Source organism: Pseudomonas sp. NPDC087615, assembly GCF_044743445.1.
Taxonomy (GTDB): Bacteria; Pseudomonadota; Gammaproteobacteria; order Pseudomonadales; family Pseudomonadaceae; genus Aquipseudomonas; species Aquipseudomonas baetica_A.
The window spans coordinates 1-52743 of sequence record NZ_JBIUWM010000020.1 but is presented as its reverse complement, the minus strand read 5'-3'; the positions used below and the strand labels follow the sequence as shown (position 1 = coordinate 52743).

Here is a 52743-nt window from a genome sequence, read left to right as displayed (position 1 = left end):
AAAACTGAAGGGGGAGCTTGCTCCCCCTTGCTGTGCCTGCTTACTGAGCAATAATCAGGCTTTTCAGACTCGATTTTCGCCTATGTTCAGCAGCACCCGATTTGCACAGATGCTTCAAGCCCTTCCTCATCAGCTTTTCAAAGCAGCGGTCAAGTGCTGTGGTGCTGATCGGTACGCCAAGCAGTTCACCTCCTGGGATCTGCTTGTTACGCTGATTTATGGCCAGATTACTCAGGCCAACAGCTTACGTACGCTGACGACAGCTTCGCAGTCACTGGAACCTCATCGCTACCATCTCAACGCTAAAAACATGGTTCGCTCCACCCTTTGTGATGCGCTGAACAAGCGCAGTTCAGAGCCCTTTCGGTTGGCCTGCGAGCACCTCCTCAAAGGCATCGTTCGTCAACAGCGCAAGTCTCTTGAAGCAATGATCACCTTGATTGATTCGACTTCGATCAGCTTGCGCGGCCCAGGTTTTGACGAATGGACCACCGCGACGAAAACCCGTATCACCCAGGGCCTGAAGGTGCATGTAGCCATCGATCCAAGGCAAACAGCCCCAACTTACGTAAACATCACGGCGGCAAACGTCAACGATCTACGCGATGCGCTGACAATGCCACTCGAAGCGGGCATGACTTACGTTTTCGACAAGGGTTACTGCGATTACAACGGGTGGCACCAGATTGATCAGACAGGTTCTTTCTTCGTCACTCGCTTGAAGAAAAACGCCAATCTGAAGTTGGTCGAGAATTTGAAAAAAGAGGACGCAGCAGAATCTAGGTGGCTCTGGGTCTATTTCCAGCTTCGTCACTCGGCTAGCCCACACGTTGTTCGAACGGCCATCAAGCATCGAACATCTTGAACACCGAAGGCAGAAGCGAACGGAGCAGAAGGCAGCTCAAGGCTGCCTTCTGCTATGAAACAGGTTTTACCGGACACTAGTGACACCCCGGCATGGGAACGATCGCGGTTCACCCGTTCAACTCAAGTCGCTACGTTCAGGTACTTGCCCACAGGCGCTGCATTATCCAGCGAGTATTGCTTGCTCAAGTTGGCAATCATGCGGTTCAACGCTTCTGAGCTGGTCTGGGTGCTGGCGGTCGGTTGGTCGTCCGGGCGTTCACGTCCTTCCTGCAAGGCCGCTTTCAATTCATCGCTGCTCACGTCACCACTGCTGTCGCTGTCCAGAGCCTTGAGCAGTGCGGCGCTGGTATCGGTGCTGCCGGCGCTGGTGAGGCCGCTGCTCAGTTCGTCGCTGCTAATGGCGCCGTCGCCGTCGGTGTCGAGCGCGCTGATCAGGGCGTCGGCCAGGTCAGTGTTGGGGGCTTGGTCTTTTGGCGGCGGTGGCGGCGCCATGGCAGTCATTTCTTCGGAACTCAGGCTGCCGCTGCCGTCGCTGTCCAGATCGCCGAACTGTTTGCTCAGATTGACCAGCAGGCCGTCGTCGGACTTCTGCGACAGGGCGCTTTTCAGCTCGTCCTGATCCACCGCTCCATCGCTGTTGCTGTCGAGTTTGGCGAACAGTTGTTTTTGCAGTTGCTGGCCTCGGGCGTTTTGCGTGGAGGCGCTGCTGGTGCTGGTATAGCTCGTGTAGTTGCTGACGCTACCGATCATCGGACTCACTCCTGGACTGGAAAACCGGTGGGTGTACCGGCTTAGGCAGCCTCAAGGGGCAAGTTGTCGCAGGTATGTGAGGTTTGTACCGGTGGGTACACACGAGGGTGGAGTTCTCAGGGGCGAGGCAGGCGGATGACTGCCGTGAGGCCGCCACCGGGGGTTTCTTCCAGGTTCAGATGTCCACCCAAACGCTGCGCCGCTTCGCGGGCAATGGTCATGCCCAGGCCGACGCCGCCGGAGTTGCGGTTGCGCGAGCCTTCCAGGCGATAAAACGGTTCAAACACCGCCTCGCGCTTGTCCTCGGCAATTCCCGGCCCATGGTCGATCACGCGGATCAGCAGTTGGTCGCGCTGATCCAGCAGTTCAATGCCTGCCTGCCCGGCATAGCGCAGGGCGTTGTCCATCAGGTTGTTGATGCATGAGCGCAGCGCCATCGGTTGTACCGCAAGTGGTGCGCAATGGCCGCTGACCTGCACATCCGAGCCTTGATCCTGGGCGTTTTCGCACAGAGATTCGACCAGCGCCTGCACGTCCATCAATTGCAAGGCTTCGCTGGTGCGCTGTTCGTGCAGGTAGGTAAGGGTGGCATCGAGCATGCCGATCATGTCGTTCAGATCCTGGCGCATCTGGCTTTGCAATTTGTCGTCGCTGATGTTTTCCAGGCGCAGTTTCAATCGCGACAGCGGTGTGCGCAGGTCGTGGGAGACAGCGCCGAGCATTCGCGAGCGTTGCTGAATTTGTTCGCGTATCCGTTGTTGCATCAGGTTGAAGGTATGCGCTGCTTGCCGGGCTTCCCGCGGGCCGGATTCGTCCAGCGGTGGGCTGTCGAGGTCTTCACTGAGGCGCTCGGCGGCGTCACTCAAGCGCTGGATCGGACGACTGAGCAACTTGGCGCCATACCAAGCGGCGATCATCAAGGTGATGAACTGAAAGGTCAGTGGCACCACCGGGCCGCCGAACCAGGGTCGCGGTGGCCGTGGCGGATAGCGCGGATCCTGGTGAGGCCGTTGCCCCTCGGCGTTTTGGGAAAACGCCGGGGGCGGCGGAGGTGGCGGCGGGCCGTAGAGGTGAAACCAGGTGAACGCCAGCAGGTGCGCCAGGACGATCGCCACGAACAACACGCCAAACAGGCGGCCGAACAGGGTGTCGAAGCGCACCCGCATCAGCCGATGTCTCTTGCGTCGAACAGGTAACCCTCACCGCGCACGGTTTTGATCAACTGCGGAGCTTTCGGATCGTCGCCGAGTTTCTGCCGCAGGCGCGAGACCAGCAAGTCGATACTGCGGTCGAACGCTTCAATCGAACGGCCTCGGGCGGCATCAAGCAATTGTTCGCGGCTGAGCACCCGGCGCGGGCGCTCGATGAATACCCAGAGCAGGCGGAATTCAGCGTTGGACAGCGGCACCACCAGGCCATTGTCGGCGATCAGTTGGCGCAGAACGCTGTTCAGGCGCCAGTTGTCGAAACGAATATTGGCGCGCTGCTCGGTACGATCGTCGCGCACGCGGCGCAGAATCGTCTGAATCCGGGCGACCAATTCACGCGGTTCGAACGGTTTGGCCATGTAGTCATCGGCACCCAGTTCCAGGCCGATGATGCGATCGGTGGGTTCGCAGCGGGCGGTCAGCATCAGGATCGGGATGTCCGATTCGGCGCGCAGCCAACGGCACAGCGACAAACCGTCTTCGCCGGGCAGCATCAGATCCAGCACCACCACATCAAAATGTTCGGCTTGCATCGCCTGGCGCATCGCCGCGCCGTCGGTGACGCCGCTGGCGTGGATATTGAACCGGGCAAGGTAATCGATCATGAGCTCGCGGATCGGCACGTCATCGTCGACGATCAGGGCGCGAATGCTCCAGCGCTTGTCGTCTTTTGGCTCATCCGTTCCGGTGGTTTGGGTGTTGTGCATGGGGCTGTTCATCTGCCATTTGGCCGCCAACCACAAAGATGGGCTGCGAGGTTGTGGTTTCAGCATAGGCGTCCGGCCGTGAGGCGGGAAGTGCTGATGTAAGGACGTGTTGCGGCTGGCGAGGCTAGCGCGGGCGCTTGTTGGCGACATGTCGGTTGTGTATCGGAGTCGACACAATAGCGTCGAACGCTATGCTGATCACGTTTGGCGCGACGAATTACCGATCATCGGGTGCCGCGCCGCCGCCGGTTCCGCTACAATGCGCGCCGATTTCGACTTGCCTGAGAGCCCATCCATGTCCGCCTGCCAGACTCCTATCATCGTCGCCCTGGATTTTCCCACCCGTGACGCCGCACTGAAGCTGGCCGACCAGTTGGACCCGAAGCAGTGCCGGGTCAAAGTGGGCAAGGAACTGTTCACCAGTTGCGCCGCCGAAATCGTCGGTACCCTGCGTGACAAGGGTTTTGAAGTCTTCCTCGATCTGAAATTCCACGACATCCCCAACACCACCGCTATGGCTGTGAAAGCCGCCGCCGAGATGGGTGTGTGGATGGTCAACGTGCATTGCTCCGGTGGCCTGCGCATGATGGCCGCCTGCCGTGAAGAGCTGGACAAACGCAGCGGCCCGCAGCCGTTGCTGATCGGCGTGACCGTGCTGACCAGCATGGAACGCGAAGATCTGGCCGGTATCGGTCTGGATATCGAGCCGCAGGAGCAGGTGCTGCGTCTGGCGGCACTGGCCGAGAAGGCCGGGCTGGACGGTCTGGTGTGCTCGGCGCTGGAAGCCACCGCACTGAAAACGGCGCATCCGTCGCTGCAACTGGTGACCCCGGGGATTCGCCCGGCGGGCAGCGCGCAGGATGATCAACGCCGCATTTTGACCCCGCGTCAGGCGCTGGATGCCGGCTCCGATTATCTGGTGATCGGCCGTCCGATCAGCCAGGCGGCGGACCCGGCGCAGGCATTGGCTTCGGTCGTAGCCGAAATCGCCTGATCAAACGCTGAAGATCCAAAATGTGGGAGCGGGCTTGCTCGCGAAAGCGTTGGGTCAGTCGATATCAATGTCTTCTGACACGACCTCTTCGCGAGCAAACCCGCTCCCACATTGGTTTCTGGTGGCTTAAACCTTCAGCACCAACTTGCCGAAGTTCTCACCGCTGAACAGTTTCATCAGCGACTCCGGGAAGGTCTCCAGGCCTTCGACGATATCTTCCTTGCTCTTGAGTTGACCCTTGGCCATCCAGCCAGCCATTTCCTGCGCCGCACTGGCGTATTGGGCGGCATAGTCCATCACCACAAAACCTTCCATGCGCGCACGATTGACCAACAGCGACAGATAGTTGGCCGGGCCTTTGACCGCTTCTTTGTTGTTGTACTGGCTGATGGCGCCGCAGATCACCACGCGCGCTTTCGGCGCCAGGCGGCTCAGCACAGCGTCAAGGATATCGCCGCCGACGTTATCGAAATACACGTCCACGCCTTTCGGGCATTCGCGTTTAAGCCCAGCCACCACGTCTTCGCTTTTGTAGTCGATAGCGCCGTCGAAGCCCAGTTCATCGATGAGGAATTTGCACTTGTCGGCGCCACCGGCAATGCCCACTACACGGCAACCTTTGATCTTGGCGATCTGTCCGGCAATGCTGCCCACTGCGCCCGCAGCCCCGGACAACACCACCGTGTCGCCAGCCTTAGGCACGCCCACCTCAAGCAGCGCGAAGTAGGCGGTCATGCCGGTCATGCCCAGTGCCGACAGATAAACCGGTAGCGGCGCCAGTTTCGGATCGACTTTGTAGAAACCTCTGGGCTCGCCGAGGAAATAATCCTGCACGCCGATGGCTCCATTGACGTAGTCCCCGACGGCAAAGCCCGGGTTGTTCGACGCGAGCACTTTTCCTACGCCGAGCGCACGCATGACTTCACCGATGCCGACCGGTGGGATGTAGGACTTGCCCTCGTTCATCCAGCCACGCATGGCCGGGTCGAGGGACAGGTATTCGTTCTTGACCAGAATCTGTCCCGCAACCGGTTCACCGACCGGCACTTCCTGATAAGTGAAGGTCTCGCGGGTGGCAGCGCCTACCGGGCGTTTGGCGAGCAGGAACTGGCGATTGGTCTGGGAAGTCATGGCAGGTTCTCGAATTGAATTAAGCCTTGTTGATAGACCTTCACTGGCGATGTCGCAAGGTTGGCTGATTCGGCGAATGCATGTCGATCCAGTGGAGTGATAGTGATCCGTGGGGTTCTATCACTGGGGCGCATAGGCGCATAAACAGGCTTTTGATAGTGCTGACGTCTGGCAGAACCCTGTGGCTATGCTGCACTTCGACCCACCCCCTGCATTTACCCGTTCGAGGACATAACAATGAGCATGACGTTTTCCGGTCAGGTTGCCGTAGTCACTGGCGCGGCCAACGGCATCGGCCGTGCGACCGCACAGGCATTCGCCGCCGAAGGCCTGAAAGTGGTGGTGGCCGATCTGGATGCGGCAGGGGGCGAGGGCACGGTGGCGCTGATTCGTACAGCGGGCGGTGACGCCACCTTCGTGCGTTGCAACGTCACCGACGAAAACGATGTAAAAAACCTGATGGCTGAGGTGATCAATATTTACGGCCGCCTTGACTACGCCTTCAACAATGCCGGGATCGAAATCGAGAAAGGCAAGCTGGCCGAAGGCTCGATGGATGAGTTCGACGCGATCATGGGCGTCAACGTCAAAGGCGTCTGGCTGTGCATGAAGTACCAGTTGCCGCTTTTGCTGGCGCAGGGCGGCGGAGCGATCGTCAACACTGCCTCGGTGGCCGGGCTGGGTGCTGCGCCGAAGATGAGCATCTACGCGGCATCGAAACATGCGGTGATCGGTCTGACCAAATCGGCAGCCATCGAATATGCGAAGAAGAAAATTCGCGTCAACGCGGTATGCCCGGCCGTGATTGATACCGATATGTTTCGCCGTGCCTACGAGGCTGATCCGAAGAAGGGCGAGTTTGCCAACGCCATGCATCCGGTAGGCCGCATCGGCAAGGTCGAAGAGGTCGCCAGTGCCGTGCTGTATCTGTGCAGCGATGGTGCTGCGTTCACCACGGGACATTCTTTGGCTGTGGACGGTGGCGTCACCGCGTTCTGAAAAAGCGCCGCTTGAAAGAACCCGCCTTCGTGCGGGTTTTCTTTTTTATGGATCGCCATCAGTTCCGTTAAACCGATAAACAATGTGTATCAAATGATTAGAACGGTCGCTTTTGGCGGCGTTGTCGCACAGCCTGTGCGGCGTGGCTGTGATTTACTGCCGCCAGCAAAACGGACAGGAGTTTGCTTGCTCATGGAATTGAGAATTGATCGACAGGCAATGGTGCCGGTCGTACAGCAGATTGTTGACGGGCTGACTGACTGGATCCTGCAAAGCGGGGTACCGCCGGCCACCCGCTTGCCCTCTGTTCGGCAAATCGCCCGGGGTAATCTGCTCAGTCAGTCATGTGTCGTCGAGGCATGCGAGCGGTTGGTAGCGCAAGGCGTTCTGACCACGCGTCAGGGCGCGGGGTTTATCGTGGCGCCGTCGCCGTCGAACCAGAGCCTAGAGGAGGAGTCGGTGCCATGCGAGGGCCGGCAGGCCTGGTGCGATACCGTGTGCGGCACTTCAAGCGGCTTGAAACTCGGTGGTGGTGGTTTACCCGAAAGCTGGCGCGAGCCCGACGACCTCAGCTATGCATTGCGTGAAGTGGCGCGTACCGACATGGCGAGCCTGTTCAACTACAGCACGCCACTGGGCCTTGCAGCGTTACGCGAGCAGATCGTCAAGCGACTCAAACTGTTCAGCATCGAGGCCTGCAGCACGCAGATACTCAGCACTGGCGGTGCCAGCCATGCGCTGGATCTGATCGTTCGTACATTATTCAAGGCCGGCGATTGTGTCGTGGTCGAAACACCGGGATATGCACCGCTGTTCGACCTGTTGCGGCTGCATGGCGTGCGCATGCTCGAAGTGCGTCGAATGCCGAACGGGCCGGATATCGAAGCGCTTGAGGCTCTGCTGCGTCAGTTTCAGCCCAGTGCGTTTTTCATCAACAGCCATCACCACAACCCCACCGGCAGTTCCCTGACACCGGCAGTGGCTCAGCGCATCGTGCAGTTGAGCAGGACCTACGATGTGCGCTTGATCGAAGACGATGTCTACGCGGACTTGCACACTGGCAATGGTACGCGCCTGGCTGCACTGGACGATGAGGAGCGGGTCATCTATGTCGGCAGCTTTTCCAAGACACTGAGCAGCTCTTTGCGAGTGGGGTTCGTATTGGCCGATAGCGAGTTGGTTGCACGGCTGGCTCGGGTCAAGATGATCAGTGGTCTGGGATGCTCAAGATTTTCCGAGGCGGTGCTGGCCAGCCTGATGTCAACCGGCGCATACCGCAAACTGGTGCAGCGTCAGCGGCAGCGCTTGAATGCCGATCGCGCAGCGGCGTTACAGGCTCTGGAGGATGCTGATTGGGAGGTTTTCGGCAAACCGACGGGCGGATTGTTTATCTGGGCGCGTGCGCGAATGACCGATCAGGCTCGGGTGTCCAGGCAGGCCCAACGCTGCGGAGTGTTGCTTTCAGCTCCAGATGCCTTCAGCCCCAGTGGCGAGGCTGGCGAATGGCATCGCATCAACGTGGCCTACGCCTGTGATCCGCGCGCCCGCCAGTTCTTTCGCAATACCGGTTCGGATCGACCTCAAGTGTTCTGAAAACGACGCGGGCGTAGCTTTTTGCCATTATTCCGACGCCAGAGACTTGTGCTGGTTCATGGCCATTGCGACTCTTCATCAACAGACTTTGGCAGGGGACTACGCGCAATGATTTCGGCCGTGCAAGCACGTTTTGCCAACCTTGGTATGGCAAAAAAACTGGGTATCGGGTTTGCGTTGGTCTTGCTGCTGACCGCGCTGGTAGCAGCCATTGGTGTCTGGTCTCTGCAAACCATCAGCCAGCGTTTCGACGGGCTCAAACAGATGTCCTCGCTCAATAGCGGCCTGCTCAACGTTCGCTTGCTCGAGCAGGAATACGCCTTGCGCGGTGATCCTAAAACCGCCGATGCCGTGCGTGAGGGCGTGGACGGGCTTATTGCCCGGGCCAATGAGCTCAAGGCGCAATCATCGGTCAACGTGCCAGTGATGACGGATGTCGAGCAGTCGCTGGCGGCCTATCGCAAGGCATTTGATGAGTTCGTTTCGCTGACCCAAGCCAAGGATCTGGCGCTGGAAATGGCCAGTTGGTCGGTTTCCAGTGTGGCCAACAATCTCGACTTGTTGCAGGCCGGGCTGGCGGACGACGGTGCGTATACCTTGAAGGATTCCGAGGGCAAGGATGGCGCGCAATTCATTGAGCAGGCCAGTCAGGTCAGTCAGGTGTCGAAGCTGATGCTGCAAGCGATGAATGAGGCGCGGGTTCGACTGGATCAAAGCCGCAAAGGTGATGCCGACAATGCCGACAAAGGCAAAATCGAACAGGCTGCCCAAGCCCAGGCGCAGGCCGATGAGTTGAAGTCCACGGTCAAGGACGAAGGCTATCTGACGGTGCTCAACGAAGTCTTGGGGCACATCGCAGGTTTCAACGAAAAACTGGCTGAGTACACCGGGCTGCTGGCTCAGGAAAAGACTGTTTATGAACAACTGCACGAGCGTGCCGCGCAGGTGGTAGAGCGGGTGAATCAGGCTTATGTCGCGCAAGACAGCGCGATGCAGGCTGAACTGAAGAAGAACGCGCTGCTGATCATTGGCTCATCGGCGCTGGCACTGCTTGTCGGTTTGATCGCTGCGTGGGTGATTACCCGTTTGATCGTCGCGCCGTTGCGCAGCGTGATTCAAGTTGCGCAGCAGATCGCTGCCGGAGATCTGAGTGCCACGGTCGAGGTCACCCGTCGTGACGAGATTGGTCAACTGATGTTGGCGATGCAGCAGATGGGGGCGGGCTTGAGCAAGATTGTCAGCGGGTTGCAGGCCGGTATTGAGCAGTTGGCCTGTTCGGCACAATCGCTGTCGGCCGTGACCGAACAGACCAACCTAGAGGTCAGCAGTCAGAAGGAAGAAACCGAGCAGGTGGCCACGGCCATGAATCAGATGACCGCCACTGTCCATGATGTTGCGCGCAACGCGGAAGAGGCTGCGTTGGCGGCGCAGACGGCGGATGACAAGGTTGAGAGTGGTCAGCAGGTGGTACGCCAGAGCATGGCGCGGATCGAGCAACTGGCTGATTCGGCGACTTCGGCCAGTTCCAGTATCGAAAGCCTCAGTGCCGAAATCCAGAATATCGGCACGGTGCTGGGGGTGATCAAAAGTGTGGCCGAGCAAACCAATCTTTTGGCGTTGAATGCGGCGATCGAGGCGGCGCGGGCCGGGGAGCAGGGCAGGGGCTTCGCGGTGGTGGCCGATGAGGTTCGCGCTTTGGCCAAGCGTACGCAGCAATCGACCGAGGAGATCGAGCGTTTGGTCAGTGCTTTGCGCTCGGCGGCGCATTCTTCGGTGCAGCAGATTCAGAGCAGTGGTGAGCTGGTGAAGCTGGCCGTCAGTGATGCCTTGCAGACGGAGAGTGCGTTGGGGAGTATTGCGGCGGCTGTTTCGTTGATTCAGCAGATGAATCAACAGATTGCGGCGGCGGCCGAGGAGCAGAGTTCAGTGGCGGAGGAGATCAATCGCAGTGTGACGAGTATTCGCGCGAGTGCCGATCAGTCGTCGATTGCAATGCGTGGGAATGCAGCCTCGAGTGTTGAACTGGCGCAGTTGGGGGGCGAGTTGCGCGGGATGGTCGGGCATTTTCGGCTTTGATGACTTGACGACCTGGCAGGTGTACTCGGTTCAAACTGTGGGCTTGCTCGCGAATTGGGATGTAACTTCTGTGAGGCTGGGCCCCAACCACATGTCCACAAAAAAGCCACCTCTCGGTGGCTTCACTTTCAACGTCAGCGATCAGTCGTAGATCACTTTCTTCTTCCAGTCCGCATCGGTTTCGGCATCTTTGAGGCCAGCGGTCAGTTGGTTCTCTTCACCTTCAACTGGCGCAATCTTGTCCATGACTTGGGCGTTGGCGCGGGCGAGGAGTTTTTCCAGGTATTGCAGTTGTTCGGAGTAGATCTGCGGATCCTGCTGTTTGCGCAGGTATTGCACGCCGCGCTCGAAGGCGAGGCGGGCCTGGCCTGGTTGGTTTTGTTGCAGAGATTGTTGGCCGAGGTTGTTGAAAAACTCAATGTGCAGCAGCACCAGAATGTGGCGGACTTCGCGAACCCAGTGCTTGGCTTCGTTCGGTGGCAGGAAGCCGTCATGGGCGGCACGGGTGATCTGGCCGTGGAGGGCTTCGAGCAGGAAGCGCACGTCTTTGGCTTTGGCTTCGGTCAGGATCGGTGCCGGCGGATTGTTGATCGGGATCGACTCGCCCTGGGCCACCAGTGCGCTCAGTTCAGTGATGCGTGCTTTAGTCGTTGCACTGGTTTTCTCAAGGTTTAACAGACGCTGGCAGACGTTGAGTTCCAGGCGGGTTAGCAGCAGCTTGAGTGCAGGCGTCATGAATTGGCCTGGAAAAGTCTCGGTCAGTTCGCCGCAGCGACGCAGGCGGTCGTTGAGTTCGACTTTGGTGCGGGCCTTCTCCAGTTTGCTGTTTTCCACCACATGGTTCATATAGCCAATGGCGATCAGAATTGCGATCCCGGCTATGACTAGCAGGGTGATCATGAGTGGTGTCACCGGTAAGACCTCTTTATAGGGTTCGCATGCGAGTGTAGTGGCTGGGCATTTGTGCGCCTAGCGCCGCTCGACGAATTGGATCGGCAGGTGCAATCTGTATCGGCCGTTTGTTGCATATATGAATGCTGGCCCTTGATGTGCAGATTGCCATCACTGTGCGGTGGACTATAACGCCTTGGCGACCGCCGGAATATAGGCGTCAAACGCCGGGCGACGGAAAAGCCCGATTGGCCTCGTAAAGCAGGTCGAAGTCATTGATTTAAATAAATTTATATCAGGGGGTTGACGACCTCTCAATCCATCCATAGAATGCGCGCCACTTGCAGCGTAAAGCACACAGCGAAACGAAGCAGGGAGTGAATGTTGTAGTGTGTCCCCTTCGTCTAGTGGCCTAGGACACCGCCCTTTCACGGCGGTAACAGGGGTTCGAGTCCCCTAGGGGACGCCAATGCGGGAATAGCTCAGTTGGTAGAGCACGACCTTGCCAAGGTCGGGGTCGCGAGTTCGAGTCTCGTTTCCCGCTCCAATTTTAAACAGCACTGCTTTCGGGCAGGGCTGAGTGAAACCAGAACCAAGTCTTCGGATTCGGGTCTGGACACCGAAACACACACCATGTGTTCCGGGTAGCGTGTCCCCTTCGTCTAGTGGCCTAGGACACCGCCCTTTCACGGCGGTAACAGGGGTTCGAGTCCCCTAGGGGACGCCATTTGCGGGAATAGCTCAGTTGGTAGAGCACGACCTTGCCAAGGTCGGGGTCGCGAGTTCGAGTCTCGTTTCCCGCTCCAATTTCACAAAAACGCCGCTCAATGGAGCGGCGTTTTTGTATGCGTGTGTTTTTACTTTACTGATTGAAGTCATCGAGTCAGTCAAAAAAAGAGGCCCGCCGAAGAGATTCGGCGGGCCTCTTGCGTTTCAGTTCTGATTACCAGGACAGCATCAGTCGACCGGCAAACAAAATCAGCACGACGCCCATGGTGCGTTCGAACCAGTGCCCCATGCGCATGAACAGCAGTCGAACCTTGCTGCTTGAGAAAAACAGCGCAACCACCACAAACCATAGGGCGTTCACCAAGCACATCCACAAACCATAAAGCGCCTGAATTTCAAGTGGCGTGCTGGCGCTGATGATCGTGGTAAAGATCGCGAGAAAGAACAGTGTGGCTTTCGGGTTGGTGGCATTGGTCAGAAAACCGGTACTGAAGGCTTTGAACAGGGTTTGTTCAGCTATCGGCTCGTCGTTCGTTTTCCCCTCGAGTGTCGATTTCGGTTTGCTACGCAGCAGGCTGACACCCAGGTACAGGATATAAGCACCGCCAATCACTTTGGCAACCGTCAGCAACCATGGGGTCGTGTGCATCAATGCGCCTACGCCCAGCAATGTGTACAGCACATGTACGGAAATCCCTGCGCCGATGCCCAATGCCGTGCAGATGCCCACCAGTCGGCCAAAGCGCACACTCTGGCGAATAGTGACCGCAAAGTCAGGGCCGGGAGCGACCACGGCCAGAAAGTGAATGGTGGCCAGCGCCAGAAACTCGCCCAGGTAATTCGATAACATCTCAGCTCCAGAAGGTCAGGGGTGAAGCATTGCCGCGATAGCCGACAAAGAAGGACAGGCTCAAGCGCGGATCCGTTACACCCGGAGTCACTGAGTGCATGCAGCGCGAATTGAACATGATGAAATCGCCGGGTTCTGGCCGAACTTCGAGTGTGGGTGGTCCAAGCAGAGCCGGGTCGATGCCGTAACTGTCGCCACGCATCTCGTCGAACAGATCGGGCGATATATCGTCGTCCCACATCTGCAACGCGCCACCTTCGGTCGGCATGTTCAGGTACACGTTGCAGGCAAACTGTGCTTCCAGGCTGCGCGCTTGAAAGCTCTCCGGTGCGTCCTTGGCGAAAATGTCGTGGTGGGCGAGGAAGCACACGCCGGGTTTTACGACACGCGACAGGCCGACGTACATTTTGCGACCGTATAGATTTTCCAGATGCGCACCGGCTGGCCACGACTCGTCGAGCATGCAGCGCAGTGTGTCGACCGGTGAGGAGTAGGGGGCGCAGCGATTACGCAGTTCAGCGATGTTGCTGGTGGCGCGTTCGAAGTAATCCTCGATCAGCAGCGGCTGGTTTTCCGCCTCGTAAAACGCCATACCGATACGGCCGATACTCGGTGCGTTGATGTAGCCCTCAAAGCCTGGGGCGAGAATCTTGTCGCCAATCTGGATTGCCAGCGGTTCGGGCAAAAAGCCTTTGACGCGAATGGCGAGGACTTCTTCGTTGGCCAGTTTTTTTATGCACGTCTCATCGAGACGCTCGACGTCTAGCATCATTTTTTTAGGTCCATCTATCGATAGTCAACGGAACCGGCGAATGCGGTTCCCCGGCGCCGGACATTGCGCGGAGCAATGTCCGAAAATGCTCAATCCACGCTGTAGTGGACGGACAATGTGCCTTTCTTCTGTGAAAGGGACGCGATCGTGACTGTGCCCAGATCCTTCAGGCTTCGTACATGGGTGCCACCGCAGCCATAGGCTGGCAGTTCACCAAAACCGATTTCCCGCGCGCCTTCGCGCAACGAGGTCAGGCGTGGCAGATCGTGCTCGATCCACTGATCGATACCGAGTTGAACGGTGTGTGCGTCAACTTCCTGTGCGGCATCACCTGGCTTGAATTGCACCCGGCCTTCATTCGGCCAGTGGTGTGCTTTGATAGGCGTCCACCCCATGGCCTGGACGAAATGCCCGATCAAATGCCCGGCCGAATGCAGGCGAGTGTTGAAGCAGCGGCGATCTTCGTCGACGCGAATACAGGTCATGCCGAGCGTGACCGGTTGATCAACGAAATGGATGATTCGATCCGCTTCTTGCACTACGCGCAGCACCTGGCTTGCGCCGATCCAGCCGGTATCACAGGGTTGGCCGCCCCCTTGCGGATGAAACAGGGTAGCGCGCAGTTCTACCGCGAATTCGTTCTCGTGGGGCGTGCAGTCGAGGACTTCTACATTGGCCTTGAGGTCATCACTATGGAAAAAGAGGCGAAGCGTCATATTCCATGCCCTTATTAAAGTTTCTATTTTTATTATATGAATCGTGCAATAACGTGATAATCCGTTCAAACATCAAAGGACTTGTGCGCTGTGAGCATAAATCTACCGCTGCCGTTACTCGGTGAAATGGCGATTTTCGTCAAGGTCGTTGAAACTGGCAGCTTTTCTGAAGCCGCCCGCCAACTCGGATCGTCGCCTTCAGCGATAAGCCGCAGCATTTCCCGACTGGAAAAAGCGTTGGCCACACGGTTGCTGCAGCGCACCACGCGCAAACTGCGCCTGAGTGATGGGGGAGAAGAGGTGTTCAAGCGCTGCCAGGAAATGGTCAGCGCTGCCAAGTCCGTGATGGAAATCAGCGGCCAGTTCACCCATGAGGCTGAAGGTCTGGTGCGGGTCAGCGTACCGAAAGCGGTGGGGCGTTTCGTGATTCATCCGCATATGCCCGAATTTCTGCGGCGTTATCCCAAAGTCGATGTGGAGTTGTTACTGGAGGACCGGCAGGTCGATCTGATCGACGATCATGTCGATCTGGCGATTCGCATCACCGATCGGCCGCCCGCCGGGTTGGTAGGGCGGCAATTGTTGACGATTGACCATTTGCTCTGCGCGACCCCGCAATACCTGGCCGAAAACGGCACGCCAAAGCACCCTCACGACTTGCTCGAACACAGCTGCATTTATCTAGGGGAAACCCCAAGCGATGCGCGCTGGAAATTCAAAAAAGGCAGCAACGCCGTGACGGTCGGCGTGCGTGGCCGATATGCCGCCAATCACACTGGCGTGAGGCTGGGAGCGGTGTTGCAGCATATTGGAATTGGCAGCCTTCCGTACTTCACCGCGCGGTATGCCCTGGAGCAGAAGTTGATTGTGCAGGTATTGCCAGAGTGGACCTTCCTGGCTTCTTACCATGGCGGACTCTGGCTGCTGCATTCGCCGACGCGTTATTTGCCGCCGAAGCTGCGGGTGTTTATCGACTACCTGGTGGAGTGTCTGGAGAAGGAGCCGACCTTGAGCAAGCCCGGTAAGTCGGGCGGCGCGAGTAATGCTGCGATGGTCTATGAATTGCCTGAAAGTGAAGGGCTGCTCTAACGGCAAAAAAAGGTCCGCCTGGACAACCAGGCGGGCCTTTTCATTACCGAAAGAAAATCAGTGCTTGCTGTCCTGAGCGGACATCGCCATCAGTTGCTTTTCCTGATTCCAGTCGAACGGTTCGTCGTTTTGTTCGGCTTCGTAGCGGCGTTCTTCCAAGGCCTGATACAGGTCGATTTCTTCATCGGCCAGGTAGTGCAGGCAGTCGCCAGCGAAGAACCACAGCAGGTCCCGCGGGATCAGGTGGGCAATTTGCGGATAGCGAGTAATCACTTGAGTCAGGATATCCTGGCCCAGGTATTGGCTTTCGATCGGCTCAATCGGCAGTGATGCCAGCAGTTCGTCGAAGCGCTCCAGGAACAGGGCATGGCTTTCTTCGGGAACCTGATCGGCCTCACCTACGGCGACCAGGATACTGCGCAGATGGTCGAGCAAAACAAGATGGTCGGCAACGACGTTGGACACGAGATAAGTCCTCAAGAGCAAAACGGGCGCGGGAGTATAAAGCCCCTGCGCCCGTTTTTCACAAATAAACGGCTACACGTTGAAGGATTAGCGGACTTTGCCGTCGGCCAGCACCAACTCCTCTTTGTCGAAATCATCGACATCAATCACCTTGCGCCTTGCTGCCTCGGCTTCGTGCAGGCTCTGCGCTTGCGCCGCCTGGAGAACCCCAGCCTCAAGCGCTGCATCGATCGCGTTTTCGCCTGCGACCGGTTTGACCTGACCGCTTTTCAGCGAAGTGTGCAGTTTTTTCTGCAACGGTTGCGCAGCACTCAGCAGATCGCTGGCGTGTTGCAGTGCGCCGACGGCATCATCTGCCGAGTGCGGGCGATAGCAGCCGGCAAGTAACTCTTCCAGCGCCGGATCGCCCTTGGCTCGGCCAATAATGCTCGCCACTTCGGCACCGAGTTTGTCCGATGGGCCTTTGTGGCGCCGGCCGAACGGGAACACGATGACCCGCAAAATGCAGCCAAATGCCTTGTTCGGGAAATTGCTCAGCAGCTCATCGAGAGCACGCTCCGACTGGAAAAGGCTTTCTTCCATGGCCCAGCGCAACAGCGGCTCCATATACCCTGGCGAATCCAGATCGTGATAACGCTTGAGCGCAGCGGACCCCAGATACAGGTTGCTCAGCACATCGCCAAGACGGGCCGAGAGACGCTCGCGGCGTTTCAGTTCGCCCCCCAGCAGCATCATGCTGAAGTCGGCGAGCATGGCAAAGGCTGCCGCCTGACGATTGAGCGCGCGGAAGTAACCCTGACTGATCTTGTCGCCCGGCGCAGGTTCGAAGTGGCCCAAACCCAGGTTCAACACCAGGGTGCTGGCGGCGTTGCTCACGGCGAAACCGATATGCTTGAGCAGTAGGCCGTCGAATTCTTTCAGTGCCTGATCCTTGTCCTCGCGGCCGGCGAGGGCCATTTCCTTGAGCACGAACGGATGGCAACGAATCGCACCCTGACCGAAGATCATCAGGTTACGCGAGAGAATGTTCGCGCCTTCCACGGTGATGAAGATCGGCGCGCCGTTCCAGCTGCGCCCAAGGTAGTTGTTCGGGCCCATGATGATTGCCTTGCCACCGTGTACGTCCATGGCGTGGCTGATGCATTCACGGCCGCGTTCGGTCAGGTGGTACTTGAGGATCGCCGACAGGACTGACGGTTTTTCGCCCAGATCCACCGCGTTGGCGGTCAACATTCGTGCTGCGTCCATCATCCACGCGTTACCGCCGATGCGCGCCATGGCTTCCTGTATGCCTTCGAAGGCCGACAGCGGCACATTGAATTGCTCACGAATCTGCGCGTATTGCCCGGTCACCAGGCTGGTGAATTTGGCTGCACCGGTACCGACTGCTGGCAGCGAGATCGAACGGCCCACCGACAGGCAGTTCATCAGCATCATCCAGCCTTTGCCGAGCATCTCCTGGCCGCCGATCAGGAAGTCCAGCGGGATGAACACGTCTTTGCCCGAGTTCGGGCCGTTCATGAACGCCGCGCCCAGTGGCAGGTGACGGCGGCCAATCTCCACGCCTGCGGTATCGGTTGGAATCAGCGCAAGGCTGATGCCGAGGTCTTCCTTGTCGCCCAGCAGGTGATCGGGGTCATAGGCTTTGAACGCGAGGCCGAGCAGCGTGGCGACCGGACCCAGTGTGATGTAGCGCTTTTCCCAGTTAAGGCGAAGGCCGAGGACTTCCTGACCCTCCCATTGGCCTTTGCAGATGATCCCGGTGTCCGGCATCGCGCCTGCGTCGGAACCGGCGAGCGGGCCGGTGAGGGCGAAGCACGGGATGTCGTCGCCACGGGCCAGCCGTGGCAGGTAGTGATTGCGTTGTTCGTCGGTGCCGTAATGCAGCAGCAGTTCTGCCGGGCCGAGGGAGTTGGGCACCATCACCGTGGAGGCGAGATCGCCGCTGCGGGTCGCAAGTTTCATCGCTACTTGCGAGTGGGCATAGGCGGAAAAGCCCTTGCCGCCGAATTCCTTGGGAATGATCAGGGCGAAGAAGCCGTGTTCCTTGATATGCGCCCAGGCTTCTGGCGGCAGATCCATCGACTGGCCGATTTGCCAGTCAGTGACCATCGCGCAGAGCTCTTCAGTCGGACCATCAATGAAGGCCTGCTCTTCTTCACTCAGTTGTGCCTTGGGATAGGACAGCAGTTTTTCCCAGTCCGGACGACCGCTGAACAGCTCACCATCCCACCAGACGGTGCCGGCATCGATCGCGTCGCGTTCGGTCTGCGACATCGGCGGCAGGGTTTTCTGGAACCAGTTGAACAGCGGCGCACTGAAATATTTGCGGCGCAGGTCAGGCAGCACCAATGGCGCGGCCACCATCGCCAGTACGATCCAGAGCACCACCAACAGCCAGCCCGGTGCGTGGCTGAAAATCCCCATCGCCAGCAGGTAGACGGCAACGATGCCCAATGCAGGCAGCGGGGAAATTCGCCGGTGGGCGAGATACGCCACGCCAACGACCAAAACCAGTATCCACAACAACAGCATATTCAGTCCTCCGTGAACCAAGGCAAATCGACCCTTCAGAGCTTAGACGGCATCTGTAAAACCGGGTGGTCAGACCATGGTGATTGAAATCGTGGGAAACCTCTGACGGTTTTCGTAGGTTCGGTGGGCAACATGCGTGGGAAATCGTTCGTTCATTGCGCAACTTTGCATGCATGTTTGGCCGAAACGTCGTTATCTCTGTGCTTGAGCGGTCGCTAGACTCGGGGCTCACCCAGGAGATTGCCGTCATGCACGAGTATCTGAGTCCCGGCCGCTTCATCGATAGTGACCACCCGGCGGTGGTGGAGTTCGCCGAACAGCACCGTGGTGCCAGCGGTGACCCGCTCAAGCAGGCGATCAATCTCTACTACGCCGTGCGCGAGGCGGTGCGCTACAACCCTTACACCTTCAGTCGAGATCCGCAGACGTTGCGCGGCAGTTACGCTTTGGCAACAGGGGAGAGCTATTGTGTGCCGAAAGCCACGCTGCTGGCCGCTTGCGCGCGACATTGCGCGATTGCGGCACGCATCGGTCTGGCGGATGTGCGCAATCATCTGTCGACCCCGCGCCTGCTTGAACTGCTCAAGAGCGATGTGTTCGCCATGCACGGTTACACCGAGCTGTTTCTTGGTGATCGCTGGGTCAAGGCGACGCCTGCGTTTAACCAGAAACTCTGCGAACTGTTCAACGTCGCGCCATTGGATTTTGACGGTATCAACGACAGTGTTTTCCACCCGTACAACCGGGACGGTGCCCAGTTGATGGAGTATCTGGTCGATCACGGCCAGTTCACCGATGTGCCGCAAACCTTCTTCTTTGAGCACCTGGAAAAATGTTATCCGCACCTGTTCGGCGATCAACAGCCGCCACTATTGGGTGACATGCAGAGCGATGTCAGCCGCCTCTGATCCGGCGTATGCTGCCTGCCCACGCATTTGCAAAGAGGCGGTCATGCTGAAGATCTGGGGACGGAAAAACTCATCGAATGTCAGGAAGCCATTGTGGGCCGCCGAAGAACTCGGCCTGGCTTATGAGGCGATCGATGCGGGTGGCGCGTTCGGTGTGGTCGACACGCCGCAGTACCGGGCGATGAATCCGAATGGCCGGGTGCCGGTGATCGAAGACGACGGTTTTGTGCTGTGGGAGTCCAACGCCATCGTCCGCTATCTGCTGGCCAAACATGCGCCTGACAGCGCCTGGTACCCGGCAGACCCACAAGCCCGGGCTATCGCTGACAAGTGGATGGACTGGACCACTTCGAGTTTTGCCGGTCCATTCCGCACCGTGTTCTGGGGCGTTTTGCGTACACCGGCCGACCAGCAGGATTGGGCGGCGATCAACGCGGCGATCACGCAATGTAACGAGCTTTTGAGCATGGTCAACGCTGCTTTGGCCAGCCAACCTTACCTTGGCGGAACAGAAATCGGCATGGGCGATATTCCGCTCGGCAGTTTCATTTATGCCTGGTTCGAGATGCCCATCGAGCGGGCTCCGCAACCCCATCTGCAAGCCTGGTACGAGCGGCTCAAACAGCGTCCGGCCTACAAAAAAGCCGTCATGACCGCGTTGACTTGATAATTACTATCGACACACTTGACTGTACTTGTGCGGCGAGGGCAAGCACCATTGCGCTCTTGCGCTGCGGTTGTATCCCTCGCCGCTTGCCCTTATTTCTCTCTTTCCTCCCTTCACCATGGTGCGTAAATCAGATATGAGTTCCGCTCTGTCCATCCGGCAGCTAACCAAAACCTACGGCAACGGGTTCCAGGCCTTGAGTGGTATCGATCTGGACGTCGCCGAAGGTGACTTTTTCGCCTTGCTCGGCCCCAACGGCGCCGGCAAATCCACGACCATCGGCATACTTTCCACCCTGGTGAACAAGACCAGCGGCACGGTGAATATCTTTGGCAATGACCTGGACAAGAGCCCGGCCGCGCTTAAGCGCTCAATCGGCGTGGTGCCCCAGGAATTCAACTTCAACCAGTTCGAAAAGACGTTCGACATCGTCGTGACCCAGGCCGGTTACTACGGCATTCCGGCGAAAATCGCCAAAGAACGTGCCGAGCAGTACCTGACCCAGCTCGGCCTGTGGGACAAGCGCGATGTGCCTTCGCGTTCGCTGTCGGGCGGCATGAAGCGCCGCTTGATGATTGCTCGTGCGCTGGTGCATGAGCCGCGCCTGTTGATCCTCGACGAACCGACGGCCGGCGTCGACATTGAACTGCGTCGTTCGATGTGGACGTTCCTCACCGAACTGAACCAGAAAGGCATCACCATCATCCTCACCACGCATTATCTGGAAGAGGCTGAGCAGTTGTGCCGCAACATCGGCATCATCGACCACGGCACGATTGTCGAGAACACCAGCATGCGTCAGTTGCTCGGCCAACTGCATGTAGAAACTTTCCTGCTCGACCTCAAGGGCAATTTGAGCGTCGCGCCGCAACTGGTCGGCTATCCGTCCCGTTTGGTGGATGCACACACGCTGGAGGTGCAGGTCGACAAATCCATGGGCATCACCGCGTTGTTCGGCCAACTGGCTCTGCAGAACATCGAAGTGTTGAGCCTGCGCAACAAAACCAATCGCCTTGAGGAGCTGTTCGTGTCCCTGGTGGAGAAAAATCTGTCGAAGGTGGCGGTATGAGTTCCGAATTCCGTCCCAACCTCGTCGCGCTCCAAACCATTGTTTACCGCGAGGTCAAACGCTTCACCCGGATCTGGCCGCAAACCCTGCTGCCGCCGGCGATCACCATGGTTCTGTACTTCGTGATCTTCGGTAACCTGATCGGTCGGCAGATCGGCGACATGGGTGGCTTCACTTATATGGAGTACATCGTGCCGGGGCTGATCATGATGTCGGTGATCACCAACTCCTACGGCAACGTGGTGTCGAGCTTCTTCGGTAGCAAGTTCCAGCGTTCCATCGAAGAGTTGATGGTCTCGCCGGTCTCGCCGCACACAATTCTGATCGGCTATACCTGTGGTGGCGTACTGCGCGGGTTGATGGTGGGTGTGATCGTCACCATCCTGTCGCTGTTCTTTACCCACTTGCAGGTGCATCACCTGGGCGTGACCATTCTGGTGGTGGTGCTGACGGCGACGATTTTCTCGTTACTGGGCTTTATCAACGCGGTGTTTGCGCGCAACTTCGATGATATTTCGATCATCCCGACCTTCGTGCTGACACCGCTGACGTATCTGGGCGGCGTGTTCTACTCGATCACTTTGCTGCCGCCGTTCTGGCAGACGGTGTCGCTGGCCAATCCGGTGCTGCACATGGTCAACGCCTTCCGCTACGGCATCCTCGGTGTTTCGGATATCCGCATCGGTATTGCGATCACCTTCATGCTGGTGGCGACGGTGGTGTTGTATTTAGGTTGCGCGCGGTTACTGGTGAGTGGGCGCGGGATGCGGACCTGACGCTATGCCCAGTCGCATGCCTGGCTAGTCCGGGCACCACAAAAAACGGCCTCCATTGCGCAGGCCGTTTTGCATTCAAGGCGTTCGATTTTTCTTGCGGCGCGCCCATTGCCGTGCGACCCACCAGCGCCAATACATCATCACCACGAAGTAGGCGAGGGCGCCCAGCACCAACCCGGACAGCACCGAACCGAGCAAAAACGGTTGCCACAACGTCGACAGCTCACCGCTTATCCATTCCCAGGTCAGTTGATCGGGCAGATGCCGTATCGGCACGTCCATCAGCCACGCACCCACCTTATAAGTGCAAAAAAACACCGCTGGCATGGTGATCGGATTAGTCAGCCAGACCAGGCTCACGGCAATCGGCATGTTGCCGCGCACCATGATTGCCAGCGCCGCGGCCACCAGCATCTGCAACGGGATCGGTAGGAATGCGGTAAACAGACCCACTGCCATTGCTCGAGCAACCGAGTGGCGATTGAGGTGCCAGAGGTTCGGGTCATGCAGCAACTTGCCGAGAAATCGTAAGGATTTGTGTTCCCTGATCCTCGTTGGGTCGGGCATGTAGCGTTTGAATAAGCGCCGGGGCATAAGGCTTCTCGGTCGATTAAGGCGGCAAGTATGTCTGGATTCTACGAACCGCCCATTCAGACTTTGTGACAATTGTTGACGACGGTCGTGCCCAAGACCCGCTATGCCTAAGTGCGCGACTCTCAAGGACGGGCTTATGCGCACAGGGATGATGGCGTTGGCAGTCGGTCTGCTGGCCCCGATAGTTTTGCCAGCCTTGCCGCCGGTCGGGTTGACCGTGTTAATGGCGGTGGTGGGTTTGATGTTGCTGCCGTTTCGCAGCTATCCATTGGCATTTTTATTGTTTGGTTTCACTTGGGCCTGCGTCGGCGCGCAATGGGCGCTGGATGAGCGACTTTCAACCCGTCTGGACGGCGAGACCCGCTGGCTTGAGGGGCGGGTGGTTGGTCTGCCGCACAATGGCGACGGTGTGGTGCGTTTCGAATTGGCTGAGGCGCGCTCGCGTCACGAGAAACTGCCGTCACTGATGCGTCTGGCCTGGTACGCCGGGCCACCGGTCAACAGTGGCGAGCGCTGGCGCTTGGCGGTCAAGCTCAAACGCCCGGCCGGTTTGCTCAATCCGGATGCCTTCGATTACGAAGCCTGGCTGCTGGCGCAACGCATCGGTGCGACCGGTACGATCAAGGATGGCCGGCGTTTGGCCGAGGCGCGGTGGGCGTGGCGCGACAGCATTCGTCAGCGCTTGCTCGCGGTAGACGCGCAGGGGCGGGCAGGCGCACTGGCCGCGCTGGTGCTGGGCGATGGCTCCGGACTCAGCCGCAACGATTGGCAGATTCTGCAGGACACCGGCACCGTCCATTTACTGGTGATTTCCGGCCAGCACATCGCAATGCTGGCGGCGGTGATGTACTTGCTGGTTGCCGGGTTGGCCCGTTATGGGCTGTGGCCGCTGCGCTGGCCTTGGCTGCCGTGGGCCTGTGCGCTGGCGTTCGCCGCGGCGCTCGGTTACGGGCTGCTCGCCGGGTTCGACGTGCCGGTGCGCCGGGCCTGCGTAATGGTCGGGCTGGTGCTGTTGTGGCGTTTGCGCTTTCGCCATCTCGGCGCGTGGTGGCCGCTGTTGCTGGCGTTCAACGCCGTGCTGTTGCTTGATCCGCTGGCCGGTTTGCGCCCCGGTTTCTGGTTGTCGTTCGCGGCGGTGGCGGTGCTGGTCCTTACCTTTGGCGGTCGTCTCGGAGGCTGGCGTTGGTGGCAAACCTGGACGAGGGCGCAGTGGCTGATTGCAATCGGTCTGTGTCCAGTGCTGATGGCGCTGAGTTTGCCGATCAGCCTGAGTGGGCCGTTGGCGAATTTGCTGGCGGTGCCTTGGATCAGTCTGGTGGTGTTACCGCCGGCATTGCTCGGCACTTTATTGTTAGCCGTGCCGTATGTCGGCGAAGGCCTGTTATGGCTGGCCGGAGGTTTGATCGACGGTTTGTTTCGAGCCTTGGCGTTGGTTGCCGGGCAATGGCCTGCGTGGATTGCTCCCTCGATTCCCGCGTGGGCGTTAGCCATGGGCAGTCTCGGAACCCTGCTGTTACTGTTGCCGCGCGGTGTACCGATGCGTCCTCTGGGCTGGCCGTTGCTGCTGGTTCTGGTCGTGCCGCCACGGGAGCAACTGGAGGAAAATTTAGCCGACCTCTGGCAGCTCGACGTCGGCCAGGGCTTGGCGATTCTGATCCGCACCCGGCATCACACCTTGCTCTACGACGCCGGGCCGCGTTTCGGTGATTCCGATCTCGGTGAGCGCGTTGTGGTGCCGGCCTTGCGCAAATTGAGGGTCGAGAAGCTTGATTTGATGCTGCTCAGCCACGCCGATGCCGATCATGCCGGTGGCGCCCTGGCAGTGGCGCGCCACTTGAAGGTGGATCGAGTCATCAGCGGCGATCCGCCCGGGCTGCCAGCCGAACTGAACGCCGAAGCTTGTGAAAGTGGCCGCCGATGGCAGTGGGACGGCGTCAGTTTTCACCTGTGGCAATGGGCGGATGCCCGCGACAGCAACCAGCGCTCCTGCGTATTACAGGTCGAGGCCAACGGCGAGCGCCTGCTGTTGACCGGCGATATTGACACCCATGCCGAACGTGTCCTGCTCGACAGCCCACTGGCAGCACCGACGCAATGGTTGCAAGCGCCGCACCACGGCAGTCGCAGTTCTTCATCGATGGCCTTGCTGAAAGTGTTGAAGCCCGGCGCCGTGCTGATTTCCCGAGGCCACGGGAATTCGTTTGGCCACCCCCACCCGACGGTGCTGGCACGCTATCGCAAACAGGGGCTGCGTATTTATGACAGTGCTGAACAGGGCGCCATTCATCTGCAATTGGGCCGCTTCAGGCCACCCTGGACAATGCGCCAACAGCGGCGTTTCTGGCGTGATCCACCGTCATTGGCCCATTGATCGGGGCGCGGACGAAGGCGACGTCACGGTCGTCGGGGCGGCGGGTCTTAATCATGAACCGGTATGGTAAAGTGGCGCACTTTTTCGAGGGGACTGTCACTGTGTGGGAATTGGTCAAATCCGGCGGCTGGATGATGTTGCCGATCATTCTGAGTTCCATCGCGGCCATGGCGATTGTCGCCGAGCGCCTGTGGACCCTGCGCGCCAGTCGCGTCACTCCCGAGCATCTGCTGGGTCAGGTCTGGGTCTGGATCAAGGACAAGCAGCTCAATAAAGAAAAACTCAAGGAATTGCGCGCCAATTCGCCGCTGGGGGAAATCCTCGCCGCTGGCCTGGCCAACTCCAAACATGGTCGCGAGATCATGAAAGAGTGCATCGAAGAGGCCGCTGCCCGGGTCATTCACGAGCTTGAACGCTACATAAATGCACTGGGCACCATCGCCGCCATGGCGCCTTTGTTGGGCCTGCTCGGCACCGTACTGGGCATGATCGATATTTTCAGCGCGTTCACCGGTTCCGGCATGGGCACCAACGCCTCGGTGTTGGCCGGCGGTATTTCCAAAGCGCTGATCACCACCGCAGCGGGCCTGATGGTTGGTATTCCGGCGGTTTTCTTCCACCGTTTCCTGCAGCGCCGCATCGATGAACTGGTGGTGGGCATGGAGCAGGAGGCGATTAAACTGGTTGAAGTGGTGCAGGGCGACCGTGACGTCGATCTGGCTGAGGGCAAAGCGTGAAATTCCGTCGCAAACCCCGGGAAACCGTGGACATCAACCTCGCGTCGCTCATTGACGTGGTGTTTATCCTGCTGCTGTTTTTCGTCGTGACCACCACCTTTACCCGTGAAACCCAGTTGCGCGTCGATTTGCCAGAAGCGGTCAGCGGCTCGCCCGCCGAAGATCAGCAGGTCAAGCAGATCGACGTCGCCATCAGCGCCGAGGGCGTGTTTTCGGTGAACAACAAGATTCTGCCGAAAAACGATCTGGCCACCCTGATGGAGGCCATGCAGAAAGAATCCAACGGCGACACCAGCCTGCCGTTGTCGATCAGTGCCGATGGCAAAACTCAACACCAATCGGTGATCACTACCATGGACGCGGCCGGCAAGCTCGGTTTCAGCCATCTGCGCATGACCACGGTCGAGGCGGCGCCCAAATCCTGATGAGCCTGTCTGATCGCTTGCTCGCCGCGTGGTATCAGGGGCACCCGGCCCTGACGCTGCTGCGGCCGCTGGAAATGTTGTACCGCCGCGTGGTGGTCAACAAACGTCAGCGTTTTCTTGATGGCGAAGGTGAAATCTACCAGCCGCCAGTGCCGCTGATCGTGGTCGGCAACATCACCGTCGGGGGCACGGGCAAGACACCGATGATTCTCTGGCTGATCGAACACTGCCGGCGCAGCGGTTTGCGTGTGGGCGTGGTCAGTCGTGGCTACGGCGCCAAGCCTGCGCAACTGCCATGGCGAGTTGAGGCCGATCAAAGCGCCGATATCGCGGGCGATGAACCGCTGCTGATTGTTCAGCGCACCGGCGTGCCGCTGATGATCGACCCCGATCGCAGCGCCGCCGTCAAAGCCTTGCTCGAAAGCGAACCGCTGGATCTGATTCTGTCCGACGACGGCATGCAGCATTACCGTTTGGCCCGGGATCTGGAGTTGGTGCTGATCGACGCCGCCCGAGGTCTGGGCAATAAGCGCTGCCTGCCTGCCGGGCCATTGCGCGAGCCGATTGAACGTCTGCAAAGCGTCGACGGTGTGCTGTTTAACGGTGCGCTCGATGATCGCGACGACGGTTTCGCCTTCCGTCTTCAACCCACCGCGCTGGTCAATCTGCGCAGTGGCGAACGTATGCCGCTCGATCATTTTCCGGCCGGTCAGGCTGTGCACGCGGTCGCCGGGATTGGCAATCCGCAACGTTTCTTCAATACCCTCGAAGCGCTAGACTGGCGACCTGCCCCCCATGCGTTTGCCGACCACGCCGAATACAGCGTGCAGGCCTTGAATTTCACACCGTCATTGCCATTGGTGATGACCGAAAAGGACGCGGTGAAGTGCCGTGCCTTCGCTGCTGCCGACTGGTGGTACCTGGCGGTCGATGCGGTGCCGTCGCCGGCCTTTGTGGCCTGGTTCGACACACAACTGATGCGCCTGTTGCCGGATCGTCTTTTGCCTTAACTCTTTTATCCAGGGAATGTTCATGGACACCAAATTGCTCGACATCCTCGCGTGCCCTATCTGCAAAGGCCCGCTCAAGCTCAGCGCCGACAAGACCGAGCTGATCAGCAAGGGCGCCGGTCTGGCATACCCGATCCGCGACGGCATCCCGGTGATGCTCGAGACCGAAGCCCGCACCTTGACCACCGACGAGCGCCTGGATAAATGACCACAGCCTTCACCGTTGTCATCCCGTCGCGATACGCCTCCACTCGGTTGCCGGGCAAACCGCTGCTGTTGATTGCCGGCAAACCGATGATCCAGCACGTCTGGGAACAGGCGAGCAAAAGCAGCGCCACCCGCGTGGTGGTCGCAACGGACGATGCGCGCATCGTTGAGGCGTGCAAAGGGTTTGGCGCCGAAGTGGTTTTGACCCGTGAAGATCACAACTCCGGCACCGATCGTCTGGCTGAGGTCGCGGCGAAACTGGGGCTTGAACCCGACGCGATCGTGGTCAACGTGCAAGGCGATGAGCCGCTGATTCCACCGAGCGTGATCGATCAGGTCGCCGCCAATCTTGCGGCCCACACCGAAGCGCGGATGGCCACGTTGGCCGAGCCGATCGAGGACGTGGAAACCCTGTTCAACCCGAACGTGGTCAAGGTCGTCAGCGACCTCAACGGCCTGGCGCTGACGTTCAGCCGTGCCACCTTGCCGTGGGCCCGCGATGCCTTCGCCAAGAGCCGCGAGCAACTGCCCGAAGGCGTGCCGTACCGTCGCCACATCGGCATTTATGCCTACCGTGCTGGTTTCTTGCAGGACTTCGTGAGTTGGGGGCCGTGCTGGCTGGAAAACACCGAATCCCTCGAGCAACTGCGTGCCTTGTGGCATGGCGTGCGTATTCATGTGGCTGACGCTCTGATCGCGCCGCCGACCGGTGTCGATACCGCCGAAGACCTCGAGCGCGTTCGTCGCCTGCTGGAGGCCTGATGCGTGTTCTGTTTGTGTGCCTGGGCAACATTTGCCGGTCACCGACTGCCGAAGGCGTGCTGCGCCGCAAACTGCGTGAGGCCGGGTTGGCGGATCAGGTTGAAGTGGCTTCTGCCGGTACCGGTGACTGGCACGTCGGCAACCCGCCGGACAAGCGCAGCCAGGCCGCGGCCAAAGTGCGTGGCTATGACCTGTCGGCGCAGCGCGCGCAACAGGTCAGCCGTGCCGATTTCGCCAGTTACGACCTGATCCTGGCCATGGATAACAGCAATCTGCGCAATATCAAGGCGTTGCAACCGTCTACCGGCAAAGCCGAACTGGATCTGTTCCTGCGTCGTTATGCCGGTGTGGTCGATGAAGTGCCAGATCCGTATTACGACGGTGATCAAGGTTTCGAGCAGGTGCTGGACCTGATTGAGGCGGCCTGTGACCAGTTGTTGATCGAAGTGAAGGGCCGTTTATGAGTTTGCAGGTGCAACCCCGGGTTTCCCTTAAACCGTTCAACAGCTTTGGCGTTGATGTGCGGGCGCAACTGTATGCCGAAGCCCACAGCGACGCCGATGTGCGTGAGGCGCTGAGCTATGCCGCTGCTCACCAGGTGCCGTTGCTGGTGATCGGTGGCGGCAGTAACTTGCTGCTAACCGCTGACATTGCGGCGCTGGTGCTGCGCATGGCCACACGCGGTATCCGCGTGATCAGTGATGACGGCAACCGTGTGGTGATTGAAGCCGAAGCGGGCGAACCGTGGCATGCGTTTGTGCAACACACCTTGGCACAGGGTTTCTCCGGACTGGAAAACCTCAGCCTGATTCCCGGCACCGTTGGTGCAGCGCCAATGCAGAACATCGGTGCCTACGGTGTCGAGATCAAGGATGTGTTTGCCGGGCTCACCGCGCTGGATCGTCAGAGCGGCGAGCTGCGCGATTTCACCCTGGAAGAATGCAACTTCGCCTACCGCGACAGCCTGTTCAAACAGGAGCTGGGGCGTTGGCTGATTCTGCGGGTGCGCTTCAGACTCGATCGCGTGGCACATCTGCACCTGGAGTACGGCCCGGTGCGTCAGCGCTTGACCGAACAGGGCATCGAACAGCCGACGCCCACCGACGTCAGCCGCGCCATTTGCAGCATTCGCAGCGAAAAACTGCCGGACCCGGCAGTGCTCGGCAATGCTGGCAGCTTCTTCAAGAACCCGCTGGTGTCGGCGGCGCTGGTGTCGCAGATCAAGGAGCAGCACCCGGATCTGGTGGCGTACGCGCAGCCTGACGGGCAGATGAAGCTGGCGGCCGGTTGGCTGATCGAGCGCGCAGGCTGGAAAGGTTTCCGTGAGGCCGATGCCGGCGTGCATAAATTGCAGGCGCTGGTGTTGGTCAATTACGGGGCAGCGACCGGCCTGCAATTGCTCGATCTGGCGCAACGTATCCAGAAAGATATTGCCGCGCGTTTCAATGTCGAGCTGGAAATGGAGCCCAATCGTTATTGAGGCTACGCTTGCCGAACACCATCCGAAGCCCTGCACCGATTAAAAAGTGCAGGGCTTTTTTGTTAACGTTGGGTTAACTTAGCGAGCTAACGATACCAGCCATTTGCTCCATCAAAGGCCCGGTGCAGGCGTTCCCGTCGGCACAAGAGAGCCTCATTAGCCTGAGTCGATCTGCGTGAACCCACCGTTGCTTTTTCGGCAGCAGATTGCTCGACCCCATAACCTCCATGAATATGCGGGCGTGCCCATGATTACCCTGAAACTTAATGGCCAAGACCATTCCCTTGATGTCACCGAAGACATGCCCCTGCTCTGGGCCATTCGCGACGTCGCCGGTTACAACGGCACCAAGTTCGGCTGCGGCATGGGCTTGTGTGGCGCGTGCACGATTCATATCGACGGCTTGCCGGCACGCAGTTGCATCACGCCGATCGGCTCGGTCGTCGGGCAGAACGTTACGACCATCGACAACCTGCACGCTGATCCGGTCGGGCAAGTCGTCCAGCAAGCCTGGCTCGACAGCGCCGTGGCCCAGTGTGGTTTTTGTCAGGGCGGGCAGATCATGTCGGCCACTGCATTGCTGAAAACCAACCCGAACCCGAGCGACCAACAGATCGAAGAAGCGATGGTTGGCAATATTTGCCGCTGTGGCACCTACAACCGAATCAAAACCGCGATCCGTCAGGCTTCCACTCATTTGAAGGAGGCCAAGGCATGAGTCGTCTACCCCATGATTTCGCCCTGAGCAATCTCAGCCGTCGCGGTTTTCTCAAAGGCGCCACCGCCACCGGTGCACTGGTGTTGGCAGCGAGTTGGGGTTGGCAGGATGCGTTGGCTGAGGACAAACCGAACAAGTTCGGCGCCGACGGCATGCCCAACGGCTGGATCGACGATCCGAAGGTTTACGTCAGCATCGCCGGTGATGGCACCGTAACCGTGGTCTGCAACCGTTCCGAGATGGGCCAGGGCGTGCGTACCAGTCTGACCATGGTGGTGGCCGACGAGTTGGAGGCCGATTGGGCTCACGTCAAAGTCCAGCAGGCACCGGGCGATGAAGTGCGTTTCGGTAACCAGGACACTGACGGTTCGCGCAGCATGCGCCACTGGTATGAACCGATGCGACGCTGCGGCGCGGCAGCCCGGACGATGCTGGAACAAGCGGCGGCCGAGCAGTGGAAAGTGCCGGTTGGCGAGTGTCACGCACAGTTGCACAAAGTGCTGCATAAACCGTCCGGCCGTGAGCTGGGGTATGGCGAACTTGCCGCTGCGGCCAGTGCGTTAGCGGTGCCGGCGCGTGACAGTCTGCGCCTCAAGCAGCCGTCCGAATTTCGCTACATCGGGAAGGAGGGCACCAAAGCCATCGACGGTGATGACATCGTCAAGGGGCGCGCGGTGTACGGCGCCGATGTGCATTTCGATGGCATGTTGTACGCCACCATTGCCCGGCCAGCGGTGTATGGCGGCAAGGTCAAATCGCTGGATGACAGCGCCGCGCTGAAGGTCCCCGGCGTGCTTAAAGTGATTCAGATCGAAAGTCGTCCGTTGCCCTCGGAGTTCCAGCCGTTGGGCGGAGTCGCGGTGGTCGCCAGTAACACGTGGGCGGCGATCAAGGGGCGCGAGGCGCTGAAGATCGAGTGGGATGACGGCCCGAACGCCAGTTACGACTCGGTTGCCTACCGCAAGGAACTGGAAGCCGCGTCGCTGAAACCCGGCAAAGTGGTGCGCAACACTGGCGATATCGACAAAGCCATGAGCGGCGCCGCGAGCACCCTCCAGGCCTCTTACTATTTGCCGCATCTGGCGCAAGCGCCGATGGAGCCGATGGTCGCGATTGCCCGCTTCAAGGACGGCCTCTGCGAAGCCTGGGCGCCGAGTCAGGCACCGCAGGTTACCCGTGAGCGAATCAGCGAGCGTTTAGGGCTGCCTTTCGACAACGTGACCGTTAATGTCACCTTGCTCGGCGGCGGTTTCGGTCGCAAGTCGAAACCCGACTTTGTCATCGAAGCGGCAATCCTCGCCAAGCAATTCCCCGGCAAAGCCGTGCGGGTACAGTGGACGCGCGAAGATGACGTTCACAATTCTTACTTCCACACCGTCTCCGCTGAATACCTGAAGGCTGGCGTCGATAAGGACGGCATGCCGTCCGGCTGGTTGCACCGCACCGTGGCGCCAAGCATTACCGCGCTGTTCGCGCCGGGCATGAATCATGAAGCGGCGTTCGAGTTGGGCATGGGCTTCACCAACATGGCTTATGCGATTCCCAATGTGCGTCTGGAAAACCCCGAAGCCAAGGTGCATACGCGGGTTGGCTGGTATCGCTCGGTGTCGAACATTCCCCATGGTTTCGCGATCCAGAGCTTTGTCGACGAACTGGCGCACAAGGCCGGTGAGGATCCGCTCAAGTACCAGATCAAGCTGCTTGGCCCGGATCGGCAGATCGACCCGCGCACGTTGAGTGAAGAGTGGAATTACGGCGAATCACCTGAGCGCTATCCGATCGACACCGGGCGCATGCGCACCGTGCTGGAAACCGCAGCCAAGGCGGCCGGTTGGGGGCGGAAATTGCCCAAGGGCCGTGGTCTGGGATTGGCGGTGCATTACAGCTTCGTGACTTACGTGGCGGCGGTGATTGAAGTCGAGGTCAAGGATGACGGCACGCTGATCGTGCACAAGGCTGACATCGCTGTGGATTGCGGGCCGCAGATCAACCCTGAACGCATTCGGTCGCAGTTCGAGGGCGCGTGTGTCATGGGCCTGGGGAACGCGGTGCTGGGTGAAATCAGCTTCAAGGACGGTAAGGTTCAGCAAGACAACTTCCACATGTATGAAGTGGCGCGTATGTCGCTGGCGCCCAAGGAAGTCGCGGTGCATCTGGTGACGCCGCCGGGCGATGTGCCATTGGGCGGCGTCGGTGAGCCGGGTGTGCCACCTATCGCGCCGGCGTTGTGCAACGCGATTTTTGCGGCGACGGGCCAACGTATCCGGAACCTGCCAGTGCGTTATCAGTTGCAGGGCTGGCAGAAGGCGAAAGCGTGATGGACAGCGTCGACCTGAACGTCCTGCGCAGCGTGCTCGAATGGCGCCGCGCCGGGCAGAGGGTGGTGCTGTTCAGCGTGGTGCAGACCTGGGGCACCGCGCCCCGGGCTCCTGGCGCGATGTTGGCGTTGCGCGAAGATGGCGTGGTGATCGGCTCGGTGTCGGGTGGGTGTGTCGAGGATGACTTGATCGCCCGTCTGCACGACGGACGCATCGCTACCGACGGGCCGCCCGTGCAATTGATCACTTACGGCGTTACCCGTGAAGAAGCGGCGCGCTTCGGCTTGCCTTGCGGTGGCACGTTGCGTCTGACTGAAGAGCGCGTCGGCGATCCGGCGTGGGTGGCCGAATTGCTCGCACGTTGCGAAGCACACGAGATTGTGGCGCGTGAGCTGAATATCGACACGGGTGAGGTGGTGTTGTCGCCAGCCAGCCAGTCTGATTCGCTGCTCTTCGACGGCAAAAAACTGCGTGCCATCTATGGTCCGCGTTGGCGTCTGCTGTTGATCGGTGCCGGACAATTGTCGCGTTACGTCGCGGACATGGCGCGGTTGCTGGATTTCGAGGTCTTGATCTGCGATCCGCGCACCGAGTTCGTCTATGGCTGGGAAGAGCATCACGGTCGTTTCGTCCCCGGCATGCCGGATGATGCGGTGTTGAGCATTCAGACCGACGAACGCACGGCGATTGTCGCGCTGACTCACGATCCACGCCTGGATGATATGGCGCTGCTCACTGCGCTCGATTCGCGGGCCTTTTACGTCGGCGCGCTGGGCTCGCGGGTCAACAGCCAGAAGCGTCGGGAAAATCTGGCCCAGCTAGGCTTGTCGGCACAGGCCATCAGTCGATTGCACGGTCCGATCGGGCTGCACATCGGCAGTCATTCGCCGGCGGAAATTGCTTTGTCCTTGCTGGCAGAAATCGTCGCGATCAAAAACGGCGTCGAGCTGAAACAGAAAAGGGCAGTGGAGGGCGCATGAGTCGATCCATTGCTGTGATTGTGCTGGCAGCGGGCGAGGGCCGTCGCTTTCGCGAAGTGGCGGGCGCCGACAAGGATAAATTACTGGCTGATTGCGCCGCACGTGATGGCGCCGTGCGTTCGGTGATCGAGCAGGTCTTGGTCAATCTGCCGGCCAGTCTCGACAAACGAATCCTTGTGACGACTGAAGCGCGGCCGCAGGCAATGCGCATGGCGCAGGCTTATGGCTGCGAGGTGGTGTCAATTGCATCAACCGGGATGGGCGACAGCATTGCAGCGGGTGTGGCGGCGTGTCCGGATGTGGATGGCTGGCTGATCGTGCTGGGGGATATGCCGTTTATCTTGCCGTCGAGTATCGAGCGGGTCGCCGCGGCAATGGCCGATGATGCGGTGAGTGTGCCGGTGCTGGATGGCGAGTTTGGGCATCCAGTAGGGTTCGGTCGTTCGTTGGGGGGGCGGTTGCAGGCGTTGTCCGGTGAGCGCGGCGCCAGACCTTTGTTCAAGCAGGGACGGGTGGTGGAAGTGGTGGTGGAGGATCCCGGGGTGCTTTGGGACATCGATGTGCCGCAGGCCTTGGTCTTTGCTCAACCTTGAGTTCGTTGGCGGTTCTTGATAGCCCTCTCCCGGAAGGCGAGGGGACTGACCAGGCATTTCTTTCGAGGTTTTTTTGCCTGCGATTTATCCGCTTCACGACAAAACCCGCTATCGTCGCCGCCATTCGAAACAGAGGCGAGCATGGGCTATCTACTTTTTGTCACGCTGATCCAGGCGTTTTCTTTCAGTCTGATCGGTGAATACCTGGCCGGTCATGTCGACAGTTACTTTGCGGTGCTGGTGCGTGTGGTGCTGGCCGGGCTGGTGTTCATCCCGCTGACCCGCTGGCGCTCGGTAGAACCGGCGTTCATGCGCGGCATGCTGCTGATCGGCGCCTTGCAGTTCGGTGTGACCTACGTTTGCCTGTACCTGAGCTTCCGGGTGCTGACGGTGCCGGAGGTGTTGCTGTTCACCATCCTCACGCCGTTGCACGTAACGCTGATCGAAGATGCGCTGAATCGCCGCTTCAACGCATGGGCGCTGGTCGCCGCTCTGGTGGCGGTGGGCGGCGCGGCGGTGATTCGTTTCGACCGTATCAACCCGGACTTCTTCATGGGCTTCCTGCTGCTGCAACTGGCCAACTTCACCTACGCCGCCGGGCAGGTGCTGTACAAGCATCTGGTGGCAAAACACCCCAGCGATCTGCCGCATTACCGGCGCTTCGGCTTCTTCTATCTCGGTGCGCTGGCGGTGGTGTTGCCAGCGTTCCTGATGTTCGGCAAAGCCAACTTCTTGCCTGAAGCGCCGCTGCAATGGGGGGTGTTGCTGTTCCTCGGTCTGGTCTCGACCGCGTTGGGCATGTACTGGTGGAACAAGGGCGCCTGCATGGTCAACGGCGGGACTTTGGCGGTGATGAACAACCTGCATGTACCGTTGGGCTTGCTGCTGAATCTGCTGATCTGGAATCAGCATGAGGAGCTTGGAAGATTGTTCCTCGGCGCGAGTGTGATTCTGGCGGCAGTGTGGATCAGCCGGTTGGGTATCCGCAAACCACTGGCCAGCGCATAACCCACTGTGGGAGCGAGCCCGCTCCCACCGTTTTTGGTTCGCGGTGTTACATCAAGTGTTTCTGGGCTTCGGGAATGTGGCTTGCACCCAACACCGCCGGCAGCAACCCCGTCCGCAGATCCCCGCCGCTTGGCTGCTGATACAGGCTCAGGCCGAACTCCGGCAACACCGCCAGCAGATAGTCAAAAATATCCCCCTGAATCCGCTCGTAATCGGCCCACGCCGTGGTGCGGGTGAAACAGTAGATTTCCAGGGGAATGCCTTGAGCCGTGGTCTGCATCTGACGGACCATGCAGGTCATGTTCGGCTGGATCTCTGCGTGGCTTTTCAGATACGCCAGCGCATAAGCGCGGAACGTGCCGATGTTGGTCATGCGTCGACGATTGGCGGACATCGCCGCGACATTGCCCTGGGCTTGGTTCCACGCCTTGAGCTCGGCTTTCTTGCGGCCCATGTAGTCGGTCAGCAGATGTACCTGGCTCAGCTTCTCTTCTTCATCATCGCGAATGAAACGCACACCGCTGGCGTCGATGAACAGGCTGCGTTTGATCCGCCGCCCGCCAGACTGCTGCATGCCGCGCCAGTTTTTGAACGACTCGGACATCAGGCGCCAGGTCGGGATCGAGACGATGGTCTTGTCGAAGTTCTGCACGCGTGAGCTTATTATTGAAATGGACATATCAAATTCATGAAAATCAATTAGTTACAAGAAAACGGTAAGTGTCCATTTTTCTTCGCTAATTTTGACAGCTCTCGAGCAGCGGCAACAGCTTCCGCCATATACGCGTTAGGTTGTGGGGATATGCAGGCATGCTAGTGATAGCCTATCCGAGCTTCTCGGCTACAATCGGCGCTTGCGGAATACATCATGATCAACCTCCATCGCTTAATCACTAAACTGTTTCCCGACCGCCGTCCTCAACAAGAGAAGAAGCGTGAGCGCGAGTTCATCCAGGCGGCCAACTCCTTGAAGACCCTCAAGGTGACACCAGAAGGCGGCATGTCCATCGACCCCGAAGAACTCCGCGAACAGATAGTCGCCTCGCGTGAGCAGTTGAAGCATCTTGTCCACAGGCCAGAAGCGCCTAGCCGATCATTTAGAGAAGTGGAAGATGCCCAGGTGGAACCGTTAGTGGGTTCCACCGTAGAGGCTCCTGTGAGCACCATGGACTGTATCGAGGTCGTGGCGTGGCGTCGGTTGCAGAGCGGCGCTACTGTGCGCTACATGTGCCTCCAGTCTACGAGTACGGGGCGATTCGCTGTCGCTACAGCCAGTCTGTTCACAGAGGGCATAGAGAGTCTTCCGACTTGGGTCGACGGCAATACCAACAGGCAAATCGCGAATGCCCTAAAGCTCGGTGATCTCCAGTGGTACGCGGCTGTGAGCGAGGCTATGGATGCTTGGGATGCGGAGCTTTGATGACCCTGAGCGTTCAGTTGGGGCGTGCCCTTTCGGGGAGGGGCTGTCGTAAACCGAGCCTTGGCGCAAGCGCCGGCATCTCAGCCCTTCGGGCGTCCATCCCACACGTCTGCGCGCTCCGCTTGCCCTATCCAGCCGCATAATTACCTGGCTTCGGATCGGGCGGTCAGACAAGCTGAGCTACATCCAAAACCACAGGAATCAGAGCTTTCGTAAGTTTAGGGGAGGTAGTTCAATCTTTGAAAAAAGCGCCGCAGGCTTCCATCAAAGCAGTCGCGTCATGGAGAGCTCGGTGGTGCCTAGTTGTTGGCAGTAGGCGATAAATGTCACTAGCCGCCTCCCGACCGACAAAAACTTCCAAAGGCTTCAACTCAAAGGTCAGCATCAGATCTGCGGCCTCGAAAAGCACATCGAGCCAAAAACCATCTTGTGGTGAATCGCTGCAAAGCACCTGCCCTGAAAACAGCTGATTCATATTTCTCGCTACAGCGTCTGGGGTATCACCTTCCTTAAGCAAATGATCCTGAGTGAGACCATGCATGTCTTGCGCATCGAATGACCAGTGCGTCCAGTACCGGACTGGCTTGATAAGCGAGCTGAAGGAGGTCTCACTCGACACGACGGCAACTTCAATGGGATAGCTATCTGGGGCTATCCCTGATGCCTCGAAATCGATAAAAAAAGAAGGTCGTTCCACCTTGCTGCTCCTGTTTGAGATTGCGATTTTCAGCGGCAGCTCCAATTGCTTATGTGTTTGCGCCACCATCGCTCGAACCAGCAGTGCTAGCTGTTAGCGGCCTTGGCAAGTCGATGGTTTTGCACATGCTGCATCTCACGCTCCCATTCATTCACAAATTTATCCCAGTCTGTGGCGTAGGGCCCATCAGGAACTCTGGTTGATCCGATGCTCGCTTGCAGAAAGCGTTCTCGCCAGGGCTGCGGAATAGTCTGCTCCAAGATGATGTCGATTCCGGAGTTGTGATGCTGCAGCGTGACACAATCCCGAAGCTGGTTGAGATCAAGTGCCTTGTCAGCATGAGGGGAGTATTTTCCTTCTAGACGGTCAAGGTCATCAAGGATGGATAAGGCATCGGACGCCCTCAAATCGCCTGGAGATATGTTCGCAAGCATCCACAAAGCCTTTCGTCTCTTGGCCTCCAGTTCGCGGAGTTCATCGTCGGGCATTTGAGTTACCTCTTGTTGGCGTTGATGGCGTGCCGCCTGCGGCGTCAGGCTGCTGTGAATCGAGCCCCGCCAAGGCGTGTCTCGTCCCTGCGGGCTCGCATCCCTCACGCCTGCGCGCTCCGCTTGCTTGGTGTCTGAGCCTATGGGAAGCATAGATCGCAACGCATCCTACCCTCATGATTCGGAGCTCGGCATCGCTATTCGAAGCGTTCTGTTATCGTTCTAAAAGTAATTTAGTCGCTCTTATTCATCAGCCTTCTGGGGAGCCGGGAATGGACACAACTCGACGCGTACTAGGCAGAGCCTACCAAACGGTTCGCGATCCTGAGCGTCTGCTCATTGAAGAGCGCGCCGAAGCTCTATCTGCTGCAGGCTACCCGCTGCCAGATGATGATCCGGCTATGTACGCTGAGCAGAGGCTCAAAGAGGCCAAGGAGGCTCGTTCAGCGCAAGTTGTTGGCGTTCCCGAACAAGCTTCAACTCAGAAAGATTTGCGAGGTACGTGAGAAGTGATCTTCGGTCGAAGTAGCCTGAAAATACGCTTTAACTAGAATGTAAACATTCCTGATTCTGCACACCGGGAGGCCGAAATGGACTTGCTAAAGCCCTTGTACGAACAGGACAGGCTTCATCCACACTTTCGCACCATATCTGACGGACGACCCGGCAGGCTTTACCAGCGTGAGGAGCTGCAACGCTGGCTTGATGGATTTCCAGACAGGGATAACAAATTCGTACGTGAGTTTCAGACCACGTTTAACTCAAGCTTTTGGGAAATCTATCTTCACGCAGTGTTCCGCGAGTATGGCTTTGCTTTCGACTGGACTTATCCAGCCCCTGATTTCCTAGTTTCGTCAGCAGACATTACGTTTACGGTGGAAGCAACCACTGCCAACCATTCCATTGACGCTACCCCGGAGTGGGGTAGGCCCATGACAGCGGAGTTCTTTGAAGACGTTGATTTCAATGAGCTCAATCGGGTCGCGATAATCAGGTTGGCCAACGCGTTCATGAGCAAATCACAAAAATTCCAAGATAAGTATCAGCATCATCCGCATGTCCAAGGACGCCCATTTGTCTTAGCAGTAGCACCGTTCGAACAGCCGGGTTTCAACCTCCAGGCCTACCGGGCTATCGAAGCCCTGCTATTCGATTACTACGTAGATGAAGCGGAATACCTGGCTAATCCGGAGCGCTTTCCTAACGGATTAGAGGGGAAATCTTTGGGAAGCGTACAGAAAGATAACGGTGCTGAAATCGAACTGGGGTTTTTCGATTGCTTGCGCTTCAGCCACATTAGCGCCGTGATATTCAGTAATCTGGCCACTTGGGGAAAAGTAGATGCCATGTGCGGAAATCCGGATGCGGTCATATCGTCTGTCTGGTCGCTACCGAATGGCGAGATGAAGCGCACTGTGTCCAGAGGCAACGAAGCCTCAGAAGGGATCACCGATGGGCTGCGTATCTATCACAACCCTTTTGCTACAACGCCGTTGCCGCTTGAAGTATTTCGACGAGAAGGTGTGATGCAGATGTGGGCTGATCCTTACGCTCGATCACTCATAAGTGAACAAGCCGAGAACTGCTTACAGTCCAGGACGGCTATGACTTTCTTCGTAAAGGATGATGATCCCTCTTGCGAGGGCTTATCTGAGAAAATTTAGCAGTGCGCTCTGGCCAATCCGGCTAGGCAGCAATTCGCCTGTGGATTGCTTGATATCCTCAACGAATACCGATGCAGACCTTACTCGACCAATCGAAGTCGTGACGGATATGTCAAAAAGCCGTGCAATGGGCTCAACCGCCTACCAAGCGAGCGATCAACCATTTTTTTTGTGTTGGGGCAAACTACGGAAGATGCGCTTGATACCCTAGGTCGTCCCAGAACACATATGCTCAGATGATTTCAGGGAGAAGGAAAATGGCAAGTGAATACTCGCTATCAGATGTGCTGGAAAGGATGTACCAAAATCAGCTCGCCCTTGAGGCTGCTCTCATGGAGCTAACCCTCCAGGTGGAAGCCCAAGGACATGCGGAAGTTGGCGACAACGTTCGTGGCACGCTTTACACAATTGGTGAGAACGCTGGCCATATCAAACAGGGGCTGGCCCGGCTCAAAAAACTCCCATGACCCAGCCGCTTTTCGATTTTGATCTCAAACGCGTTTCCCGCACGCATTACATCACTGGCAAGGCTGCGATCAACTTTCCGCACCCTGGAAGCATCACTGGCGGATGGCATTTCCTGTCTTACTTCGACCGCGATTCGGGCGTAGCGAAAGTGTCCTTGGCAGGTTTTCATTATCCAGATACGACCGATTTCTTTGGCGACGCTGGAGTCATCGACGTAACCGACGAGCTTGCGATGCGAGGCTGGTCAGAAGACGGCAAAAGGCTGTTCATGGCGGATCACTACAGAGCCGTAGCTGACATAGTGATGAAATGGGTGCTAAGTGATTCTAAGCACTGCAACGTCGAGGTCGCTGATTGGTTTCCCTCTTCCGAAACGAAGCAGAGGCTTTTTGAGATCCTGAATTCGGGAAGGCCCAAACTTTTAGATTTTGACAAGCTGCAAAAAATGGAAGCTTGGCTAAGCTCGCATTAGTCCGAAGGAAAGGTCTGCATGGCAGCCGGCGTATTGCGTCTTAAGCGGGAGCAATGGATATGCGCAAAAACTCCCAGTCGTGGTTTATCCCGCTCCTGATTCTTTTTGCCGTCCTATGGGCAATGGGAAAAAAAGACACGCCTCAAACCCCGGTAGAGCCGAGCGCTCTGAGCACGCTTGTATCAACCACGCCAACGTCTCCATCCCCACCCACGCCCACGCCGACCTCCGCAACTGAGCAGTTCGTGAGCGCTGATAACCTCAATGTCCGGGATCAACCAGGCGGAAAGGTCATCTCAAAACTGAAGCGCGGGGAGAAGGTTCAAGTTTTTGAGACCCGAAAGGATTGGGCGCGCATAAGCATTGATGGTCAACCTTCAAAGTGGCTTTCGTCCAAAAGCCTGTGCAGCGGCTCAGACTGCTACGTCGTCTTAAGGCCAAGACCAGCGATTCAGACGAAACAGCCTGCTCGCCAACAGACCCCAGCTTACGGCTCATCCTGCCCTTGTTCCTCTGGGAACGTGTGTATCGGGCCTCGCGGTGGTCGATATTGCATTACCTCTGGCGGTAACAAACGATACGGTGTCTGATCTGCTGTTCACCATTGAGACAATCTGCAACGATCACACCTAGTTACAGTCCAAAAGGACACATATGCCAGCGTTCAGAGGATGCACTGATGAAGGTGTTCATAAGCTCCGTAGTAAGAGGTTTCGAGCAGTTCAGAGCCGCCGCCAAAGACGCGGTGGAGACACTGGACATGAAGCCGGTCATGAGCGAGCACTTCGGAGCGCGAACCTACTCCTCGGAGCACGCCTGCCTGACAGAGGTCGATCAGTGCGACGTTTATATCCTGATTCTTGGCGCTAACTACGGCTATGAATCTCAGCCAGGTCTCTCGGTTACGCAGCAAGAATTCCACCAGGCAGTGAGCAAGCGTAAACCGATTCTGGTCTTCATCCAGCAGACTGACTTTGACGCGAAGCAGGCCGTGTTCGTCAACGAGGTGTCTGACTACAAACAAGGTTTTTTCAGAGCCTCATTCTCAGCCCCCCAAGAGCTGTTGAAAGCTATTGTCCAGGGCCTGAGTAGAATGGAGAAATCCAAAAGCGCAATTTCTGAGAAAGCCTTTCACGAGCGCATTACAGAGGCATCAAGCTCTCGCTCCTACGGCGGTCACTCCTATGCGCCACAGCTTGAGTTCGCATTTCTGCCACAGCCCGTTGAGCAGCACGCTGTGCACGGAGCGGCCCAACGCCGTGATGAGATTTTCCATAGCTTCCATAACCTGGGCTTGGCGAAGTTCAAGCAAGGTTACGAAGACTGGGATGACAAGTTGTTCACAGGACTGAAGTCCGGAGATACGTCTTGGCGCGTTTTTGACGACGGGCTCGTCCTTTTGGAAACTGACGCAAGTATGCCAGTCGAGGGGCGTACGGCTGGTCTCTATTTCGTGTCTCCGACCAACCTATCTAAGCTAATTATGTCCTGCTTCGAGGTGGCCGGATTCAACAGCGGTTGGTATCGCATTACTTTGAAGAATTTAGACATGGCGAAGATAGAAGAGCCGCCAGCGACTGCCCCCAGCAGCTATTCGATGCCTATGCGCCGTGAAAAGCTTGGTAGTGAGTCACAACTTTTCATCCCTGCCACACGGCCCATCGTGGAGCAATGGATACAGGAAAGCATCGTAAGAATGGCCAGAAGTTTGGCTTATTGATCAGTGACACCCGTGCCTCTGTCACTTTGAGCCCATGGGAGGCTTTTAATCGTCAACGTGCCACAGGCGCCCAACAGTGCTTCTGGGTAGTTCTAGGTGCCGGCAGACCTCTGCCTGAGAAAGACCTCCTGCCTTGAGTTTGCGTACTGCCTCGAGCCTTTCTGCGGCTGCGATTCTCTGTGGTGTTGTGATCTTCTGCGGCTCGGCAGGCAGCGCTTCATCAAGAACTCCTAGCCGCATGAGTTCTATCATCGATTCATTCAAGACAGAGCGTGCTGTCTTGCCCTCATCGGCTGCGGCCACCAGTGTGAGCAGCGACAGAGGCGTTAGGCCCAGCGCATGAGCCAGATCCGCACTCAGATCAATAGTCGGTGTCGTCGTCGCAGCCTCCAAGCGGCTTATGTGAGCCTGGTCAGCTTGATGCTGGAGGTCTGCTTGCGATAAGCCATTTCGAATCCTCAGCCACTGTAGCGTCGCCGCATAAGCCTTCCGCAGGGACATCCAACCTACCTCTCCAAAAAAGAGACGGTATGACGCGTTTGATAGATCCCACACAAATGCATATAATCATATCGATGGGATTACTGGCTTGTTGCCCGGTATTTTACGTGTTCGCAGAGCCTGATTTTTGGGTTTGCACCATGAGGATCATCAATTTATGGGTAATTCTTCGGAGCATGAGTTGCTCCGCGAGGGTGAGATATCGTCCTTTGGAACAGAGCTACCTCAAGCCGAAATAGAGGCATTGGTGGCGGATCGTTTCGGTCGGAAACCGTATTGTTTGGTCGAGGATTGGCTGATCTTTCATGTAGACGAGCCTCCTGAGTCGCTTGCCAAGGTGCGAGCCATGGGCCTGCAGACAATGTTCCTTTATTCCCATTGCGTCACCTACGACAGCCAGGGCCGGTTCCCTCCAGGGGGCTGGGTACGCTCGACCTTGTGCAAGTCGTTCGACGGTGTTTGCTTGTTCGAGACCCGTAATACGGTGTATGCCCTAGTGGGCAAGGGGCGTGAGATGACCGCATCGCTCAAGGCAATATTCGGCTTATGTTAATCGCAGGCGCTAAGCAGGCCTGCTCCACACGAGATACGCGATGTTCAGGATTAGCATGCAAGACCAGGCCGGCCCGGTGGGTATGTTCGGGGACGGTCTCGCTCACTTTCACGCCATGTCGCGATCCTTGGTTACCCATTGGTATCACGTGAGCCTCAAGCGCCGGCATGAGGGGCGATTCGTAGCTTATGAAGAGATGCTGAACGATGAGCCTCGCTTGGTGGAGCTGCTGGTCTCCCAAGACGAGAGCATGGTCATTCAAGATGTCCAGGTCGTTACCCCGGCATGGATGAACAAAGGGTCAGGCTGGAAGATGGAAAAGCTGAAATCACTTTCCATGGGGTTCAACCAGGCAGAAGTGCCGATCTGTGTCCTGCAGGTCGAGGGTGGTGATGTGTACATCAATACTCATCAGCGCGATCTGGATGTTGATGCCTTGGTTGGGGTCAGGGAGCTATATAGGCACAGTGCTGCGACCACCGGCGTAGCGTCAGCGTCGGAGGCTATGTAGCCATGAACGACATCAATACCGTCGCAGTCGATTTGCACGAAAAGCGCTACTCGGACTTCGACCTCCTTCGCATCGCCAAGGCAGTGAATCAAGACTACGAGGGGCTGATCACGGCGTACCTTGTGAATGTTCATATCCATGCGTGCAGCGCTGTAGGCGTCGTGTTTGGTCACATTTGCCCTGGGCCATATCAACGACTTTCAGATGGCCGTCTAATCCGGACGTCGGACATTCAGTCCGTTACGAAGGAAGGTAGGTTTTGGGTGGTCAACACGGTCAACTCGAAGTACGTCATTGCGACGTTCAGGCGGGACGTCGGGCGCCGCAGCTTGCGTGACTTCTTGCGTATAGCGGGTGGGCGATATATCCCAACGCCTAGTCGCCTTCAATAGTGCTTTCATCTTTGGTGTTTGGGCTTGCCCCGCTTCGGAGGGCGGCTGTCGTGACCAAGCTCCGCTACGGCGGATCTTGGCCCTAGCGGGCTTCCATCCTCAAGCCTGCGGTCATCCATGACCTGCGCGCTCCGCTTGCCGTCTGTGCAGCGAGCCTGATGCCTTGGCATTCTGGCCACTGACGAACTTGGGACACTATGAATCAGAACACTGAAGCTCTGCCCGAGATCGACATTGAAGAGTTTAGAGAACGCTACCCTCACATGTTCTCTGACCCGGCAGTTGACGAGATTTATTGCGATCCTGGCTGGAAGAATATCTTGATTGCCCTTTGCGACACACTTCAGGACTACCTGAGTCGACATCCAGAGATCACCCCTGTCGCCGTCGCCCAGATCAAATCTAAATTCGGCGAATTACACTTTTTCTATGAGGGTGGGGACTCATACTGCAGGGGCGCAGTAGACGTAGCGATCCAACTTTCGACGAAAACCTGCTCGTACTGCGGAGCGCCTGGAAAGCAGGTCGGCGGTGAATGGGTAAGCACACTGTGCTCGGCCCATGACGGTAGTGGTGGTTCGAAGACTGCCGACTGACAGGCTTGCGTCCCGTGGATGCCAGGCTCCAGGGAGGGCAGACACTCCAGCCCAAGTCGTGAGCTCCGTGCACTGATTGCACTGGCTGGGCGTCTTCACGGATTGAGTATGTGGAATATTTATATTCAGGCGACATTTGTGTCGGTTTTGCGACCATAGAAAATACTCCCCCCTTGAAACGGTTTTTCAAAACCGGAGATGTATATTTTGAACTCAAAAGAAAAGCAGCGGTGCCTGAGCCTTTTCATTTTTTCTTTTGAGAATCTTGTTGTTTGGCTGATCGCTTTTTTTGGTGTGGGCTCTTCGATCTGACGCATCTTTTAAGCTGATCTTCAGGCCTATAACATCGTTTAGGCTTGCCCTTTCGACCTCCATATCCTACTCGCCATTTTGGGGCCGCAGGCCCCGGCTCGTTTTTGCCACCAAGAGACAAGTATTTGATCTGCTTTTTTAGTGGGTATACGAGATAAGGTGTGATCAGAGATCGAAAAATCCAGCTAATCAGCAAGAGGTATGGTTCCGTCTAGTCCTCCCAGGCTCCACCACCGGGCTTCCCTTGGTTCACGGACGCAAACATGCCGGCGATAATCCTGGCATCGAGCAAAGCGTGATGAGGCAGCTCTTTTCCCTCGTGAATCGGAGCTAGCGTCGTCGCGTCGGTAGGAAAATTCCGAACATTTCTAGGCCAGCGTCCAGCCTCATAGACCAAGTCGCAAAAAAGCTCCCAATCGAATTGCGGGGCGTCGGTGACGATTTCGACCTCATTCTTGAACGACGTCAGAAACCCCAGCAGCGACTTCCTGGCCTCCACAATCCGCAGAGAGTGGTTCCCACCCCAGAGCTGCGGAAGTACGATTTCCTTTACGAAGTCACTGCAATCCTCAACCTGCCACGTATCCTGCAATTCAACGTAGAATTCGCGCCCATTCTCAGCAACCAATGCTAGCGATATCAGCTTGGCTGCCGCCGAGAGCTGGGAGAACTCACAATCAAGAAAAACCCTCATGCATTCAGAACCCTGTAATGACTAGAAGTCGCTTGGATATACCGCAGGAACGTCAGCTGTGGGATATGGCTCTTGAGCACTTTGGCCCAGAAGGCCTGCTACTAGCGGTCGTAGAAATGTGGAGCAGCGCCGCTCCTCCGGCAAGGCCAATAGTTGAGCACCTGTCCACCAAACAAGTGAGCCAGGATGTCCTGAATATACTTAAAATTGCCCAAGCGCGAGTCGGGACTTTTGTACCGGGACGAACGTCGGCTCCAGGCATCGTGACATTGTACGCTCGTCACGCCAGTGACCTAGCGGACGGGCTCATCACGCGTCTGCCAAAGGAGCTGCTTTCCCGGGCATGGAGAGGTTCGTGTCTCGAAATCGATCTGGGCATTTGAAGTCTGTCCATGCTCCAAAGGGCTCCGTAACGCAGCCATCCCACTAGAAATTATTGAGCTAACCCCTGCTCCATTGAGATGTTTTATGAACGCTGATTTAACTGAAGAGGAAATGCGTCGTGCATTGTTTGGTGCGGCTGAGCCTGAAAGCCAGGTGCCTGCTGCTCCAGTTCGAGAGCCTGTGCCAGAGGTCGTTTTTACGAGGCCGGTAGCAGTTCCCGCAGCCAAGAAGAAAGCGGCGAAGGCATTCACGCCAAGGCTCAGGGTCACGCTCCGGGTTGGAAACGAATTCGAAGGAAAAACGTACGAGCTGATTCACGAGGCTGACACGTTGAGCTCGTTGCTTGCTGAACAAGAGGCTATGAAGACGGCCCGGAAAAAGTACAAGTATGTTGAGGTTGTATCGGTTAAGTCCATGTAGATATCGCATCTTACTTACCTAATCGAAGAGTCTGCCCGTAGGCGCCCGTGCTCAGTACGATGATCCCCACGAGATTAAAAAGGAATGAGCCTGTGAACGTAGCTAGGGCATCCTGGGTCATGGAGTCCTCTATCACGAGGGTGGTGGCACGAGCCGTGCTGCGGTGATTTTTGAGTGGGGGGTAAGGCGTAGGTAGTCAACAGTGTTGCGCTGCTATCGGTCTGCGGAATAGCGATGTAGCTATCGCTAGGTGTCAAAATGACTTTTCGGCAGTCCTCTTCTTTTTTATCAAAGATTTTATATCACTCGGCGGCCTGTTCCAGTGACATGCGATGGCTGAAGATGACTTCCGGTGAGAGACGACCTGTCTCGATGTGGTCGAGGAGCTCAGGTAGGAAACGATGCACATGGGTCTGACCCATTTTGAAGGTCAGCCCCTTGTCGAAAGCATCACCGAAAAGAAAGCCATGAATGAACCCAGAATAGACGCCTGGTACGCTCACAACGCCTCCGCGTCTGACTGCAGCGATACACTGACGTAAAGCTTTACCGCTGCTTCCCTCAAGCTTGAGCGTCGCGAGAACTGTTTCCGTCGTACTACCTTTTGCTTCAAACCCCACCGCATCCACGACGCCATCAACTCCCCGCATTCCTTTGGTTTGTCGAATGATCGTATCTGCGGGATCGTCGTCTTCATCGAAGTTGATCGGAGTTACACCGTATGTTCTCTGCGCGTATGCCAATCGGTAAGGATGGTGATCGACCATGAAAATTTGGTCGGCACCGAGCATCCTTGCACAGGCGGCGCTCAACAACCCAACGGGGCCTGCACCATAGATGGCGATGCTGGAGCCGTTACCAATCCCCGCGTTCGTTACAGCCTGATAAGCAGTTGGAAGGATGTCTGAAAGGAAAAGAACCTTTTTCTTCCGACAGCGCCCCCGGCACTTTAAACGGCCCGGTGTTGGCTTTCGGTACGCGCACGTATTCGGCTTGCCCGCAAGGAACGCCGCCGTACATATGACTGAAACCGAACAGCGCGGCTCCTGGTGGTATCGCCTTTTTATTTATGATTGCTCCTCGCCCCGTATTTGTTGTTTCGCAGGCCGCGAACAGATCCATTGCGCAGAAGAAACAGCTGCCGCACGCGATTACAAAGGGCATTACCACGCGGTCGCCGGGTTGCACGGTGGTCACCGCAGAGCCTGCCTCTTCAACGATCCCCATGAACTCATGGCCGAAGATATCGCCATGCTCGACAGTTGGAATCTTTCCCCGATAGAGATGGAGGTCAGATCCGCATATCGCCGTCGCGGTAACTCGAAGAATGATGTCATCAATTTCCTCAATAACCGGATCCGGAACCGTGTCGACTTTGACGCTTTGCGCGCCGTGATAGGTGAGTGCTCTCATGACGTCTTAACTACTTCAGCTGGATGGTAAGTGGGAGAGGAGAATCGGAGAAAGTAAGTTCAGAGAGGTACAGACGCAAATGACTAGCGGTCGCCTAAACGCGCTCGCTTGTAATTTTTTAAACCTAATGGAGCGAAATTAGGTCGACTGGTGGAGTCTGTAACTCAGATAGTCGGAGGTGACGTTAATGATCGGTGTTGTCATACCTGCCCACAATGAAGAGCATCACATCGCTGCGTGTCTAACGTCGGTTCTGTCCGCCGCTGCACATCCTGCATTGGCAGGCCAGCGGGTCTGCATAGTCGTCGTTTTAGACGATTGTACTGATCAGACCGAACAGATCGTTTCAGCACACGGTGTTCTTGGGATCGAGGTTTCCTTTCAGAACGTGGGCAAGGCGAGAGCAACCGGTGCAGATCATCTTCTAGCCGCTGGAGCGGAGTGGCTTGCCTTCACCGATGCTGACACCGTAGTGCCGCATGATTGGCTGGCGCGTCAGATTGAATTTAAGGCTGATGCAGTTTGTGGAACAGTCGAGGTGGATAGCTGGAATAGCCATGGAGATCTGGTTCGCTCAAAGTACATGGAGCTTTACCAGTTCATCGAGAATCACCGGCACATCCACGGAGCTAACCTTGGCTTGAGTGCCGATGCCTATCGGAGCGCTGGCGGGTTCCAGCATCTCACTGCACACGAAGACGTCCATTTGGTTGCTGACCTGAAGAGGATTGGTGCTCATATCGTTTGGACAGCCACGAATCCGGTCATCACCAGCGCCCGCAAGGATTACAAATGTCGCGGAGGGTTTGGAGAGTGCCTTGTCAATCTGGGTGCCTCACGGGGATTGCCTGCGCTTGATCTACAAGTTAGCGCCGGCGTCTCTCTTTGAAAGCGCTGCGTGCAGGAGGTGGCAGTTGGAGTACATCGATAACCTGCAATGGCCAGCCATGGTAGTGACGGTAGCCTCAGCCTGGTTCATCGGGTCGCAGCGAGCGTACCGTCGCATGATCGCCTTTTGGGGATTTATCACCAGTAATGCGCTTTGGGTGATCTGGGGGCTTCACGCTGATGCCTTCGCTCTGATCCTGCTTGAGTGCATCCTTTTGGGGATGAATGCGCGTGGCTTTAAGAAAAATTTCGATGGTCAACGTCAGTCCTGAGAGTGCTCGTTTTCTTTACCCTTCGAATTTTTCTTGAGCCCTCGAAGGTTCATCAGGAATAGACAAACTTGTAATACGATCAATGCATACGCGCCTGCGTAGAACCCCCAAATTACCCACAAAACGTTGCTCACACTGAAGCATACAAATCCGATCATCCGCCTTCCTGGCCGCTGCGATCCGACTAGCCATGCAGCGAGAACGGTAACAACCATCGCTGGCCATTGAATCCAATCCAGATAAGCCAAGTTCCCCCCCCCGTTACGGTTCAGCAAAGTGAATTGCTATATCGATGCCACCCTATTCAATCGGGCCTTTGATGACTGGATGAGGTTTTCGATTTGCCGAGAATGTAGCAAGGATGAAGCTGACCATTGGGATGGGTTGTGACGACCACAGATATCAATGACCAGCCCTCGTGAAGCTTAAGGTTTGCTTCGTTGGTTGACAGCACTTCCATGACTTGGATTGTGTCGGAAATATGCATTTCGTCTTTCTCAAATCGTAAGGTTCAACCATTAGGCGTCGAGCATGAATGAGGGTTCCTTTGTCGCTGCCTCGCTCAGCTGGATCATTCGCGATAGCGCCCGGTTTACATTGAGATCATCGCTTAAGGGTGAACCAGTGAGCAAAATCATCAGCGCACATGACTTACAAATCGACCTTCAAGATGCGAACGAAGCCGGGTTGTTCAAATGGCTGATTGCTAGTTTCCTGATGGGCAAGCAAATCCAGGGGCCAATTGCCGCCAAGGCCTATCAAGTGATCGTCGAGAAACACCATCGGGATACGCCGGACAAATTGGCGAGCTGCACTCACCGCCAGTTGGTCATGATGCTTGGTGAGGCTCACTACGTGCGTTACGACGAGACCACCGCGTCGCGGTTATTGGCATTGGCTAACAAGATGAATGCTGAATATCACGGCAAGGTTAGCAACATCGTCGCGGCAAGCGCAGATGGTAAGGCCTTCGAAAAACGGCTATCTGAATTTGGAGGGATAGGGCCGAAAACCGTCGAGATTTTTGTGAGGGAAGCCGCTGCGGTGTTCTTCGGAACGTCCCCCTAGTCTCACCACTACTGCCTCCCAATTGCGTGCGGCAAGGAGAAATCATGGCAACGCACAGGCTAATAGCGAAGGGCTTGCAGTTGAACGTTTCGATCTGCGGTGAAGGCTCTCCGCTGCTTTTGCTCAATGGTTTAGGTGGCTTGATTCGTACCTTCGATCCGTTGTGCGATGAACTGGAAGACTTCACGATCATCACGCTGGACGTGCCAGGGGTCGGCAAGTCGCAAATGCCCCATTGGCCCATTCGCCTGCCACGCCATGCCGACGTGATTGCAGAGATGCTCCAGCAATTGGGAATCGACCAGGTGGATGTCTTCGGGGTGAGTTGGGGAGGTGCACTGGCTCAAGAATTCGCTCTTCGTTACCCGAACATGGTACGCAGGCTGATCCTCGCGGCGACCTCTCCCGGCCCAGTGCTGTTGATGAAGCCTGCGGACGTTATGGATTTTTTCCGCAAGAGTAAAAACGCCAAAATGCGCAAGCAAGATAGCTCCCGCAATTCAATTCACACGCTGCTGCGGTTCGGTGTGATGAAAGGCATGCTCTCTGTTAATCCGCGAACCTACTATTTCCAGCTCGCAGCCTTGATCGGATGGACAAGCCTGCTTCGCTTGTCCCGGCTGCCTCAACGCACGCTGGTTCTTACCGGCGACCTCGATCCGTTAATACAGGCGTACAACGCCCATATCCTGCGCCGCACAATTCGACGTTCAGAACTTCGCATTTTGAAGGGCGAGGGGCACTTCTTTGTGGTGACCAGCGCTAGACGAACTGCCGTCTTAATCCGCGAATTTCTTAGCCGGCAGTATGACGACGAAGAGATGGCCCAGTTACCTCCAAAACTGATGTAGGGACAACATTCAAAGCTACTTTTCCGTTATGAAGCGGTAAGTCAGAGAACTCCGAGATCAAATCTCAGCGATCACAGTCACCCGCTAGTTGCGCCATCTGGGCTATGTTCAAGCCTCTGTCCAATTAAGAGCAACCGTTTCGCGCCATTTCACGTCTGTCACTCCGTATCGCTCGGCGTGAGGTTTCGAAACGACCTTCAACGGAGGTCTACCAGGCTTAGGGATTGGGGCTAAGCCCGCGTCGCAGCTTGCCCAATGCCAAGCATCCACATTGCGCATGGCTTTCGCGCGAATGACGAATGACTTTGGCTGCCCATAAAGCCTGTAATCAATCACAAAAATATCTGTTTGGCTCATGAGTTTCTCCTTAGGCTCATAGCCAAATGAGTGGTGCTTGACGAAAAAAATTCCAACATTTTTTGGCGATTTCTTCAGGACGTGCCTGGACTGGTTGGCCGCGCCCAGCATCGCGTAGTTTTCCAAACAACTGGAACAGCTGTGATGTGGAAATGTCACAACGGGAGCCACATTTTTCTCTACTAAATTGAGAGCAAAGATTCCGGGCGGCGGAGCGCTTCAGCCGGTGCCGCTGAAACTCCTTGTCGAATAATCCTTTGCTGAACCCTTGACTACTTTTCATGATGGACAACAATGAATGCAGATTGGTACTAGGAAAAACGCGATGATCTCCGCTCTTGAACTCCGACATATTATTGAGTGTGGCTTCCTACCATTGTCCTGCTCATGCACGATAAATACGGATGGTTCGTTGATGATTAAAGTCACCGATCCTTCAACAGGCAGTGTGGAGCTTTTGGTGACGGGGGTTTCGACTACGGAACTCAATTCTAGCAGAGCGATTGCCGGTCTAATTGGCGAGCTACGCAGTGAGATGGCGACACGCAAAACCAGTTTCGAATCGGGTGAGTTTAGAGCGCACAGGCGTTGAGCACACCGATGCGCAAGGATAACCGTCAAAAGCTGCCTTTGATGTCATACTGCTATCATCTATACCATGATTTCATTTTCATAGAGCCGATCTGCTGTCCTTCGATAGAACACAGCAACTTGAATTAGCACTTTTTAGCAGTCATCACATCCACGCCAAAGATGGGAATCAGTAGTGATGCTTTATGCGCAGAAGCGGATGATGGCTTGATGGCTTGATGGCTTGATGGCAGAACGTTACTGGCAGTGGTCGCTCATAAAATATAACCACCACGCTGCTGATGAGATTGAGGAAGCACTCACCAAGCTTCTGATGAGGGAAGTAACCAATGCAAGCCCGGTCTACCTCGCATCTCCGATCCCGTGAGTCAGGCTTTGTGAATCGCAATGCCAGGTTGCAATAAGGTCGCCATTGCGATAACGAAATCATCCAGCGACCAAGGCTTGTGCAGATAGATGCTAGAGGCAGGAACAGCTTCAGGATCTATGAGATAACCAGAGGTCAAGATTGCCGAAATGGACGGCCATCGACTACCGACCATTTCGATGAACTCGATCCCTTGGATTTGTCCAGGTACTCCGTGGTCTGCGATCACCAAGCGACACTGCTCGTGAGTTTGAAGTAGGTAGGTCAGTGCATCATCTGCCGTTTCGAACGAGATCGCCTTCCCGCCGACCTCTGAGACAACTTCCTCCATCAATGCTCGCAAGGTCGGATCGTCTTCGATGACGATTACCGAACCCTCGATTGGCAAAAAGCCTTCCCACTGCACGATCAACTAAAAATTCCTTAGCCTGGCCCGGGTGGCCGGCGTCTGATGAGTCAGTGCGTCAGTGTATGCGCGTTTCAGTATTCTGTGGACTTCACGTCTGCCGTCTGATGACTCAAATCACAGAATTGAGTCGATTGTTTGTAAAGACGTAAGCGTACGCCCAACACCCTCTTGCTGATCAGACCTTCGCCTGCTTCAACCATTGATTGACCCACTCGCAGTCAAACGCCGTCGGATCGAACC

The 52743-nt window shown here is 57.1% G+C and carries 59 protein-coding genes, 4 tRNA genes and 5 pseudogenes; 46 read left to right on the top strand and 22 right to left on the bottom strand.

Going from position 1 to position 52743, the window contains the following annotated elements; all coding sequences use genetic code 11:
- Positions 1-82: 82 nt before the first annotated feature.
- Positions 83-865: an IS4 family transposase gene (locus tag ACIOU6_RS12370; protein ID WP_401136549.1), complete on the top strand. Its 783-nt coding sequence runs from the start codon at positions 83-85 to the stop codon at positions 863-865.
- A 122-nt stretch (positions 866-987) separates the two neighbouring features.
- Here ACIOU6_RS12370 and xopAW read toward each other — a convergent pair whose 3' ends face one another.
- The 3 genes from xopAW to ACIOU6_RS12355 form a co-directional block, all read right to left on the bottom strand.
- Positions 988-1617, bottom strand: a complete 630-nt coding sequence (gene xopAW / locus ACIOU6_RS12365; RefSeq protein ID WP_401136547.1) for a XopAW family type III secretion system calcium-binding effector — start codon at positions 1615-1617, stop codon at positions 988-990.
- Between the two features lie 116 nt (positions 1618-1733).
- On the bottom strand, positions 1734-2783 hold the full coding sequence (locus ACIOU6_RS12360) for an ATP-binding protein (protein WP_401136544.1): 1050 nt from the start codon (positions 2781-2783) through the stop codon (positions 1734-1736).
- The gene (locus ACIOU6_RS12355) at positions 2783-3544 is read right to left on the bottom strand and encodes a response regulator (protein WP_221733054.1); all 762 of its coding nucleotides are present in this window, start codon (positions 3542-3544) and stop codon (positions 2783-2785) included. Before ACIOU6_RS12355 ends, ACIOU6_RS12360 begins: the two co-directional genes overlap by 1 nt.
- A 283-nt stretch (positions 3545-3827) precedes the next feature.
- On the opposite strand from ACIOU6_RS12355, the gene pyrF reads away from it, so the two are divergent.
- On the top strand, positions 3828-4526 hold the full coding sequence (pyrF, locus tag ACIOU6_RS12350) for an orotidine-5'-phosphate decarboxylase (protein WP_401136541.1): 699 nt from the start codon (positions 3828-3830) through the stop codon (positions 4524-4526).
- 126 nt (positions 4527-4652) lie between these two features.
- Here the strand turns inward: pyrF and ACIOU6_RS12345 are convergent, their stop codons facing one another.
- Positions 4653-5657: an NADP-dependent oxidoreductase gene (locus ACIOU6_RS12345; RefSeq protein ID WP_401136538.1), complete on the bottom strand. Its 1005-nt coding sequence runs from the start codon at positions 5655-5657 to the stop codon at positions 4653-4655.
- A gap of 237 nt (positions 5658-5894) precedes the next feature.
- Between ACIOU6_RS12345 and ACIOU6_RS12340 the strand changes: the two genes are divergently transcribed.
- The 4 genes and pseudogenes from ACIOU6_RS12340 to ACIOU6_RS12325 all read left to right on the top strand — a co-directional run bounded on the left by ACIOU6_RS12340 (position 5895) and on the right by ACIOU6_RS12325 (position 10325).
- The gene (locus tag ACIOU6_RS12340; RefSeq protein WP_401136536.1) at positions 5895-6656 is read left to right on the top strand and encodes an SDR family oxidoreductase; all 762 of its coding nucleotides are present in this window, start codon (positions 5895-5897) and stop codon (positions 6654-6656) included.
- A gap of 192 nt (positions 6657-6848) precedes the next feature.
- A complete protein-coding gene (locus ACIOU6_RS12335; RefSeq protein ID WP_221732987.1) occupies positions 6849-8249 on the top strand; it encodes a PLP-dependent aminotransferase family protein in 1401 nt (466 codons plus the stop codon).
- A 108-nt stretch (positions 8250-8357) separates the two neighbouring features.
- Positions 8358-9464, top strand: a pseudogene (locus tag ACIOU6_RS12330) (HAMP domain-containing protein); the annotation flags it as partial.
- A complete protein-coding gene (locus ACIOU6_RS12325; protein WP_401136605.1) occupies positions 9444-10325 on the top strand; it encodes a methyl-accepting chemotaxis protein in 882 nt (293 codons plus the stop codon). The pseudogene ACIOU6_RS12330 and the gene ACIOU6_RS12325, both read left to right, overlap by 21 nt.
- 141 nt (positions 10326-10466) lie before the next feature.
- Here the strand turns inward: ACIOU6_RS12325 and ACIOU6_RS12320 are convergent, their stop codons facing one another.
- On the bottom strand, positions 10467-11225 hold the full coding sequence (locus tag ACIOU6_RS12320) for a hypothetical protein (protein WP_221732985.1): 759 nt from the start codon (positions 11223-11225) through the stop codon (positions 10467-10469).
- A 384-nt stretch (positions 11226-11609) separates the two neighbouring features.
- Here ACIOU6_RS12320 and ACIOU6_RS12315 point away from each other — a divergent pair.
- From ACIOU6_RS12315 to ACIOU6_RS12300, 4 genes are all read left to right on the top strand, one after another.
- Positions 11610-11685, top strand: a tRNA-Glu gene (locus tag ACIOU6_RS12315).
- Between the two features lie 2 nt (positions 11686-11687).
- Positions 11688-11763: transfer RNA gene (locus ACIOU6_RS12310), tRNA-Gly, on the top strand.
- Between the two features lie 104 nt (positions 11764-11867).
- Positions 11868-11943: transfer RNA gene (locus ACIOU6_RS12305), tRNA-Glu, on the top strand.
- Between the two features lie 3 nt (positions 11944-11946).
- Positions 11947-12022 (top strand) — tRNA-Gly (locus ACIOU6_RS12300).
- A gap of 137 nt (positions 12023-12159) precedes the next feature.
- Here ACIOU6_RS12300 and ACIOU6_RS12295 read toward each other — a convergent pair.
- The 3 genes from ACIOU6_RS12295 to ACIOU6_RS12285 all read right to left on the bottom strand — a co-directional run bounded on the left by ACIOU6_RS12295 (position 12160) and on the right by ACIOU6_RS12285 (position 14283).
- Positions 12160-12795, bottom strand: a complete 636-nt coding sequence (locus tag ACIOU6_RS12295) for a LysE family translocator (protein ID WP_221734405.1) — start codon at positions 12793-12795, stop codon at positions 12160-12162.
- Between the two features lies 1 nt (position 12796).
- Positions 12797-13567 (bottom strand): 2OG-Fe(II) oxygenase, encoded by a 771-nt coding sequence (locus ACIOU6_RS12290; protein WP_221734406.1) that lies wholly within the window; start codon positions 13565-13567, stop codon positions 12797-12799.
- Between the two features lie 89 nt (positions 13568-13656).
- A complete protein-coding gene (locus tag ACIOU6_RS12285; RefSeq protein ID WP_221734407.1) occupies positions 13657-14283 on the bottom strand; it encodes an alanyl-tRNA editing protein in 627 nt (208 codons plus the stop codon).
- A 90-nt stretch (positions 14284-14373) separates the two neighbouring features.
- Here ACIOU6_RS12285 and ACIOU6_RS12280 point away from each other — a divergent pair, with 90 nt between their 5' ends.
- The gene (locus ACIOU6_RS12280; protein ID WP_221734408.1) at positions 14374-15372 is read left to right on the top strand and encodes a LysR family transcriptional regulator; all 999 of its coding nucleotides are present in this window, start codon (positions 14374-14376) and stop codon (positions 15370-15372) included.
- A gap of 57 nt (positions 15373-15429) precedes the next feature.
- Here ACIOU6_RS12280 and ACIOU6_RS12275 read toward each other — a convergent pair whose 3' ends face one another.
- Together ACIOU6_RS12275 and ACIOU6_RS12270 are read right to left on the bottom strand one after the other, a co-directional pair.
- On the bottom strand, positions 15430-15837 hold the full coding sequence (locus ACIOU6_RS12275; RefSeq protein WP_221733719.1) for a PA2817 family protein: 408 nt from the start codon (positions 15835-15837) through the stop codon (positions 15430-15432).
- A gap of 87 nt (positions 15838-15924) precedes the next feature.
- Positions 15925-18372, bottom strand: coding sequence for an acyl-CoA dehydrogenase (locus tag ACIOU6_RS12270; RefSeq protein WP_221733718.1), 2448 nt, complete (start codon positions 18370-18372; stop codon positions 15925-15927).
- A gap of 248 nt (positions 18373-18620) precedes the next feature.
- Between ACIOU6_RS12270 and ACIOU6_RS12265 the strand changes: the two genes are divergently transcribed.
- The 4 genes from ACIOU6_RS12265 to ACIOU6_RS12250 all read left to right on the top strand — a co-directional run bounded on the left by ACIOU6_RS12265 (position 18621) and on the right by ACIOU6_RS12250 (position 21792).
- Positions 18621-19280 (top strand): transglutaminase family protein, encoded by a 660-nt coding sequence (locus ACIOU6_RS12265; protein WP_401136530.1) that lies wholly within the window; start codon positions 18621-18623, stop codon positions 19278-19280.
- 43 nt (positions 19281-19323) lie between these two features.
- Positions 19324-19947: a glutathione S-transferase family protein gene (locus ACIOU6_RS12260; RefSeq protein ID WP_221733716.1), complete on the top strand. Its 624-nt coding sequence runs from the start codon at positions 19324-19326 to the stop codon at positions 19945-19947.
- 136 nt (positions 19948-20083) lie between these two features.
- Complete coding sequence (locus ACIOU6_RS12255) at positions 20084-21016, top strand: ABC transporter ATP-binding protein (RefSeq protein WP_221733715.1); 933 nt, start codon at positions 20084-20086, stop codon at positions 21014-21016.
- Positions 21013-21792, top strand: coding sequence for an ABC transporter permease (locus ACIOU6_RS12250; protein WP_401136526.1), 780 nt, complete (start codon positions 21013-21015; stop codon positions 21790-21792). Before ACIOU6_RS12255 ends, ACIOU6_RS12250 begins: the two co-directional genes overlap by 4 nt.
- Positions 21793-21867: 75 nt before the next feature.
- On the opposite strand, the gene ACIOU6_RS12245 is transcribed toward ACIOU6_RS12250, so the two are convergent.
- Positions 21868-22386: a DUF2062 domain-containing protein gene (locus ACIOU6_RS12245; RefSeq protein WP_221733714.1), complete on the bottom strand. Its 519-nt coding sequence runs from the start codon at positions 22384-22386 to the stop codon at positions 21868-21870.
- A 136-nt stretch (positions 22387-22522) separates the two neighbouring features.
- On the opposite strand from ACIOU6_RS12245, the gene ACIOU6_RS12240 reads away from it, so the two are divergent.
- The 13 genes from ACIOU6_RS12240 (at position 22523) to ACIOU6_RS12180 (ending at position 34995) form a co-directional block, all read left to right on the top strand.
- On the top strand, positions 22523-24757 hold the full coding sequence (locus ACIOU6_RS12240) for a DNA internalization-related competence protein ComEC/Rec2 (RefSeq protein WP_401136523.1): 2235 nt from the start codon (positions 22523-22525) through the stop codon (positions 24755-24757).
- A 101-nt stretch (positions 24758-24858) separates the two neighbouring features.
- Positions 24859-25494: a MotA/TolQ/ExbB proton channel family protein gene (locus ACIOU6_RS12235; RefSeq protein WP_221733720.1), complete on the top strand. Its 636-nt coding sequence runs from the start codon at positions 24859-24861 to the stop codon at positions 25492-25494.
- Positions 25491-25919, top strand: coding sequence for an ExbD/TolR family protein (locus ACIOU6_RS12230; protein ID WP_401136521.1), 429 nt, complete (start codon positions 25491-25493; stop codon positions 25917-25919). The genes ACIOU6_RS12235 and ACIOU6_RS12230 overlap by 4 nt, the downstream gene beginning before the upstream one ends.
- Positions 25919-26929: a tetraacyldisaccharide 4'-kinase gene (gene lpxK / locus ACIOU6_RS12225; RefSeq protein ID WP_401136518.1), complete on the top strand. Its 1011-nt coding sequence runs from the start codon at positions 25919-25921 to the stop codon at positions 26927-26929. The genes ACIOU6_RS12230 and lpxK overlap by 1 nt, the downstream gene beginning before the upstream one ends.
- Before the next feature lie 22 nt (positions 26930-26951).
- A complete protein-coding gene (locus ACIOU6_RS12220) occupies positions 26952-27137 on the top strand; it encodes a Trm112 family protein (RefSeq protein WP_187677807.1) in 186 nt (61 codons plus the stop codon).
- On the top strand, positions 27134-27898 hold the full coding sequence (kdsB, locus tag ACIOU6_RS12215) for a 3-deoxy-manno-octulosonate cytidylyltransferase (protein ID WP_221733710.1): 765 nt from the start codon (positions 27134-27136) through the stop codon (positions 27896-27898). The genes ACIOU6_RS12220 and kdsB overlap by 4 nt, the downstream gene beginning before the upstream one ends.
- Positions 27898-28362, top strand: a complete 465-nt coding sequence (locus ACIOU6_RS12210) for a low molecular weight protein-tyrosine-phosphatase (RefSeq protein WP_401136514.1) — start codon at positions 27898-27900, stop codon at positions 28360-28362. The genes kdsB and ACIOU6_RS12210 overlap by 1 nt, the downstream gene beginning before the upstream one ends.
- Positions 28359-29378 carry a UDP-N-acetylmuramate dehydrogenase gene (gene murB / locus ACIOU6_RS12205; RefSeq protein WP_401136512.1) on the top strand — a complete coding sequence of 340 codons (1020 nt, stop codon included), beginning with the start codon at positions 28359-28361 and terminating at the stop codon, positions 29376-29378. Before ACIOU6_RS12210 ends, murB begins: the two co-directional genes overlap by 4 nt.
- A gap of 247 nt (positions 29379-29625) precedes the next feature.
- On the top strand, positions 29626-30096 hold the full coding sequence (locus ACIOU6_RS12200) for a (2Fe-2S)-binding protein (RefSeq protein ID WP_221733707.1): 471 nt from the start codon (positions 29626-29628) through the stop codon (positions 30094-30096).
- Positions 30093-32414, top strand: coding sequence for a molybdopterin cofactor-binding domain-containing protein (locus ACIOU6_RS12195; RefSeq protein ID WP_401136509.1), 2322 nt, complete (start codon positions 30093-30095; stop codon positions 32412-32414). The genes ACIOU6_RS12200 and ACIOU6_RS12195 overlap by 4 nt, the downstream gene beginning before the upstream one ends.
- Positions 32414-33394 (top strand): XdhC family protein, encoded by a 981-nt coding sequence (locus ACIOU6_RS12190; protein ID WP_221733705.1) that lies wholly within the window; start codon positions 32414-32416, stop codon positions 33392-33394. The genes ACIOU6_RS12195 and ACIOU6_RS12190 overlap by 1 nt, the downstream gene beginning before the upstream one ends.
- On the top strand, positions 33391-33987 hold the full coding sequence (locus tag ACIOU6_RS12185) for a nucleotidyltransferase family protein (RefSeq protein ID WP_401136506.1): 597 nt from the start codon (positions 33391-33393) through the stop codon (positions 33985-33987). Before ACIOU6_RS12190 ends, ACIOU6_RS12185 begins: the two co-directional genes overlap by 4 nt.
- A 141-nt stretch (positions 33988-34128) precedes the next feature.
- Entirely contained in the window at positions 34129-34995 is an 867-nt protein-coding gene (locus ACIOU6_RS12180; RefSeq protein WP_401136503.1) for a carboxylate/amino acid/amine transporter, read from the top strand.
- Between the two features lie 46 nt (positions 34996-35041).
- On the opposite strand, the pseudogene ACIOU6_RS12175 reads toward ACIOU6_RS12180, so the two are convergent.
- Positions 35042-35650: pseudogene (locus tag ACIOU6_RS12175) on the bottom strand (mechanosensitive ion channel family protein); the annotation flags it as partial.
- Positions 35651-35863: 213 nt separating this feature from the next.
- Between ACIOU6_RS12175 and ACIOU6_RS12170 the strand changes: the two are divergent.
- Positions 35864-36415 carry a hypothetical protein gene (locus ACIOU6_RS12170; RefSeq protein ID WP_401136501.1) on the top strand — a complete coding sequence of 184 codons (552 nt, stop codon included), beginning with the start codon at positions 35864-35866 and terminating at the stop codon, positions 36413-36415.
- Between the two features lie 232 nt (positions 36416-36647).
- Here ACIOU6_RS12170 and ACIOU6_RS12165 read toward each other — a convergent pair whose 3' ends face one another.
- Both ACIOU6_RS12165 and ACIOU6_RS12160 read right to left on the bottom strand, forming a co-directional pair.
- Positions 36648-37181, bottom strand: coding sequence for a hypothetical protein (locus ACIOU6_RS12165; protein WP_401136498.1), 534 nt, complete (start codon positions 37179-37181; stop codon positions 36648-36650).
- Positions 37182-37198: 17 nt separating this feature from the next.
- Positions 37199-37600, bottom strand: coding sequence for a hypothetical protein (locus ACIOU6_RS12160; RefSeq protein WP_401136496.1), 402 nt, complete (start codon positions 37598-37600; stop codon positions 37199-37201).
- Between the two features lie 272 nt (positions 37601-37872).
- Between ACIOU6_RS12160 and ACIOU6_RS12155 the strand changes: the two genes are divergently transcribed.
- From ACIOU6_RS12155 to ACIOU6_RS12125, 7 genes and pseudogenes are all read left to right on the top strand, one after another.
- Positions 37873-38106: a hypothetical protein gene (locus ACIOU6_RS12155; protein ID WP_242461448.1), complete on the top strand. Its 234-nt coding sequence runs from the start codon at positions 37873-37875 to the stop codon at positions 38104-38106.
- Between the two features lie 84 nt (positions 38107-38190).
- Complete coding sequence (locus ACIOU6_RS12150; protein WP_032861748.1) at positions 38191-39264, top strand: hypothetical protein; 1074 nt, start codon at positions 38191-38193, stop codon at positions 39262-39264.
- 34 nt (positions 39265-39298) lie between these two features.
- A pseudogene (locus tag ACIOU6_RS12145) lies at positions 39299-39475 on the top strand (NAD-dependent dehydratase); the annotation flags it as partial.
- A gap of 46 nt (positions 39476-39521) precedes the next feature.
- Positions 39522-39731 (top strand): hypothetical protein, encoded by a 210-nt coding sequence (locus ACIOU6_RS12140; RefSeq protein ID WP_177068473.1) that lies wholly within the window; start codon positions 39522-39524, stop codon positions 39729-39731.
- Positions 39728-40204: a hypothetical protein gene (locus ACIOU6_RS12135; protein ID WP_401136491.1), complete on the top strand. Its 477-nt coding sequence runs from the start codon at positions 39728-39730 to the stop codon at positions 40202-40204. Before ACIOU6_RS12140 ends, ACIOU6_RS12135 begins: the two co-directional genes overlap by 4 nt.
- 53 nt (positions 40205-40257) lie before the next feature.
- Positions 40258-40794: an SH3 domain-containing protein gene (locus ACIOU6_RS12130; protein WP_401136488.1), complete on the top strand. Its 537-nt coding sequence runs from the start codon at positions 40258-40260 to the stop codon at positions 40792-40794.
- A gap of 89 nt (positions 40795-40883) precedes the next feature.
- Positions 40884-41924 carry a DUF4062 domain-containing protein gene (locus ACIOU6_RS12125; RefSeq protein ID WP_401136485.1) on the top strand — a complete coding sequence of 347 codons (1041 nt, stop codon included), beginning with the start codon at positions 40884-40886 and terminating at the stop codon, positions 41922-41924.
- 45 nt (positions 41925-41969) lie between these two features.
- On the opposite strand, the gene ACIOU6_RS12120 is transcribed toward ACIOU6_RS12125, so the two are convergent.
- Positions 41970-42425, bottom strand: coding sequence for a helix-turn-helix domain-containing protein (locus ACIOU6_RS12120; RefSeq protein WP_401136482.1), 456 nt, complete (start codon positions 42423-42425; stop codon positions 41970-41972).
- Positions 42426-42582: 157 nt separating this feature from the next.
- Here ACIOU6_RS12120 and ACIOU6_RS12115 point away from each other — a divergent pair, with 157 nt between their 5' ends.
- From ACIOU6_RS12115 to ACIOU6_RS12100, 4 genes are all read left to right on the top strand, one after another.
- Entirely contained in the window at positions 42583-42978 is a 396-nt protein-coding gene (locus ACIOU6_RS12115; protein ID WP_401136479.1) for a DUF6957 family protein, read from the top strand.
- 40 nt (positions 42979-43018) lie between these two features.
- Positions 43019-43489 carry a hypothetical protein gene (locus ACIOU6_RS12110; protein ID WP_401136476.1) on the top strand — a complete coding sequence of 157 codons (471 nt, stop codon included), beginning with the start codon at positions 43019-43021 and terminating at the stop codon, positions 43487-43489.
- A gap of 2 nt (positions 43490-43491) precedes the next feature.
- Positions 43492-43881: a hypothetical protein gene (locus ACIOU6_RS12105; RefSeq protein ID WP_401136473.1), complete on the top strand. Its 390-nt coding sequence runs from the start codon at positions 43492-43494 to the stop codon at positions 43879-43881.
- Positions 43882-44078: 197 nt separating this feature from the next.
- Positions 44079-44477 carry a hypothetical protein gene (locus tag ACIOU6_RS12100; RefSeq protein ID WP_401136470.1) on the top strand — a complete coding sequence of 133 codons (399 nt, stop codon included), beginning with the start codon at positions 44079-44081 and terminating at the stop codon, positions 44475-44477.
- 125 nt (positions 44478-44602) lie between these two features.
- Here ACIOU6_RS12100 and ACIOU6_RS12095 read toward each other — a convergent pair whose 3' ends face one another.
- The gene (locus ACIOU6_RS12095) at positions 44603-44794 is read right to left on the bottom strand and encodes a hypothetical protein (RefSeq protein WP_401136468.1); all 192 of its coding nucleotides are present in this window, start codon (positions 44792-44794) and stop codon (positions 44603-44605) included.
- 206 nt (positions 44795-45000) lie between these two features.
- Positions 45001-45483, bottom strand: coding sequence for a hypothetical protein (locus ACIOU6_RS12090; RefSeq protein ID WP_401136465.1), 483 nt, complete (start codon positions 45481-45483; stop codon positions 45001-45003).
- A gap of 468 nt (positions 45484-45951) precedes the next feature.
- Here ACIOU6_RS12090 and ACIOU6_RS12085 point away from each other — a divergent pair, with 468 nt between their 5' ends.
- Positions 45952-46287, top strand: a complete 336-nt coding sequence (locus ACIOU6_RS12085) for a hypothetical protein (protein ID WP_401136462.1) — start codon at positions 45952-45954, stop codon at positions 46285-46287.
- A 34-nt stretch (positions 46288-46321) separates the two neighbouring features.
- Here the strand turns inward: ACIOU6_RS12085 and ACIOU6_RS12080 are convergent.
- Both ACIOU6_RS12080 and ACIOU6_RS12075 read right to left on the bottom strand, forming a co-directional pair.
- Positions 46322-46444: pseudogene (locus ACIOU6_RS12080) on the bottom strand (DUF2254 family protein); the annotation flags it as partial.
- 67 nt (positions 46445-46511) lie between these two features.
- Positions 46512-47700: pseudogene (locus tag ACIOU6_RS12075) on the bottom strand (zinc-dependent alcohol dehydrogenase); the annotation flags it as partial.
- Positions 47701-47887: 187 nt separating this feature from the next.
- On the opposite strand from ACIOU6_RS12075, the gene ACIOU6_RS12070 reads away from it, so the two are divergent.
- Together ACIOU6_RS12070 and ACIOU6_RS12065 are read left to right on the top strand one after the other, a co-directional pair.
- The gene (locus tag ACIOU6_RS12070) at positions 47888-48589 is read left to right on the top strand and encodes a glycosyltransferase (protein WP_401136459.1); all 702 of its coding nucleotides are present in this window, start codon (positions 47888-47890) and stop codon (positions 48587-48589) included.
- A gap of 25 nt (positions 48590-48614) precedes the next feature.
- The gene (locus tag ACIOU6_RS12065; RefSeq protein ID WP_401136456.1) at positions 48615-48860 is read left to right on the top strand and encodes a hypothetical protein; all 246 of its coding nucleotides are present in this window, start codon (positions 48615-48617) and stop codon (positions 48858-48860) included.
- On the opposite strand, the gene ACIOU6_RS12060 is transcribed toward ACIOU6_RS12065, so the two are convergent.
- The gene (locus ACIOU6_RS12060; RefSeq protein ID WP_401136602.1) at positions 48851-49075 is read right to left on the bottom strand and encodes a hypothetical protein; all 225 of its coding nucleotides are present in this window, start codon (positions 49073-49075) and stop codon (positions 48851-48853) included. The genes ACIOU6_RS12065 and ACIOU6_RS12060 overlap by 10 nt on opposite strands.
- A gap of 409 nt (positions 49076-49484) precedes the next feature.
- Between ACIOU6_RS12060 and ACIOU6_RS12055 the strand changes: the two genes are divergently transcribed.
- Positions 49485-49928, top strand: a complete 444-nt coding sequence (locus tag ACIOU6_RS12055) for a DNA methylase (RefSeq protein WP_401136599.1) — start codon at positions 49485-49487, stop codon at positions 49926-49928.
- Positions 49929-49972: 44 nt separating this feature from the next.
- Positions 49973-50779: an alpha/beta fold hydrolase gene (locus ACIOU6_RS12050; RefSeq protein WP_401136453.1), complete on the top strand. Its 807-nt coding sequence runs from the start codon at positions 49973-49975 to the stop codon at positions 50777-50779.
- Positions 50780-50887: 108 nt separating this feature from the next.
- Here ACIOU6_RS12050 and ACIOU6_RS12045 read toward each other — a convergent pair whose 3' ends face one another.
- Positions 50888-51136 carry a DUF6555 family protein gene (locus ACIOU6_RS12045; RefSeq protein WP_401136451.1) on the bottom strand — a complete coding sequence of 83 codons (249 nt, stop codon included), beginning with the start codon at positions 51134-51136 and terminating at the stop codon, positions 50888-50890.
- 298 nt (positions 51137-51434) lie between these two features.
- On the opposite strand from ACIOU6_RS12045, the gene ACIOU6_RS12040 reads away from it, so the two are divergent.
- Positions 51435-51728, top strand: coding sequence for a DUF1652 domain-containing protein (locus tag ACIOU6_RS12040; protein WP_401136449.1), 294 nt, complete (start codon positions 51435-51437; stop codon positions 51726-51728).
- Positions 51729-52095: 367 nt separating this feature from the next.
- Here the strand turns inward: ACIOU6_RS12040 and ACIOU6_RS12035 are convergent, their stop codons facing one another.
- Positions 52096-52500, bottom strand: a complete 405-nt coding sequence (locus ACIOU6_RS12035; protein ID WP_401136596.1) for a response regulator — start codon at positions 52498-52500, stop codon at positions 52096-52098.
- Positions 52501-52743: the final 243 nt, after the last annotated feature.

Excerpts from the sequence above, each read along its gene's own strand:
- ACIOU6_RS12345 (WP_401136538.1), bottom strand. The coding sequence starts at position 5,657 with ATGACTTCCCAGACCAATCGCCAGTTCCTGCTCGCCAAACGCCCGGTA.
- ACIOU6_RS12085 (WP_401136462.1), top strand. The coding sequence starts at position 45,952 with ATGAACGCTGATTTAACTGAAGAGGAAATGCGTCGTGCATTGTTTGGT.
- ACIOU6_RS12060 (WP_401136602.1), bottom strand. The coding sequence starts at position 49,075 with ATGGTTGTTACCGTTCTCGCTGCATGGCTAGTCGGATCGCAGCGGCCA.
- ACIOU6_RS12255 (WP_221733715.1), top strand. The coding sequence starts at position 20,084 with ATGAGTTCCGCTCTGTCCATCCGGCAGCTAACCAAAACCTACGGCAAC.
- ACIOU6_RS12195 (WP_401136509.1), top strand. The coding sequence starts at position 30,093 with ATGAGTCGTCTACCCCATGATTTCGCCCTGAGCAATCTCAGCCGTCGC.
- ACIOU6_RS12160 (WP_401136496.1), bottom strand. The coding sequence starts at position 37,600 with ATGCCCGACGATGAACTCCGCGAACTGGAGGCCAAGAGACGAAAGGCT.
- ACIOU6_RS12115 (WP_401136479.1), top strand. The coding sequence starts at position 42,583 with ATGGGTAATTCTTCGGAGCATGAGTTGCTCCGCGAGGGTGAGATATCG.
- murB (WP_401136512.1), top strand. The coding sequence starts at position 28,359 with ATGAGTTTGCAGGTGCAACCCCGGGTTTCCCTTAAACCGTTCAACAGC.
- ACIOU6_RS12045 (WP_401136451.1), bottom strand. The coding sequence starts at position 51,136 with ATGAGCCAAACAGATATTTTTGTGATTGATTACAGGCTTTATGGGCAG.
- ACIOU6_RS12110 (WP_401136476.1), top strand. The coding sequence starts at position 43,019 with ATGTTCAGGATTAGCATGCAAGACCAGGCCGGCCCGGTGGGTATGTTC.
- ACIOU6_RS12130 (WP_401136488.1), top strand. The coding sequence starts at position 40,258 with ATGGATATGCGCAAAAACTCCCAGTCGTGGTTTATCCCGCTCCTGATT.
- ACIOU6_RS12355 (WP_221733054.1), bottom strand. The coding sequence starts at position 3,544 with ATGAACAGCCCCATGCACAACACCCAAACCACCGGAACGGATGAGCCA.
- ACIOU6_RS12335 (WP_221732987.1), top strand. The coding sequence starts at position 6,849 with ATGGAATTGAGAATTGATCGACAGGCAATGGTGCCGGTCGTACAGCAG.
- ACIOU6_RS12320 (WP_221732985.1), bottom strand. The coding sequence starts at position 11,225 with ATGATCACCCTGCTAGTCATAGCCGGGATCGCAATTCTGATCGCCATT.
- ACIOU6_RS12125 (WP_401136485.1), top strand. The coding sequence starts at position 40,884 with ATGAAGGTGTTCATAAGCTCCGTAGTAAGAGGTTTCGAGCAGTTCAGA.
- ACIOU6_RS12105 (WP_401136473.1), top strand. The coding sequence starts at position 43,492 with ATGAACGACATCAATACCGTCGCAGTCGATTTGCACGAAAAGCGCTAC.
- ACIOU6_RS12260 (WP_221733716.1), top strand. The coding sequence starts at position 19,324 with ATGCTGAAGATCTGGGGACGGAAAAACTCATCGAATGTCAGGAAGCCA.
- ACIOU6_RS12170 (WP_401136501.1), top strand. The coding sequence starts at position 35,864 with ATGATCAACCTCCATCGCTTAATCACTAAACTGTTTCCCGACCGCCGT.
- ACIOU6_RS12090 (WP_401136465.1), bottom strand. The coding sequence starts at position 45,483 with ATGAGGGTTTTTCTTGATTGTGAGTTCTCCCAGCTCTCGGCGGCAGCC.
- ACIOU6_RS12165 (WP_401136498.1), bottom strand. The coding sequence starts at position 37,181 with ATGGTGGCGCAAACACATAAGCAATTGGAGCTGCCGCTGAAAATCGCA.
- ACIOU6_RS12140 (WP_177068473.1), top strand. The coding sequence starts at position 39,522 with ATGGCAAGTGAATACTCGCTATCAGATGTGCTGGAAAGGATGTACCAA.
- ACIOU6_RS12100 (WP_401136470.1), top strand. The coding sequence starts at position 44,079 with ATGAATCAGAACACTGAAGCTCTGCCCGAGATCGACATTGAAGAGTTT.
- ACIOU6_RS12120 (WP_401136482.1), bottom strand. The coding sequence starts at position 42,425 with ATGTCCCTGCGGAAGGCTTATGCGGCGACGCTACAGTGGCTGAGGATT.
- ACIOU6_RS12185 (WP_401136506.1), top strand. The coding sequence starts at position 33,391 with ATGAGTCGATCCATTGCTGTGATTGTGCTGGCAGCGGGCGAGGGCCGT.
- kdsB (WP_221733710.1), top strand. The coding sequence starts at position 27,134 with ATGACCACAGCCTTCACCGTTGTCATCCCGTCGCGATACGCCTCCACT.
- ACIOU6_RS12070 (WP_401136459.1), top strand. The coding sequence starts at position 47,888 with ATGATCGGTGTTGTCATACCTGCCCACAATGAAGAGCATCACATCGCT.
- ACIOU6_RS12270 (WP_221733718.1), bottom strand. The coding sequence starts at position 18,372 with ATGCTGTTGTTGTGGATACTGGTTTTGGTCGTTGGCGTGGCGTATCTC.
- ACIOU6_RS12095 (WP_401136468.1), bottom strand. The coding sequence starts at position 44,794 with ATGCGTCAGATCGAAGAGCCCACACCAAAAAAAGCGATCAGCCAAACA.
- ACIOU6_RS12360 (WP_401136544.1), bottom strand. The coding sequence starts at position 2,783 with ATGCGGGTGCGCTTCGACACCCTGTTCGGCCGCCTGTTTGGCGTGTTG.
- pyrF (WP_401136541.1), top strand. The coding sequence starts at position 3,828 with ATGTCCGCCTGCCAGACTCCTATCATCGTCGCCCTGGATTTTCCCACC.
- ACIOU6_RS12155 (WP_242461448.1), top strand. The coding sequence starts at position 37,873 with ATGGACACAACTCGACGCGTACTAGGCAGAGCCTACCAAACGGTTCGC.
- ACIOU6_RS12340 (WP_401136536.1), top strand. The coding sequence starts at position 5,895 with ATGAGCATGACGTTTTCCGGTCAGGTTGCCGTAGTCACTGGCGCGGCC.
- xopAW (WP_401136547.1), bottom strand. The coding sequence starts at position 1,617 with ATGATCGGTAGCGTCAGCAACTACACGAGCTATACCAGCACCAGCAGC.
- ACIOU6_RS12200 (WP_221733707.1), top strand. The coding sequence starts at position 29,626 with ATGATTACCCTGAAACTTAATGGCCAAGACCATTCCCTTGATGTCACC.
- ACIOU6_RS12325 (WP_401136605.1), top strand. The coding sequence starts at position 9,444 with ATGTTGGCGATGCAGCAGATGGGGGCGGGCTTGAGCAAGATTGTCAGC.
- ACIOU6_RS12265 (WP_401136530.1), top strand. The coding sequence starts at position 18,621 with ATGCACGAGTATCTGAGTCCCGGCCGCTTCATCGATAGTGACCACCCG.
- ACIOU6_RS12245 (WP_221733714.1), bottom strand. The coding sequence starts at position 22,386 with ATGCCCCGGCGCTTATTCAAACGCTACATGCCCGACCCAACGAGGATC.
- ACIOU6_RS12285 (WP_221734407.1), bottom strand. The coding sequence starts at position 14,283 with ATGACGCTTCGCCTCTTTTTCCATAGTGATGACCTCAAGGCCAATGTA.
- ACIOU6_RS12180 (WP_401136503.1), top strand. The coding sequence starts at position 34,129 with ATGGGCTATCTACTTTTTGTCACGCTGATCCAGGCGTTTTCTTTCAGT.
- ACIOU6_RS12370 (WP_401136549.1), top strand. The coding sequence starts at position 83 with ATGTTCAGCAGCACCCGATTTGCACAGATGCTTCAAGCCCTTCCTCAT.
- ACIOU6_RS12135 (WP_401136491.1), top strand. The coding sequence starts at position 39,728 with ATGACCCAGCCGCTTTTCGATTTTGATCTCAAACGCGTTTCCCGCACG.
- ACIOU6_RS12240 (WP_401136523.1), top strand. The coding sequence starts at position 22,523 with ATGCGCACAGGGATGATGGCGTTGGCAGTCGGTCTGCTGGCCCCGATA.
- ACIOU6_RS12295 (WP_221734405.1), bottom strand. The coding sequence starts at position 12,795 with ATGTTATCGAATTACCTGGGCGAGTTTCTGGCGCTGGCCACCATTCAC.
- ACIOU6_RS12290 (WP_221734406.1), bottom strand. The coding sequence starts at position 13,567 with ATGATGCTAGACGTCGAGCGTCTCGATGAGACGTGCATAAAAAAACTG.
- ACIOU6_RS12150 (WP_032861748.1), top strand. The coding sequence starts at position 38,191 with ATGGACTTGCTAAAGCCCTTGTACGAACAGGACAGGCTTCATCCACAC.
- ACIOU6_RS12050 (WP_401136453.1), top strand. The coding sequence starts at position 49,973 with ATGGCAACGCACAGGCTAATAGCGAAGGGCTTGCAGTTGAACGTTTCG.
- ACIOU6_RS12190 (WP_221733705.1), top strand. The coding sequence starts at position 32,414 with ATGGACAGCGTCGACCTGAACGTCCTGCGCAGCGTGCTCGAATGGCGC.
- lpxK (WP_401136518.1), top strand. The coding sequence starts at position 25,919 with ATGAGCCTGTCTGATCGCTTGCTCGCCGCGTGGTATCAGGGGCACCCG.
- ACIOU6_RS12250 (WP_401136526.1), top strand. The coding sequence starts at position 21,013 with ATGAGTTCCGAATTCCGTCCCAACCTCGTCGCGCTCCAAACCATTGTT.
- ACIOU6_RS12040 (WP_401136449.1), top strand. The coding sequence starts at position 51,435 with ATGCAGATTGGTACTAGGAAAAACGCGATGATCTCCGCTCTTGAACTC.
- ACIOU6_RS12220 (WP_187677807.1), top strand. The coding sequence starts at position 26,952 with ATGGACACCAAATTGCTCGACATCCTCGCGTGCCCTATCTGCAAAGGC.
- ACIOU6_RS12210 (WP_401136514.1), top strand. The coding sequence starts at position 27,898 with ATGCGTGTTCTGTTTGTGTGCCTGGGCAACATTTGCCGGTCACCGACT.